The sequence below is a fragment of the Barnesiella sp. ET7 genome (assembly GCF_024733785.1).
Taxonomy (GTDB): Bacteria; Bacteroidota; Bacteroidia; order Bacteroidales; family Barnesiellaceae; genus Barnesiella; species Barnesiella merdigallinarum.
The window spans coordinates 1-57,671 of the sequence record NZ_JANRHM010000012.1; the positions used below are offsets into that span (position 1 = coordinate 1).

The following is a 57,671-nucleotide window of genomic DNA, read 5'->3' on the forward strand; positions in this document are numbered from 1 at the left end:
ATTAATCACTTTTTAATCCATCCCCAAATAAGAATAATGATTCCTAATACGGCTAATATACTAATAATGCTAACAAGAATAGCCTCAATCCATGCTAATAATGGTAGCATTATTAATACAGCTATACCAATCAATATTAAACTTAAACATCCCGACCAACTTCCTTTTTCTTCTTTATTTTCTTTCTTGGCTATTTGGGAATATTTAATATTATAACAAAGTAAAAATAAGCCTATTAATAAGAAAGGTAACCCTTTGATTAGGCATTCACTTATTTCGTTCCCTTTTGCCAATCCAATAACATCATAGGTTCTTTTTTCATCATAACATTGTGCAATACCATGGGTATAGATAATAAAATTTGTTAATAATAAAAATATCTTCTTCATTGATTTATTTGAGTTTTAGTCGTTTAATCCTATAGCTTACAATTAATACAAGGGAATAAATGACCTCTACAAGAAGTAAGGCAATTATGATTTTCTTTTTATACTCTAATTCTAATACTCCTTTATTTTCTTGAATAGAATAATGCATTGTAACAGTTTGGGTAAAAATCGTTTGACTATAACTCCCATATGTTCCTGTTTGCCAAATAATTGGATTGCTTCCCATTGCTGTGAAATTATCGTCAAACTTAAGCTCAAAATATTTATTAACTCTAAAGAATAGACTGGAATCAGCAGGGCAAGCTCCTTTCATGACCAAGTCTTCAAGCATATCTAATTTAATATTCCTTTTTAATCCATTATTTTCTTGAGTAATTTCATTACGTATTGTTATATCCTTATATTTTTCTTCAAATAGGTTATTAATATATGAGTCTATCATATTAGTTTTGATTTTATAATTATGCATAATAAAATCTTCGTAATTAGAGAGTTTACCTAAATTTGTCTTATAAGATGTTTTAGTTATTAAATGATCTGGATATGAATGTTTTAGACCAATTCCTAATATGTATTCTCCAATGATATCATATCCATAATCTGTCTTTTTAACAATAATCATAAAAGGACTATATGTTGTTGCACAGTTCTCAAACTCAAACCATTTATATTCACCACAGGTTAACATTTTTGTTATAATATCGGTATGATTAAAACGTAAACCACCAAAAAATGAAACCTTGGACACTGTCATCCACGAAAGTTTATCAAAATTAAAACTAGATACTTTTTCTATTCTTATTGAATCTTCATGTAGGCTATTATCATAGTAATAGAACGCGCCTATAGAGTTTTTGCCCTCCAGATATTTATCATCAATAACACGTTCAAGTTGTTGCTTATATTCATTTTTTTTCAATGAATAATATTGCCAGCCCAAAAACAGCACAATAACTCCAATCAATAATGCGCCAATTAAAATCTTGAAAACACTTTTCTTCATATGCTCATTTATACTATTGATAAAACAAGAAAGCGTGAACCGCATGCCACACTCTTACTTGAAGGTCGTAGGAAACCCTGAATACAGATGTAACAATAGCAGCTCACGCTATATTCGTGAGAACCACTATGCTATCCTTGTATTCAGATTGAAAATTTCCTACGTTTTCAAGTACAAGATAAGCATAACGCTTCTTCTAATATGCCTTGGAAGGAGTTTCCTCAATCCACTGACAAAGATATACAATTTAATTGATAATCGGGAGAATAGAGTCGTAAACTATCAAGTTACATATTAATTTCTCTATTCTTCTTTTATTCCTGTTGTAACTGTCTATTTTATTGTTGCTCCAAATAAATTCTACTGCTACATTTTAGAGATTCTTCCTGATTATAAGAACTTTAGTCAATTCTTTAGAGGATCCCAGTATGGTATAGAATTTTTTCATGTGTAGTATTCGTGACTCTGGGTACAAGATCGAAGAGGCTGTAACCGCAGGGTTGCAGCCTCTTTTTTGTTGGATTCTGTCTTCTCTCCCCCTCCCTCAGAACGACCGCAGCCAGTCGGCCAGTTCGGCGTGAACGGCCTGTTTGAAGCGGAACGATTCGTTGTAGCCCCAGCCGTGTCCGCCGGTGGGGTAGATGTGCAGCGAGGCCGGTACCCGATGCTGGTGCAGCGCCATGTAGTAGCGGATACTGTTTTCGACGGGTACCCCATAGTCGTTGTCCGACAGGGCAATGAAGGCGCGGGGTGTCTCGTTGTTCACCTGCTTTTCGTTGGAGTAGTAGTCGATCAGTTGGTGGTCGGGCTCTTTGCCGATGAGGTTCTCGCGAGAGCCTTGGTGGGTGATGGCCGAATCCATTGAGATAACGGGGTAGAAGAGTATCTGGAAGGCCGGTTTCAGTTCGGTGGGGTAGTGGGTGGCAAAGGTCGAGGCCAGATGACCTCCCGCCGAGAAGCCCATGATGCCGATGTCGTCGGGACTGATGCCCCATTCACCGGCATGAGCCTTGACCACGCGCATGGCTTCGCACACGTCCGACAAGGGCACCCGGTGGTTACCGTGCGGCATGCGGTATTTCAAGACGATGAGGGCGATGCCCTGGTGGTTAAAGTAGGAGGCGTAGTCGTAACCTTCGTGGCCGTAGGCCAGGGTGTAGTAGCCCCCTCCGGGGCAGATGACCACGGCACGTCCCGTGCGTCGGCCTTCGGGAAGAAATACCCGTATCGAGGGCTGGAATATCTGTTGGTTTTCGTCGCAGGGTTTTCCCTCGTCGGCATTCTTTTCGGTGGCGCCGTTGGGCCACAGGGCGATGTCGATGGGCGTTTGGGTTTGGCCGTATGAGGCGGTGGCGAAGAGGGTAGCAACAAGCAGGAGTGTGATGAGCCGGTTGAGTTTCATGGGTCTGGTTTTTGCGTGTATGTGTCGTGTGCAGGTGCTGCACAAGTTAACGGCTGCAAAGATAATCGGATAGGCCGGATGGTGGAGTGGCTCGAGAAAAAATATGTGTCGTGTGGAGAATTTCGTGACGAAACAATTTGTACTTTTTGTACTTTTGCGCCCAAATTAGTGGGAAATGAAAGAGAAATTGAAGGGCCATTCGGCCATGTTTACGGCGAACTTCCTGTGGGGAATCATGTCGCCTATTTCTAAATCGATTTTTTTAACGGGTGTCATATCGGCTTTTTCGTTGACCAACATGCGTATGGTGGGGGCGGCTGCCTTCTTCTGGATAGCCTCTCTGTTCATGCCGCGCGAGTCGGTGACCAAGCGCGATTTACTGTTACTGTTTGCGGCCTCCCTGTTTGGAATTACTCTGAATCAGGGATTTTTTGTGGTGGGACTCTCCTATACGACGCCTATCGATGCGTCGGTGGTGGCCTCGCTGACGCCTATCATTACGATGATTCTGGCTGCTTTCATTCAGAAGGAGCCGATGACGGGCAAGAAGGTAATCGGTGTATTCATGGGTCTCACGGGGGCTCTGATTCTGATTCTGGATGGCGCCGGCAGTGCGTCGGGCGGCAGTTTGTCGGGCGGCCGGGTGATGGGCGACCTCTTCTGCCTCATTGCCGAGGTGAGCTTCGCCATTTACTATGTGGCATTCAAGGGGCTTATCAGCCGCTATACGCCCGTGACTTTGATGAAGTGGATGTTTCTGTTTGCGACCATCTGCTGTCTGCCTATCGGCGGGTCGGAGGTGATGCGCATTCCCTTTGCCCAGCTCGACAGCACCATTTATCTCGACTTATTCTTTGTCATATTCGGGGCCACCTTCCTGTCGTACATGCTGGTTTCGGTGGGGCAGAAGCGGTTGCGCCCGACGATTGTGAGCATGTACAACTACACGCAGCCTATCGTGGCCTCGTTGCTGGCCATCTGGTGGGGCATGGACAGCTTCGACGTGATGAAGGGCTTTGCCATTCTGCTGGTATTCCTGGGCGTATATGTGGTAACGACCAGTAAGTCGAGGGCCCAACTCGATGCCGAGCTGGCTGAGAAAGCAGCTCGTGAAGGGGCGGCTACCCACGGTGGCGACGCTGTGGATAAGCAAAAGTAGGACTTTAAAAGAGTATATACATATAAGCCGTGAGAGTGAGTCTCTTACGGCTTATGTTTTATCTGTAAACTATCTGTATTTTATCTGTAACGGAGCGGGTTTAGAGATAGTCGTCGTAGAGGAAACGGGCCACGCCGTCGTGGTTGTTGTCGGGGATGATGGCGGTGGCCTGCCGTTTCACCTCGTCCATGGCGTTCTCGGGAGCATATCGCCGGTCGGCCATGCGGAAGAGGGGCAGGTCGTTGAGGTTGTCGCCGAAGGCCACCACCTCCCAGGGGTTGAGGTGGTCGACAATCTGCTGGGCGGTCGATGCCTTGGAGACCCCCTGCGGGTAGATTTCGAGGTTGCCGTAGCTGGGGTCTACGATGTCGCGGTAGCAGAAGATGCTGCATTGTCCGGCCCGGCCTATCTCGGCGGCTGCGGTCTCGAGGCGGTCGAACCGGTCGATGACCAGGATGAAGAGCGGCGGCCGGTCGAGCAGCGGCTCGGCGTAGCGGTCGACGGGTACGAAATCCTTGTAGGGTGTATTCTCGCGCTGACGTTTGAATTCGCGCTGCATCTCGTTGGACAGCGGTTTGTGGAAGACGTGCAGCTTGTTGTTGTCGATGCGATAGACAAAGGGCACCAGGTCGCGCTTCTCGAGCAGGTCGATGTAGTTGAGGGCCGAGTTGTCGGTGAATCCGTTGGCCCGGATATAGTGTTTGCGACGGATGTCGTAGAGCACGGCCCCGTTCATGAGCACGGCCGGAATATCGAGGTCGAGCTGTTGCAGCAGCGGGACTACCGTAGCCGGTGTGCGGGCCGTAGCCACGGTGAATCGCATGCCCTTGTGCAGCAGGTCGTTGATAATCTGGGTAGAGCGGGGCGAAACCACGGAGTTGCCGTTGAGCAGAGTCCCGTCCAGGTCGGTGATGTAGAGCGTTTGGGTTTTCATCGTCGTGCAGGTATATCGGTCACAGCGGGGTGACGGTTGTTGAACAGGGGGTGACGGGGGAGGGGATTACACCGTCCACCCGTCGGGAATACCGGTCAGAACCACTTGATTTTCCGGAAGATAATGAATGCCAGGGCCGACAACAGTATCGAGAAGAAGACGATCAGCGAGAAGGCGTGCGGTATCTGCTCGATGTGAATGTCGACGTTCATGCCGTAGAAGCTGGCGATGAGCGTGGGCACCATGAGCACAATCGAGAGGCTGGTCATGCGTTTCATGATGGTGTTCACGTTGTTCGAGATGATGGAGGCAAAGGCATCCATCGTGCCGGTGAGGATGTCGCTGTAAATATTCACCATGTTGTGGGCCTGCCGCAGTTCGATCATCACGTCGTCGAGCAGTTCGGGGTTCTGATAGTCCTTTTCGTGGAAAATCTTGGGCAGTTTGCTGATCATCATTTCGTTGCCTCGAATCGAGGTGTTGAAGTAGACGAGGCACTTCTGCAGGTTCATCAGTCGCAGCAGGTCTTCGTTGCGGATGCTCCGTTGCAGCTCCTTTTCGGCCGAGCTCACCTCGTTGTAAATCTGTTTCAGGTACTTGAGGTACCACACGGCCGACGAGTAGATGAGCCGCAGAATGAACTCGTATTTGTTGGGCACCGCAATCTCCTTGCGGCGGGTATGCTCGATGAAATCGGGAATCATGTCGGTCGAGCGGTAGCAGACCGAAACGAGAATCTCGTTGTTGGTGATGATGCCGATGGGCACGGTGGTGTAGGAGATGGTGCTGTTGCGTTCGACAATAGGTATACGCAGGATGGTCAACAGCCAGTTGCCTTCGTTGTCGATACGCGGCCGTTCGTCGGTATCGGCGATGTCGTGTAAAAACGAAGCGGGTACCTTCAAATCGTTTTCCAGGAAATCGAAATCGTCTTGCGTGGGGCACTCTACGTTTACCCAGCAGTTGGGCAGCCAATTGGGTTTCTCTACGAAACCGGCTTCACAAAAGAGATATTTTCTCATCGCGTTGCTCCTTTCTTGTTTTGTATCCCAAGAGGAGCCCGCAAAATTTGACCTTCAAACCTTACTTGCTCTCCAGGGAGAGGTGAATACTATTGTTCGCTCGCGGGTTTGAATCGTCCATAATTCATTGTTTTTGGGGTGAAAAAAAGAGTTCGTCTTGTGAACGAACTCTCCGGAAGCTCTTCAGGTTGGACTTGAACCAACGACCCTCTGATTAACAGTCAGATGCTCTAACCGACTGAGCTACTGAAGAATAGGTGTTTCAAAATGTTTGGCTCTTCAGGTTGGACTTGAACCAACGACCCTCTGATTAACAGTCAGATGCTCTAACCGACTGAGCTACTGAAGAAGATGTCATTCCTTAAAAATGCGATGCAAAAGTAATGGGTTATTTCCAATTATGCAATATATTTGCAAAAAAAATTTTTCCGCAAATGAGGATAGTAGGATTGGGAAACGCACTGACCGATGTGCTGGCACGTTTGCATTCCGACTCGTGTTTCGAGGAGATGGGCCTTTTGAAAGGGGGTATGCAACTGATTGACGAGGAGCGTCTGTTGAAAATCATGGCGGTCTTCGAAGGGCTGGAAACCACGTTGGCTTCGGGTGGCTCGGCTGCCAATGCCGTATCGGGTGTGACCCGTATGGGTGTGTCGGGTGGTTTCATCGGCAAGATCGGGCGCGATGCCTATGGGCGTTTCTTCCGTGAAGATATGGAGCGTAACGGGGTGAAAACTTCGTTGATTGAGAGTGACCAGGCTTCGGGGTGTGCCATGACCCTGATTACCCCCGACGGCGAACGTACGTTCGGTACGTTTCTGGGTGCCGCCTCTACGCTGAGTGCCGACGAGCTTACCCCCGAGATGTTTGCCGGGTACGACCTGCTTCACATCGAGGGCTATCTGGTACAGGACGAAGCCCTCATTCTGCGGGCCGTGCAACTGGCCAAGGAGCTGGGGTTGCAGGTCTCGTTCGATATGGCGAGCTACAATGTCGTGAAAGAGAATTACGCCATCATCCGTACTTTGGTCGAGAACTATGTCGACATCCTTTTTGCCAACGAAGAGGAGGCTATGGCCTATACGGGCGAGGAGCCGCGGCAAGCTGTCGAGACACTGGCCCGCTGCTGCAGGATTGCGGTGGTCAAGTGCGGTGCGCAGGGGTCGTTCGTTGGTTGCGGCGATAGCATTGTCGAGGTACCGGCTACGCCCGAGGTACGCATCGATTCTACCGGGGCCGGCGATCTCTATGCTTCGGGTTTCCTCTACGGCCTGTCGCAACACTGCTCGCTGCATGTTTGCGGCGAGATAGGTTCGTTGTTGGCCGGCCGGGTCATCAAGGTAATCGGTACCAAGATGAGCGATGAGATATGGGATGAAATAAAGTTAAAAGTGGCCGCCTTGATTGCCGGGGACCGGTCGCATTGACTATCTTCGTAAAGCTAAGACAAAACAGAGAGTGATGAGAAAAATACATTTGGTTTTAGGAATCGCCTGTGCGCTGACCCTCGTGGCAGGGAGCGTGAGTGCGGCACCGGCCGGAAAATCGGATCGGAGGGATTTCGAAGTTTCGCGTAATCTCGATATATTCAATGCACTGTTCAAGGAGTTGAACCTCTTTTATGTCGATACCATCAATGCCGAAAAGGCGATTGGCGACGGGGTGAATGCCATGTTGGGCCGGCTCGACCCCTATACCGAATATATCCCCGAGAAGGAGAAGGACGATTTCTTCTTCTCTACCACCGGCGAGTATGCCGGCATAGGTTCGCTCATTATGGAGCGCGACAAGGCGGTCTACATATCGGAACCCTACGAAGGGATGCCTGCCCAATTGGCCGGTCTGCGCCCGGGCGACAAGATTGTGATGATTAACAACGATTCGGTGGCCGGCTGGAGCAGCTCGAAGGTGAGCGAACGGCTGAAAGGTCCGGCCAATACCAAGTTGAAGGTGACCGTAGAGCGGCCGGGTGTCGAGGGGCTTCTCTCCTTCGACCTGACCCGCAAAAAGATACAGATGCCCGCCGTACCCTACTACGATGTGGTATGCGACAGTGTGGGCTACATCTACCTGAGCAGTTTTACCGACTCGGCCGCCGATGAGGTGAAACGGGCCCTGCAAGAGCTGAAGCGTCGGGGCATCACCTCGCTGGTGCTCGACCTGCGAGGCAACGGCGGCGGTATACTCGAGCAGGCCGTGCAGATTGTCAACCTGTTTGTTCCCAAAGGGGTAGAGGTGCTCTCGACCCGGGGACGCAACAAGAAGATGGACAAGATCTACAAGACCACCCAAGAGCCGGTCGATGAAAAGATACCGCTGGCCGTACTGATCGATGGCGGTACCGCCTCGTCGTCGGAGATTGTAGCCGGTTCGCTGCAAGACCTCGACCGGGCCGTAATCGTGGGCTCGCGTTCGTATGGCAAAGGGCTGGTACAGTCTACCCGTCCATTGCCCTATAATGGCATGCTCAAGGTGACGATTGCCCGCTACTATATCCCCAGCGGCCGCCTTATCCAGGCTATCGACTATTCGCACCGCAACCCCGACGGCAGCGTGGCCCGTATCCCCGACAGTCTCACGCACGAGTTCAAGACGGCTCACGGCCGCATTGTGCGCGACGGTGGCGGCATCAAGCCCGATGTAGAGACTTCGGTCGAGCGTCGGGGCAACATCGGCTACTACCTGATGCGCGATTTCTATTTCTTCGACTTTGCCAACCAATACGCCGCCCGTCACGATACGATTGCCCCCGCCAAGGAGTTCGTATTGCCCGACTCGGTCTATAACGAGTTTAAGGCCTTCGTGAAGTCGAAGAATTTCAAATACGACAAGCAGAGCGAACGCATCCTCTCCGACTTGAAGGAGGTAGCCAAGTTCGAGGGCTACTTCGACGAGAAGACCCAGAAGCAGTTCGAGGCGCTGGAAGCCAGTCTGAATCACGACCTGGACCGCGACCTGGAGACTTTCCGCGACGAGATAAGCCAGTTGCTCTCGATTGAAATCGTGAAGCGATATTACCACCAGAAGGGCGAAATCATCGAGTCGATCAAGGACGACAAGGATTTGACCGAGGCTTGCTCGATACTCAACGACAAGGCTCGCTATGGCCAGATTTTGAACCTCACCGGGAAGCATTGAGCTCTCCCGAGTCCTGTATACCGGATACAACAAAGGCGATGAAATCGAATTTCATCGCCTTTGTTGTATGTAGATAATCAACGCAGCTTACACGTTGAAGCGGAAGTGCATGATGTCGCCGTCCTGCACCACATAATCCTTGCCTTCGATATACATCTTTCCAGCCTCTTTGCAGGCGTTTTCCGACCCGAGGGTGATGTAGTCGTCATACTTGATGACTTCGGCCCGGATGAAGCCCTTCTCGAAGTCGGTGTGGATGATGCCGGCACACTGCGGAGCCTTGCTCCCCTTCAGGTAGGTCCAGGCACGCACCTCTTGCGGTCCGGCGGTGAAGTAGGTCTCGAGGTTGAGCAGGCTGTAGGCGGCGCGGATGAGGCGAGATACGCCCGACTCCTTGAGGCCGATTTCGTTGAGGAACATCTGCCGCTCTTCGTAGGTTTCGAATTCGGCAATCTCCGATTCGGTCTTGGCGGCTACAATCAGTATCTGGGCATGCTCGTCCTTGACGGCTTCGCGTACCATATCGACATATTTGTTGCCCGATACGGCGCTGGCGTCGTCGACGTTGCAGATGTACATTACCGGCTTGTTGGTGAGCAGGAAGAGGTCGTGGGCAATCTTCTGCTCGTCTTTGGTCTCGAAGGTGACCGTGCGGGCCGGTTTGCCCTGCTCGAGAGCCTCTTTGTAGCGGCTCAGCACTTCGTAGGCGATTTTGGCCGCCTTGTCACCGCCGGTCTGTGCCTGTTTCTGCACCTTGGCAATGCGCGATTCGATGGTCTCCAAGTCTTTGAGTTGCAGCTCAAAGTCGATAATTTCCTTGTCTCTTACGGGGTTTACCGAGCCGTCGACGTGTGTGATGTTGTCGTCGTCGAAGCAGCGGAGCACGTGCAGAATGGCATCGGTCTCGCGAATGTTGGCGAGGAACTTGTTACCCAGACCCTCACCTTTACTGGCCCCTTTCACCAGGCCGGCGATGTCGACAATCTCGACCGTCGTGGGGACGATGCGCTGGGGATGAACCAGTTCGGCCAGTTTGTTCAACCGCTCGTCAGGAACGGTAATCACTCCCACATTGGGCTCGATGGTGCAGAACGGAAAGTTTGCCGATTGCGCTTTGGCATTGGACAAACTGTTGAAAAGAGTCGATTTGCCCACGTTGGGCAGCCCGACTATACCACATTGTAAACTCATTCTATTGTGTCGTTTTGTTTATAATTCGTGCCTAAAGACTGGCATTGAACAGGCTGATGAGTGGACAATCGTCTGATTTACTGCAAGCTATCGAAGCTCTTAGGGGCGTTGCTCTCCCTCTTGTTGCAGACCTGTTCGGGCAGTCCCTGCAAAGATAGTGAAAGGTGAGAGCAAAGACAAACGGGAAAACTTGTTTTTCAAGTTTGGTTATGTCGAGTCGCATCCTATCTTCTACAAAGATAGTGAAAGGAGAGTGCAGAGACAAATGAAAACCATGTTTTCAAGTTTGGCTATGTCGAGCCGCATCCTATCTTCTACAAAGATAGTGAAAGGAGAGTGCAGAGACAAATGAAAACCATGTTTTCAAATTTGGCTATGTCGAGCCGCATCCTATCTTCTACAAAGATAAGGAATCTTTGGCTTATTTCGCTCTTTCATCGTGTGGTAGATGGGATGGCAGGGTAGAGCGTGTAAATGTATTTTAAATGTTATTTATTTTATTTTAGTAAAACAGAGTGAATGAATCTCTCGCTTTCGGTGTATTTTTGTCCTGCACACCAATCTGCTGAAAATAACATGAAAAAACATCTGCTCCTCATCCTGTTGGCTACGGTTTTCTTATTCTCGGCCGTGGCCGAATCGCCCAAACGAGAATTACGGGCTACGTGGCTGGCCTCGGTAAGCAATATCGACTGGCCCAAATCGACTCAGACGGCCGCACAGCAGCAGGCTGCACTGGTCGAGATACTCGACGGCATGCAGGCGGCCCGCATGAATGCCGTCTACATGCAGGTGCGCCCCATGTGCGATGCGCTGTATCAGTCGGCCTACGAGCCGTGGTCGCAATACCTCACCGGCACGCGAGGCAAGGATCCCGGCTACGACCCGCTGGCATTTGCTATCGACGAGGCACACAAGCGGGGCATGGAGCTGCATGCCTGGATCAATCCCTACCGCTACGAGAGCGTGAAGAACATGCACGGGGCCGATGACCCCATCCGCAAGAATCACCCCGAGTGGTTGCTCGAGTATTCGTCGAGCTATATCCTCGACCCGGGCAATCCCGAAGTGACCGCCTATCTGGTCGATGTCATCGAGGATATTATCACCCACTACAACGTCGACGGCGTTATCTTCGACGACTATTTCTATCCCTACGAGGGAACTACCAACCAGGATGCCTATTCGCAGAGCCTCTACAAACCGGCCGGCAAGGATGTGGGCGACTGGCGTCGCGAGAATGTAAACACCTTGATGGCCGACATATACAGTATGATTCAGGCGACGAAGCCTACCGTGAAATTCGGTATTGGGCCCTTCGGTATCTGGGGCGGTCCGCAGAGCGTGGCCAACGCCTACGGCATCGACTACCTGAACACGAGCGGCGGCACGAGCGCCTATTCGCAACTCTATTGCGACGGGGTGGCCTGGCTGAAGGCCAAGAGCATCGACTACATCTCGCCGCAATGCTACTGGCCCATCTTCAACACCCGGGCCTGGGGCTACAAGACGCTGGTGCCCTGGTGGGCCGGAGTGGCCGAGGTGATGGGGCGCCACTTCTACTCGAGCATGCGCATCTCGACCATGCCACAGAGCGCTCCGCAACGCCGCAGCATCCTGCAACGGCTTCGCATCACCGAGAGCGAATACGACAACCTCTCGATGGTCGAGCGTTCGGTAGCCGCTACGGCTGCTCAGGGGACCGAAGAGTGCGGTTTCGAGGTGGACATGAACCGGTCGACCGACCTGCTGGGGGCTCCGGGCCATGTCTTCTTCAACACGACCCAGTTCTTCAGCTATGGTCTGGCCGACTATCTGGCCGAGGAGAAGTTTACCCAGCCCGCCCTGACTCCGCTCATGTCGTGGAAGACCCCCCAAACGCTCCCCCGGATTACCGATATAACCCTCTCGGGCAACACCCTTTCGTGGCAGGCACCCGGGGCCGACGAGACCATACGCTATGCCCTCTATTATGTGCCCAGCCGGGTGGTCAACAGTCCTGCCACGTATGAAAAGTCGACCTATCTGCAGCAGATTACCTGGGAGACGAGTGCCGACGTGTCGTCGTGCACGCAGTCGGGCTACTACTTTGTGGTGACGGCTATCGATGCCGCCGGCAACGAGTCGGAGCCCTATGTGAAGACCCCTTCGGGCATACAGACCGGCCGGGCCGAATCGCTGGCCGTGTATGGGGCGCAAGGTGTCGTGTGCGTATCGGCTCCCGAGGCGACGACCGTGCAGGTCTATGCCGTTACCGGGCAACTGGTGCGCGAGGCCGAGGTCGAGCGGGGCACAACCGAGATTACCCTTCCTGCCGGGCTCTACATAGTCAATGGCTACAAAGTAGTCGTTCGGTAGTTGCTTTTAGTTTTTTATGAAGATGGAGCTTCTCTCGTTTTTGGGGAGAAGCTCCTTTTTTTGTGTGAGGGTGGGGTGAACCCTACGAGCCGATGCGGCGTTTTTAGAAGAAAAAAACGGAAACGATGAATAAAGCGTACGAGATAGCCGACCGGCTCATGGCCTGGGTGTCGGATTTGTTGCAGCGGTTCACCGGCGAGCCTTCGCCGGTGTGGGACCAGATTGTGTACAGTCTGCTGGTCTTTGTCATTGCGATTGTGGTGGGCCGCATTCTGCGGGCCATCGTGATTTACGGGATTCACCTCGTGGCCCGCTATCGGGGCGGCAGTTTGATGAAGGGGCTGGTCAAGGCGCACCTCTTTACCCGACTGACGCACATCATTCCGCCGTTGGTCATCCTGTCGCTGTTGCCGTTTGCCTTTCACGGCACGCCGGCCTTCCTGAAACTTATCGAGAAACTCTGCTGGATTTATGTGTTGGGGGTGATTGTCTTCTCCCTCAATACGCAACTGTCGGTCTTTTGGGAAATCTATTCGAGCCGTACGGCCCTGCGCAACCGTCCCATGAAGGGGATGATTCAGATTATTCGGGGGCTGTTGGCCGGTTTCTGGGTAATCGTGTCGGTCTCGATTCTCATCGAGCGGTCGCCCATGGCGCTCATTACGGGACTGGGTGCTTTTGCCGCGGTGCTGATGCTGGTGTTCAAAGACAGTATTCTGGGCTTTGTGGCCGGGGTACAACTCTCGCAAAACGACATGATTCGCAACGGCGACTGGATTGTGGTGCCGGGCGGCAGTGTGAACGGCATCGTCATCGACGTGTCGCTCGACACAGTGAAGGTGCAGAACTTCGACAACACAATCGTGACCTTGCCGCCCTATTCGCTGGTGTCGGGCGAGGTGCAGAACTGGCGGGGCATGACCGATGCGGGAGGACGGCGCATCATGCGCTCGTTGACCATCGACATCAGCACGGTGAAATTCTGTACGCCCGAGTTCCTGGAAAAGATAAAGGAAGAGGTGGCGATTTTACGCGATTTCATCGAGAAAAAGGAGGCTCAGCAGCAGCGGGGCATCGTCGAGAATACCCAGAATAGCGAGGGGCTGGTAAACGGAACCATCGAGACCAACCTGGGTCTCTTCCGGGCCTACATGACCCTCTATCTGCAACAGCACAAGTTCATCGGCAGCCAGATGCTCCTGATGGTGCGGGCCCTCGACCCGACCGACAACGGCCTGCCGTTGCAGCTCTATTGCTTCTCGACCAACACCGATTGGGCCAGCTACGAGTCGATTCAATCGGAGATTTTCGAGCACTACATGGCCATCATGCCTACCTTCGGGCTCTATCCTTTCCAGAATCCCTCGAGCCGCGACTACATCAATGCCGCCTTGATTACGGCCGGGCATCACCCCGACGAGATGTGGGGAATACCTTTTGGTACGATGCGTGCGGCCGGTTCGACGGCGGCTAAACCGGATCGGTCTGCAGCACCTCCTCAAGCACCGCAACCGCCGACTCCACCGAAGTAATATCCTTGATGGCCAGCGAACGGCGACCCTTTATCTCGCGCAGTTTGCATTGGCGCGGGTTCTTTTGCAGGTAGGCCAGTATGCGGCCGAAAGCGGCCGACTGGTAGTAGGCCACGTGTTCGTCGGAGACAAAGTAGAGGTACATCTGCCCCTGTTTCAGCCCCACCTTTTCGATACCCAACTGCTTGGCGAGCCGCCGCAGACGCACGATGCGTATCAGCTCCATGGCTTCGTGGGGGATGCGGCCGAAGCGGTCTTCGAGCCGTTCGCAGAACTGGCGGATGTCGGTCTCGCGTTCCATGTTGTCGAGCTCCTGGTAGAGCGAGATGCGCTCCGACTCCTGCGGCACGTAGTCGGCCGGGAAGAGTACCTCGAGGTCCGACTCGATGGTACACTCCGAGACAAACTCCTCGGGTTTCGCGTCGGAGTCGGCACCGTAGTAGAGGTCGCTGAACTCGTCGTTTTTCAACTCGTCGACCGCCTCTTTCAGAATCTTTTGATAGGTTTCATATCCCAAATCGGCGATGAAACCGCTCTGTTCGGCCCCCAGCAGGTTGCCGGCCCCCCGGATGTCGAGGTCTTGCATGGCGATGTGTATGCCGCTGCCCAGCTCCGAGAAGCTCTCGATGGCCTGCAACCGGCGGCGGGCATCGACCGAGAAGGTGTGGCGGGGCGGGGTGAGCAGGTAGCAGAAGGCCTTGCGGTTGCTGCGGCCCACACGGCCTCGGAGTTGGTGTAGCTCGCTCAACCCGAAGTTCTGGGCATCGTTGATGATGATGGTGTTGGTGTTGGGCATGTCGATGCCCGACTCGATGATGGTGGTGGCCAGCAGCACGTCGTAGTCGTAGTTGACAAAGTCGATGATGGCCTGCTCCAGTTTCTCGGGCGGCATCTGTCCATGGCCGATGACCACGCGGGCATCGGGTACCAGGCGGTGTATGGTGTTCTCGAGTTCGTAGAGTTGCGGGATGCGGTTGTTGACGAAGAACACCTGTCCGCCGCGGCTCATCTCGAAGTTGATGGCCTCCTTGATAATATCGTCGTTGAAGGCGTGTACCTCGGTCTGTATGGGGTAGCGGTTGGCCGGCGGGGTGGTGATGACCGAGAGGTCGCGCGCCCCCATGAGCGAGAACTGCAGGGTGCGGGGGATAGGGGTGGCCGACATGGTGAGGGTGTCGACGTTGACCTTCATCTGTTTGAGTTTCTCCTTGACGGCTACGCCGAACTTCTGTTCCTCGTCGATGATGAGCAGCCCCAGGTCGTTGAATTTCACATCTTTTCCGATGAGCTTGTGGGTGCCGATGATGATGTCGATTTTGCGGTCGGCCAGGTCTTTGAGTATCGCTTTCACCTCCGATGCCTTGCGGGCCCGGCTCAGATACTCTACCCGCACGGGGAACTCCTTGAGCCGCTCCTTAAACGTCTGGTAGTGCTGGAAGGCCAGCACGGTGGTGGGTACGAGTACCGCCACCTGCTTGTTGTCGCAGGTGGCCTTGAAGGCGGCCCGTATGGCAATCTCGGTTTTGCCGAATCCCACATCGCCGCAGATGAGCCGGTCCATGGGCCGTTCGCGCTCCATGTCGGCCTTGACCTCGGCGGTCGACTTTATCTGGTCGGGGGTATCTTCGTAGATAAACGAGGCCTCGAGTTCCTGTTGCAGGAACGAGTCGGGCGAAAAGGCGAAGCCCTTCTCCTGCTTGCGGGCGGCATAGAGCTTGATGAGGTCGCGGGCAATCTCTTTCATCTTGCCCTTGGTCTTCTCCTTCATGCGCTCCCAGGCGCCGCTGCCCAGCTTGTTGACGCGGGGCGTCTCTCCCTCTTTCCCCCGGTATTTGGCCAGCTTGTGCAGGGCGTGAATGCTCACGAAGATGATGTCGTCGTTCTGGTAGGTGAGCTTGATAACCTCCTGCATCTTGCCGTTGATTTCGGTGCGGATGAGTCCGCCGAAGCGGCCGATTCCGTGGTCGACGTGCACGATGTAGTCGCCTACCTCTATCTGGTTGAGCTCCTTGAGCGAGAGGGCCAGTTTGCCCGAGCGGGCGTGTTCGCTCTTGAGGGTATACTTGTGGAAGCGGTCGAATATCTGGTGGTCGGTGAAGCAGCACATCTTCAGATCGTTGTCGACGAACCCCTCGTGCAGCGTCTTCAGCACGGGGGTGAAGGTAATCGATTCGCCCCGCTCCTCGAAGATGGCCTGGAGCCGTTCGATCTGTTTTTCGCTGTCGCTGAGGATGTAGATGGTGTACTTTTTCTCGATGAATTGGGAGAACGACTGGCTCACCAGGTCGAAATTCTTGTGGTAGACCCCTTGCGGTGCGCAGTCGAACCGCATGACGGCGGGCGTCTTCGCCTCGCTCGAGGTACCGTAGTCGATGCGGCGGAACGACAGCGCCTTTTGGCGGAAGGCCGCAGGGTCGATAATCTTCTTCATGGCGTCGCGGTCGCCCTCCTCGGCAATGAGGGTCTGCTCCGAGAGCGACTCCGAGGCGACGGCCTCTATCCGGTCGAGTGCCCACGAGAGGTTGTGGCATACGAGAATGGCGTTTTTGTCGATGAAATCGAGCATCGAGATGCCTGAAGCCTCCTTCCCGCAGACATTCGAGACGATGTAGACCTCGTCGAGCCGTTCGGTCGAGAGCTGCGTCTCGACCTCGAAGGTGCGGATGCTCTCTACCTCTTTCCCGAAGAAATCGATACGGTAGGGCAACTCGTTGGTAAACGAAAAGACATCGAGTATACTGCCCCGCACGGCAAACTGCCCCGGCTCATACACATAGTCGACCTCGCTGAATCCCAGCTCGCGCAGCTTGTCGGCCAGAGCCACGATGTCGTACTTGCTCTTTTTGTCGATGTGGAGCGTCTGGTCCGACAGCGTATCGACCGGCACCACCTTCTCGGCAAGAGCCTCGGGATAGGTGATTACCAGCAGGGAGTCGCCTTTCTGGTTCAGCCGGTTGAGCACCTCGGTCCGCAGGATTTCGGAGGGAGGGTCGGGCTGTCCGTACTTGATGTCGCGCTTGTAGCCCGAGGGGAAGAGCAGGATGCGGTCGCTGCCGTTGATCTGCACCAGGTCGTTGTAGAGGTAGCCGGCTTCGTCGAGGTCGTTGGCGATGATGAGGTGCGGCTTCTTGTTCTCCAGCAAGTTGGAGAAGAGCAGAGCCGGGGCCGAGCCTTCGAGTCCCTGAATGAAGATGTTTTTTCTCTTGGAGTCCTTGACCAGCGATAAAAACGCATCACGCCTCGCCGACGTATTGAAGCGTGCAGAAAAACTTTGAATGTCCATGTTTATCGTTTACTAAACCGGGAAACAAAGTTACACAATTATTCGTCGTTACGAGGCGTATCGCGCTGTTATTTTGGGGTCAATGGGCCTCGAGCCAGTTGTGGCCGGTACCATAGTCGGCAACCAGCGGTACCTGCAAGGGGTAGGCGTTCTCCATCTCGTGGCGTACGATTTCCTGCACCCGTTCGAGTTCGTCGGTCGGGACGTTGAAGTTGAGTTCGTCGTGCACCTGCAGAATCATGCGGCTCTTCAGCCCCTCCTCTTCGAATCGCCGGGCGATGCGAATCATGGCAATCTTGATGATGTCGGCGGCACTGCCCTGGATGGGGGCGTTGATGGCGTTTCGTTCGGCATATCCCCGCACCACGCTGTTGTGCGAATGGATGTCGGGGAGCATGCGCTTGCGGCCGCAGATGGTCTCGACGTAACCCTTTTCGCGGGCCACCTCGATGCTCTTGTTCATGTACTCCTTGATTTGCGGGTAGCTCTCGAAATAGCCGTCGATTAGCTCTTTGGCCTCGCTGCGGGGGATGTTGAGCCGTTCGGCCAGCCCGAATACCGAGATGCCGTAGATGATGCCGAAGTTGGCCGTCTTGGCCTTCCGGCGCATGTCGGCCGTGACTTCACCGATAGGTACCTTGTAGATTTTGGCAGCCGTGGCGGCGTGGATGTCCGACCCCTCGCGGAAGGCCCCGATCATGTGCGGGTCGCCGCTCAGGTGGGCCATGATGCGCAGCTCTATCTGGGAGTAGTCGGCCGAGAAGAAGAGGCATCCCGGGTCGGGCACGAAGGCGCGGCGAATCTCGCGTCCCTCGTTGTCGCGTATGGGGATGTTCTGCAGGTTGGGGTTGCTCGAACTGAGGCGCCCGGTGGCGGTGACCGTCTGGTTGAATGAGGTGTGAATCTTCCCCGTCTTGGGATTGATGAGCTCGGGCAGGGCGTTGATATAGGTGCTCAGCAGCTTGCGGATGCCGCGCTGGTCGAGAATCTTGCCCACGATGGGATGCCGCGAACGCAGTTTCTCCAGTATCTCTTCGGTGGTGGAGTATTGTCCGGTCTTGGTCTTCTTGGCCTTCTCGTCGATTTTGAGCCGTTCGAAAAGAATCTCGCCCACCTGTCGGGCCGAACTCACGTTGAAGGTGGTACCGGCCAGCTGGTAAATCTCCTGTTCGAGTTCGCCCAAGCGGCGGGTGAGCAGGTCGGACGAGCTTTTCAGTTCGGCCGTGTCTACATTGACACCGGCAATCTCCATGTCGGCGAGCACTCGGGTGAGGGGCATCTCCATCTCGTAGAAGAGCTTCTCCATCTTATCTTTGGCCAGCTCCTTTTCGAGCCGGTTTTTCAGTTGCAGGGTCACGTCGGCATCCTCGGCGGCATAGGGGTAGACCTGCTCGACGGGTACCTGACGCATGGAGAGCTGCTTTTTCCCCTTCGGGCCGATGAGTTCTTCGATTTCCACCGTCTTGTAACCCAGATAGATGCTGGCCAGATAGTCCATGTTGTGGTACTGTTCGGGTTGCAGCAGGTAGTGGGCCACCATGGTGTCGAAGAGGTTGCCTTTGACCTCGACCCCGTAGTTGTGCAGCACGATGTAGTCGTATTTGATATTCTGCCCGATTTTCAGCGAAGCGGGGTTTTCGAGAGCCGACTTGAAGATGCGCACCGTTTCGCGGGCCTTCTCCTGGTCGTCGGGCACGGGTACGTAGTAGGCTTCGTGCTCCTTGAGGGCAAACGAGAGTCCTACCAGTTCGACGCTCATGGGGTCGATGCCGGTCGTCTCGGTGTCGAAGGCAAAGGCCGGGGCGCAGGCCAGCAGGGCGGCAAGGTCCCACATCTTTTCGGCGGTATCGACGAGGTGGTAGGTGTGGGGTACGGTGTGGATGTCGGCCAGCTTCGACTCGGCCGGCTTTTCGTCGGCAGCCTCTTCGGCAGGTTGCGGAGCCTGGTCGAAGAGCGAGCGCTGCGGGGCCGGTTTGGGCGCGGCGGCCGTGGCCGCTTTGTTGCCCAGCACCCGTTCGGTGAGGGTGCGGAACTCCAGCTCTTCGAAGATGGGGCGTAGTTTCTCGCCGTTGACCGGTTCGCGGCGCAAGGCCACTTCGTCGAAGGTCAAGGGTACATCGGTGCGGATGGTGGCCAGGAATCGGGAGAATTCGATCTGCTCGCGGTTGGTCTCGATTTTGGTCTTGAGGGCCCCCTTCAGCCGGTCGGTGTGGGCCAGCAGATTCTCGATGCCGCCAAAGTCGGCGATGAGTTTCACGGCGGTCTTCTCACCCACGCCGGGGCAGCCCGGTATGTTGTCGGAACTGTCGCCCATGAGGCCCAGAATGTCGATGACCTGCTCGGGCGAGTCGATGCCGTATTTGGCCTTTATCTCGTCGGGGCCCAGTATCTCGAAGTCGCCGCCGAACTTGGGGCGATACATGAAGATGTGGGGCGATACCAGTTGTCCGTAGTCCTTGTCGGGGGTCATCATGTAGGTATCGAAACCCTCCTTCTCGGCCAGTTTGGCCAGAGTGCCTATCACGTCGTCGGCCTCGAAGCGGGGCACCTCGATGATGGGGATGTTGTAGGCCTCGATAATCTGCTTGATGATGGGCACCGAGTAGCGTATCACCTCGGGTGTCTCCTCACGCTGGGCCTTGTATTGCTCGTAGGCCTCGTGACGGAAGGTGGGACCCTGGGGGTCGAACCCCACGGCGATGTGCGAAGGATTCTCTTTCTTGAGCAACTCTTCGAGTGTATTGACAAACCCCAGAATGGCCGAAGTGTTTACACCTTTGGAGTTGATTCGGGGGTTCTTGATGAATGCGTAGTAAGAGCGGTAGATGAGCGCGTAGGCGTCTAACAGAAATAGTCTTTTCTCTTGCATGTCGGATATGCGGTTTGTAGATAAGAATTAAAAAAGCGTCATTGCAATGCGGTAAAATTACGATAAAAATACGGATTCTTTTGTTTTATTACTATTTTTGCAGCAGAATAAATTGATATGGATAAACTTTTGGTCATACGGCAACCTATAACCGACGAGCTCGACTTACTGAATAAGACCCTTACCGAGACACTGCACACGAACAGTCCCTTGATGAACGAGGTAATCAACACCTATCTCGAGAGTAAAGGCAAGCAGATAAGGCCTATTCTGGTATTGTTGTGCGCAAAACTGTTCGGCCCGGTACCACGCGAAGCAATCGATGCCGCCGCCTCGCTGGAGTTGTTGCACAACGCCAGCCTGATACACGACGATGTGGTAGACGAGTCGCAGAAACGCCGGGGGCTGCCTACGATCAACCATCTGTACGACAACCGCATTGCGGTGCTGACGGGCGACTATTTCGTGTCGTGTGCCCTGGCCTGTTCGGTGCGGACCAACCAGATGGCCATCATTGCCAGTTTGGGTGTGTTGGGTCGCGAGCTGGCTCGCGGGGAGATAGACCAGCTCTCCAATGCCCGGGAACATCGCCTTGACGAGGATGCCTATTTCGAGGTAATTCGCCGCAAGACGGCATCGCTCTTCTATGCCTGCATGCAGGTGGGCGCCTTGGCGGCCGGAGCCTGCGAAGCCGATGTAGAGCGGTTGGGGCAGTTTGGCGAAAAGCTGGGCCTCTGTTTCCAGATTAAAGACGACATATTCGACTATTTCGAAGACAAGGTGATAGGCAAACCCACCGGCAACGACCTGCGCGAAGGGAAGCTCACCCTGCCGCTCATCCATGCCATTACACAGGGTAAGGGCGAGGAGAACGAACGGATGCGGGCCTTGTTGAACGAGGAGCATCTCTCGGCCGAGAGTGTGCACACGCTCATCGAGTATGCCAAACGCGAGGGTGGTATCGACTATGCCTACGAGACCATGAAGCGGATACGCAACGAGGCCGTGGCTCTGCTCGAGGGATTCCCCCCTTCGGAGACGGTCGATGCGCTCATCTCCATACTCGACTATACGATCGAGCGCGAAAAGTAAGAAGACAGTTTTCTTTCCAGGAGACCGACAGATACGACAACGGGACTGCTCACGAGGGCAGTCCCGTTGGTCGTTTATGGGGTGAATGCAGGTATCAATATTTGAAACTGCTGCCGCCGAGGAACTCGCGCAGAAGCGAGGTGGGCGGTATCTCGCGCTGGTTGATCGACTGGAAGTAGCCCAGGAAGTGGAGCAGACGGTGTGCCTCGGCATATTCGCGGCAGTTGTGCGGCACGGCGCTGAGAATGGGCTGTGCATAATCTTTCATCACGGCCAGCTCGAAGAGGAGCGACGAGTTGAACATGGCGTCGGCATTCTCCTGGTAGGGGAAAATCCACTTCTCTTCGCCTCGGCGCACGCTACCCCAGCGGGCTATGGTGCTTTGGGCCGAGGCACCGCGGTATTTGAAGTCGCGGATGATGCGGCGCAGCAGCCGGTTGTCGGCCGTGGGTATCCAGTTGTGGTCGTCGATTGAGATGGTGGTGAGGGCCGAGACGTAGATGCGGTACTTCAGGTGCGGCTCGATTTGAGGCGTCAGGTCGGGATTCAGCCCGTGGATGCCTTCGAGAATGAGCACGGCCCCCTCGTCGAGCTTCAGGGTGTTGCCTCGGTACTCGCGGCTGCCGGTCTCGAAATTGTAGGTAGGCATCGGTACCGTCTCGCCTTGCAACAGCCGGTTGAGGTCTTTGTTGAAGAGGTCGAGGTCGAGGGCATAGAGCGACTCATAGTCGTAGTCGCCCGTCTCGTCGCGGGGCGTATCCTCGCGGTTGACAAAGTAGTTGTCGAGCGAGATGGCCACCGGCTTGAGCAGGTTGGTCATCAACTGTATCGAGAGCCGTTTGGAGAAGGTGGTCTTACCCGATGACGAGGGCCCCGAGATGAGCACGATGCGGGTGCCCTCCTCGTGGTATCGGCGGGTGATGTCGTCGGCAATCTTGCTGATTTTCTTCTCGTGCAGCGCCTCGGCCACCTTGATGAGGTCGGTCGCCTGGCGGTTCTCGACCACCTGGTTCAAGTCGCCGATGTTGCTCAACCCCACGATGTGATTGAAGGTGAGGTACTCCTTAAAGGCGTTCAACATCTTCTCTTGCGGTTCGATAGGAGCCGGCGTGGTGGGGTCGTCAGGGGTAGGGGGTACGAGCAGCACCCCGCCGTTGTACTTGATCAAGTCGAAACCCTGCAGGTAGCCTGTCGAGGGGGTGAGCCAGCTGTAATACGAGTCGGCTAGTCCGTCGAGGGTATGGTATTGGGTGTAGAGCTGGCGGGTCGACTGCAGCAGTTCCACCTTGTCGAGCATGCCTTGTGCCCGGAATACCTCGATGGCATCGGCCGTGTGGCACTCGATTTTCTCGAAAGGAATGTCGGCTGCGATAATCTGGGCCATGCGCTCCTTGATGCGGGCGATAGTTTCGGGTTTCAGTGCCTCGGGGTTGTCGAGCAGACAGTAGTACCCGTGCGAAAGGGAGTGCTCGATGCGCAGTCGTGTGCCGGGCACGATGTCGCGGATGGCCTTGTACATGACAAAGCAGAGCGAGCGCACGTAGGTGCGCATGCCCGAGGGGTGGGTAATGTCGAGAAACTCTATGTCCTTGGGGCCGTATACCCGGTATCTCAACTCTTCGGTCTTGTTGTTGACATAGGCACATACCGGACGATGAGCCAGTTGTGGTTTGGCCATTTCGTAAATTTCGAGCAGCGATTCACCGCCTTCTACGCGAATGGTCTTTCCGGTGTTTACACAAAAAACGTCAAATTTTTCTCTTTCCATCGTAGTTTTCAGCTCAGGGTAGAGCCTTCTTTAATTCGTTAATAAAAGTAAAACAACAATCTTTCCTCTGGGCAACTATTTTTATTTGTATAAATTTGCAAACGAATGCTTTTTCCAGATGCAAGATTGAGTGTTAAATATACCACAAAGAGGATAATAAAACAACTTATTTAAGAAACTTTTATGGAGTACACATTTCTGGACTTCTTGACCTTAATCGGGTCGGTAGGCTTGTTCCTGTATGGCATGAAGGTCATGAGTGAGGGGTTACAGAAGGTGGCGGGCGACAGGCTGCGCAATATCCTGGCTGTAATGACGAAGAATCGGTTTTCAGGAATGTTTACCGGTATATTGATAACAGCATTGATACAGAGCTCGTCGGCCTCGACGGTGATGGTGGTGAGTTTCGTCAATGCGGGTCTGATGACTCTGGGGCAGTCGATGGCCGTCATCATGGGTGCCAATGTGGGAACCACCGTTACGGCCTGGATTATCTCTATCTTCGGGTTCAAAGTCAACATCACGCTGTTTGCCTTGCCTCTGATTGGTATAGGCACTCCGCTGCTCTTCTCGGGCAGCAGCACCCGCAAGTCGTGGGGCGAGTTTCTCATCGGCTTCTCGTTCCTCTTCATGGGTCTCGATTACCTGAACCACTCGGTCCCCGACCTGAAAAGCAATCCCGAGATATTCGAGTTCCTCACCTCGTATACCCAGATGGGTTTCATCTCTATCCTGATATTCTGTGCCGTGGGCGCTATTGTGACGATGATTGTGCAGGCCTCGAGTGCCACGCTGGCCATCTCGCTCATCATGTGCAGCAAGGGATGGATTACTTTCGACATCGCCGCCGCCCTGATTCTGGGCAGTAACATAGGTACCACCATTACCCCGTTGCTGGCCTCGATCAGTGCCAACGTGTCGGCCAAGCGGGCCGCCATGGGGCACCTGCTCTTCAACGTGCTGGGGTCGGTTTGGACGTTGATTCTCTATTATCCCTTCATCCGCTTCATCGTGTGGATATGCACCTCGCTGGGGGTAGGCAATCCCAACGACCTGATGGCTTTCGTCTCGGCCAACGAGCAGACCAACCCTTCGCTCATCAATGCCCTCAACAACGGAGGCACTCTGAATACGCCCGACTTTGAACAGCAAAAGGCCCATTTCGAGGCCATGCAGTTCTCGGTATCGTTCGGCCTGTCGATGTTCCACACGGTCTTCAATGTCATCAACGTAACCATCATGATCTGGTTTACAGGGCTCTACGAGAAGATTGTCACCCACCTGGTGCGGGTGAAAGACAAGAACGAGGAGGAGTTCCAGTTGAAATTCATTTCGCGTGGTATGCTCTCGGCTTCGGAGTTGAATTTGCCCCAGGCCCATCAGGAGATTGCCGTCTATGCCGAGCGGGTGCAACGCATGTTTGGCATGGTGAAAGACCTCTTGCACGAGAAGGAGGGGAGCGAGGCCTATATGAAACTCTATAACCGCATCGAAAAGTACGAGCAGATTTGCGACCGCATGGAGCTCGAGATTGCCGGGTTCCTGAATCTGGTAGTGGGTGGCCGGTTGAGCTTCGAAGGCAAGATGCGGGTAAACGGCATGCTCAGTATCGTGACTGAAATCGAGAGCATAGGCGACTGCTGCTACAACCTGGCCCGCACGCTGCAGCGCAAGCAAGACTCGCACATCGTCTTCAACGACGAGATTGTGAGCAACATCGACGCCATGTTCCGCCTCAACTCCGAGGCGTTGTCGAATATGGTGGCGCTCTTGTCGAGCAACGAACCTCCCATGAGCGAGATTATGATTTCGTACAACAAGGAGTGCGAAATCAACAACTTCCGCAATCAATTGCGTAAATCGAACATCGAGAATATCAACAACAAGCATTACGAATATCAGGCCGGTATCTATTACATGGATATGATTTCGGAGTGCGAGCGGCTGGGCGACTATGTCATCAACGTAGTCGATGCCATCAAGCAGCAGGAGGTACGCCACGCCTGACCCGGTTTGTGATAGCCGTATAGCACAGAGCCCGCGGAAAACATCCGCGGGCTCTGTGTGTAATTGGGGAGCAGCAGCGAGGTCACGCCTCGTGTCGTAAATCTTCGATCAGTTCGGCCACGCCCTCCGAAGCCCCCTTCTGGATGACGTGTACGGGGCGGTTTATCGGTACCCGCACCTCTTTGGGGTCGATGAGGTAGATGGGTACCTGCGGGCGTACATAGGCCAGCAGCCCGGCGGCGGGGTAGACGTTGAGCGAGGTACCTATCACCACAAATATGTCGGCCTCTTCGGTGATGCGGATGGCCGGCTCGATCATGGGCACCGCCTCGCCGAACCACACGATGTGCGGCCGCAGCCGGTCGCCGTGCGAGTCGGTGGCATCGGGGGCCAGTTCGTACTGGTCGGGGGTGAGTTCGTAGACCCGGCTTTCGTCCTTGACCGACCGCACCTTGGTCAACTCGCCGTGCAGGTGGAGCACATGCGTGCTGCCGGCCCGCTCGTGCAGGTTGTCGACATTCTGGGTGATGATGGTCACGTCGTACTCTTTCTCGAGCTCGGCCAGCCCCTTGTGGCCCGCGTTGGGCTCGACGGTCAACAGCTCTTTGCGCCGTTTGTTGTAGAATCCCTGTACCAGGGCGGGATTACGTTCCCAGCCCTCGGGGGTAGCCACATCTTCTACGGGATAGCGGTCCCACAGGCCGCCGCTGTCGCGGAAGGTAGAGAGCCCGCTCTCTACACTCATGCCCGCTCCGGTGAGAACAACCAGTTTCTTTTTCATATCATGCAGACTTAAAAAGGTTTATCGCTTTTTGTGTGGGAAGAACCCACCTAAAATTAGCATAAAAGGGCGACGGGTGCAAACGATTTGTATAAAATATGTTGAAAAACGCTTCTGTACCGGGCTATTCGGGGGCAAATTATATTTTTTTTTAAGGAGATTTTATCGAATTAAGCATAAAAGCCCTATCTTCGCCACGCAAATATTGTATTTATGTTTGCTTAACTGTACAATAGAATAGAAAATGGACAAACTGAGTTATGCTTTGGGTCTCAGCATGGGGCACAATTTCTTGGGTTCGGGTATTAAATCTCTGAATGTCGAGGACTTTGCCAAAGGCGTAGAGGCCGTATATAAGCACGAGAAGCCCGAGATTAGTTTCGAAGAGGCCAAACAGATTATCAACGAGTATTTCACCAACCTGCAAAACGAGATTGCCGAGGAGAACCGGCGGGCCGGCGAGGCTTTCCTGGCCGAGAATGCCAAGCGTCCCGAGGTAGTGGTTTTGCCCAGCGGTCTGCAATACGAGGTACTCGCCGAGGGTACAGGCCGCAAACCCAAGGCTACCGACAAGGTGCAGTGTCACTATCACGGTACGCTGATTGACGGACAGGTATTCGACAGTTCGGTACAACGGGGTACTCCCGCCGTCTTCGGGGTCAACCAGGTAATACCCGGTTGGGTAGAGGCTCTGCAACTGATGCCCGAGGGCTCGCGCTGGAAACTCTACATACCCTCCGATTTGGCATATGGCGAACAGGGCGCAGGGGGCAGCATCCCGGCCAACGCTACGCTCATCTTCGAAGTGGAACTGATAAAAGTATTGTAATTTATTTACCTCATAAACAATGAAAAAAAGTATTTTATTCTTTGTGGCACTTGCCGGTCTTACGGCAATGTCGTCTTGCGGAAACAAAGCCGCTGTGAAACTCGAAAACGCTGCCGATAGTGCCAGCTATGCGCTGGGTGTTTCGAATGGTGCCCGTCTGGGCGAGGCCATGAAATCGGGTATGTACGACCAACTGAAAGGTATCGATACCGGCGACTTCATGAAAGGCTTTGCCGCTGCCATGAAATCGGACTCGACTCAACGCTCTTATGAAATGGGTTTGAGCCAGGGTCTCTATGTGAAAGAGATGTTGAAAAACATCAAGCAAGGCACGGGCCTCGAAATCGATGTGCCTACCTTTATTCAGGCTTACGAAAAGGCTTTGGCCGGCGATACCACGCTGTTGATTTCGGACATGGAGGCCAATGGCGTTCTCGACGCTATCTTCAGAGCTGCTGCCGAGGCTAAGGAAAAAGAGGAACTCGCTCGTTTGGCCGAGTCTCCCGAAGCTAAAGAAAACCTGGCTAAAGGTGAAGCCTTCCTGGCCGAGAAAGCCAAAGAAGAGGGTGTAGTAAAGACCGAATCGGGTCTGCTCTACAAAGTAGTTAAAGCCGGTCAAGGCGAAACGCTTCAAGCCAACCAACGTGCCAAAGTATCGTACAAAGGTACATTGATCGACGGTACTCAATTCGATGCCAATGCCAGCGCTACCTTCTCGCCTGCCGGTGTAGTGAAAGGTTTCGGCGAAGGTCTGCAACTGATGCAAAAGGGTGGCAAATACATCCTCTATATCCCCGCCGAACTGGGCTACGGTGTACGTGGTGCCGGCGACAAGATCCCGACCAACTCGGTTCTCGTATTCGAGGTTGAGGTTCTGGATATTCTGAAATAAGAGGATAACTTCCCGTGAGGGGAAGTGGGTTGCCACAAGGTGCCTCGACCCTTGCGATTGAACCAGACGATTGTATTTTCATAAATAGAGAGAAAGAGCTCGGTATCGCACCGAACTCTTTCTTTTTTTGTAGATCCCCTCGTTGTGAGTTTTGAGATTCAATTAGTCTTTTTGTAGCTCAGGATAGCCCACGAAACCATCGCGGCTCCGATGGTGAGCAGACCCGCCGCATCGGTCCAGACATCGGCCAGCGAGCTGCCTTTGATGTAGATGCCGCGCATGGCATCGGCATAGTAGCGCATGGGATTCAGGTAGGTGATGGCCTGAGCCCACCCGGGCATCGAGGCGATGGGGGTGAAGATGCCGCTCACCAGCATGAATACCATCATGAAGAACCAGGTGACAAACATGGCCTGCTGGGCATTGTCGCTGTAGTTGGAGATGAGCAGCCCCATGCCGGCTGTCACCAGAATGTTGCCGGCCGTGAAGAAGTACATCAACCCTACCGACCCGGCACACGTGTAGCCGAATACCCAGCGGGCAATCAGCAGGCAGGCCGTGAGCACGAAGAAGGCCACCAGCCAGTAGGGTATGAGTTTGCAGAGGATGAAGGCTCCCCGGTTTACGGGGGTGACGTTGATCTGCTCGATGGTGCCCCGCTCTTTTTCGCTCACGATATTGAGGGCCGGAAAGAAGCCCGTGAGCATGGTGATGGCGATGACGATGAGGGCCGGCACCATGAACTTCTTGTAGTCGAGATAGGTGTTGAAGTAGTATTTCGACGACACGTCGAGCTGCGGACCGGCTGCTGCCGTAGTGGGTTGGGTCGGTGCATTCTCGGCGTAGTAGCGTTGGATGCACGAGGTGAGGTAACCGGCCCCGATGCTCCCCTTCGTGCCGTTGATGGTATTGACCTTTACCCCCACGGGCAGCGCCTCGCCCCGCTCCAGACAGCGGTCGAAGTCCGATTCGATGGTCAGGATGGCGTCGGCTTTGTTCCGGTCCATCAGCTGCATGGCCCGGGCCGGGTCGTCGCACACCTCCACCAGGTTGAAGTAGCCCGATGCGGTACAGCTCTCTACCAGTTTCGACGAGGCGACCGACCGGTTGCTGTCGACCACCACCAGGTCGATGTTGCGTATCTCCATGCTCACGGCAAAGGGAAATACCAGCATCATCAGCACCGGGAAGGCGATGGCCATCTTGGGCAGACCGGGATCCCTGAAAAACTGCTTGAACTCTTTCTCCAGCAAATAAAGTAGAACCATAGAACGACCTCCCGATTATAATCTTCGTTTAAATAGCCTTACACTCACGACCAGCAGAAACAGCGTCATCACCAGCAGGATGATGAACTCGGGGTAGATGTAGCTGAAACCCACCCCCTCGATCATTACCTTCTTGACCATGATGATGTACCACTTGGCCGGGATAATATCCGAAACGTATTGCAGAATTACGGGCATGCTCTCGCAGGGGAAGATGATGCCCGAGAAGATCATCGTGGGCATCGTGAGTCCCATGCCCGAGATGAGCAGCGCCGTCTTTTGGGTGGCCGAAACCACCGAGATGAGTAGCCCGATGCCCAGCGATGCGAGAATGAAGAGCACCGACACCATCGCCAGCAGGAACAGGCTGCCCCGCAACGGTACGCCCAGCACGAAGCGGGCGAGCAACAGGATGGTGACCAGATTGATGAGCGATAGCGCCAGGTAGGGGATAGCCTTGCTGACGATGACTCCCACGGGGCGGATGGGCGAGACGAGCAGCAACTCCAGAGTGCCGCTCTCTTTCTCGCGCACGATCGAGATGGCGGTCATCATTGAGCAGACCAGCATGAGGATAAGCCCCATGACACCCGGCACGAAGTTGTAGGACGACCGCACGGCGGGGTTGTACATGTATTGCACGTGCGGGAACGAGGCCGTTTGCGTGCCGTCTGACGCACTCAACTCGCTTTGCACGGTAGACAATACCCCGTTCACGTAATTGACAATCATTTGGGCCGTATTGGGGTCGGACCCGTCGCCGAGTACCCGTATGGATGCCTTGTCGTAGTGGCGCAGCCGCTCGTCGAAGTTGCGTTCGAAACAGACGGCCACGTCCGACTTCCCGGCCCGGAACCGCTCGGCCACCTCGGCTACCGACCCCAGTACGGCCGTGACGTGCAGATAAGGGTTCTGGTCGATGCGTGCCACCGTCTGCCTCACCGACGGGTCGGCCAGGTCGCCCACCACGTCGACCCGGGCATCGTGCACCTCGGTACTGACGGCAAAGCCGAAGAGGATAATCTGCACGATGGGCATCACCAGCACGATGAGGATGGTGCGCCGGTCGCGGAATATGTGGCGGAACTCTTTCTTGATGAACGACAAAAACTCTTTCATAGCCTTACTCTCTTTTGGCTTGGTAGGCCAGTTTACGGAATACCGCGTCCATATCGGCCGCCTGATGGCGTTGCTTCAGGGCTGCGGGGGTGTCGAGGTCGGCAATGACACCGTCGACCATAATCGACACCCGGTCGCAATACTCGGCCTCGTCCATGTAGTGGGTGGTGACGAATATCGTCGTGCCCGCCTCGGCCGTCTCGCAGATGAGGTCCCAGAAGAGTCGCCGGGTCTCGGGGTCGACACCGCCGGTAGGCTCGTCGAGAAAGACGATGGCCGGTTCGTGAATGAGGGCGATGCTGAAGGCCAGCTTCTGCTTCCACCCCAGCGGCAGGTCGCCCACCAGTTCGTCTCTCAGGTCGGTCATGTTCAGGTAGCGCAGCATCTCGTCGCTCTTTTGACGGATGCGCTTGCCGCTCAAGCCGTAGATGCCGCCGAAGAGGCGGATGTTTTCCCACACCTTCAGGTCGGCATAGAGCGAAAACTTCTGGCTCATGTAGCCGATGTGACGCTTGATTTTCTCCTGTTCGCGGCACAGGTCGTACCCGTTGACCGTGCCGCCGCCCGAGGTGGGGAGGCTCAGGCCGCACAGAATCTTCATGGCGGTGGTCTTGCCAGCTCCGTTGGCCCCGAGGAATCCGAAGATTTCGCCCCGGTGCACCCTGAAGCTGATGTGGTCGACCGCCGTGAAGTTGCCGAACTTCTTGGTCAACTGCTCTACGATGATGATGTCGGTATTTTCGTTCACGCCTTTTGCCTTTCTTTTTTAGCCAGTTCCATGAAACAATCTTCGATGTTGGGCTCGATTTCGTGTACCGTCGCGTCGCTGAATCCCGCCGCCCGAATCTGGGCCTGCAGCTCGTCGGGGGCAATGGTGCCGGGTGCGACGGCCACGTGGTGCTCCGACCCGAACGAGAAGCACCGCAGCAGGTCGTTTCGTCGCCGCAGATACTTCAGCAGCGGATAGGCCGGGTGGCCCGACACGCCGAAGAGCCGGTGCGGATATTGGGCCACGATGGCCGCCGGGGTGCCGGTCTCGATGATGTGCCCCTGCTGGATGAGCGATATGCGGTCGCAGAGCGACGCCTCGTCCATGTAGGGGGTCGATACCAGTATGGTGACGCCGGCCTCGCGGATGCGATAGAGCATGTTCCAGAACTCTTTGCGGCTCACGGCATCGACGCCGGTGGTGGGCTCGTCGAGAAAGAGTACCGTGGGGCGGTGCACCAGGGCGCAGCAGAGGGCCAGCTTCTGTTTCATGCCGCCCGACAGTTTCCCGGCCCGCCGGTCGCGGAAGGGTTCGATCTGGGAGTAAATCTCCCGGATGTTTTCGTAGTTGTCGGCTACGGTGGTGCCGAACATGGTGGCGAAGAAGTCGAGGTTTTCGGCCACCGTCAGGTCCTGGTACAGCGAGAACCGTCCCGGCATGTAGCCGATGCGCCGCCTGATGGCCATGAAATCCTTCACCACGTCGAGCCCCTCGACGCGGGCGTGGCCGCTGTCGGGAAGGAGCAGCGTCACCAGTATGCGGAACAGTGAGGTCTTGCCGGCCCCGTCGGGTCCGATAAGGCCGTAAATCTCGCCCGCCCGTATGTCGAGCGAGACACGCTCCAACGCCTGGCAGGTCCCGTACCGCTTGCTCACCTCGTCTACTTCAATGGCTCCCATGGCTGCACCTCTCTATTTGAAACGGACGTACGCATACATGCCCAGTTTGAGGAAGCCGTCGTTCTCGAGGGACACCTTGGCGGCATAGACCAGATCGGCCCGCTCGTCCTGGGTCTGGATATTCTTGGGGGTAAACTCGGCCTCGTCGGCAATCCATACCAACCGACCTTCGTATTGGCGGGGCTTGTCGGTACCGTCTTCGATGGTCACCTGCACGGTGTCGCCCAGCTTCACCTCGGCCAGTTGGGCCGTGGTGAGGTAGGCCCGCACGTAGACCTGCTTCAGGTCGGCCATCTTGAAGAGCGATTTCCCTGACGTCACCAGCTCTCCCGCTTCGGCAAACTTGGTCAGCACCGTGCCGTCGATAGGAGCCACGATGCGGCATTTGTTCAACTGGTCCTCCTTCTCGGCAATCTGCACGTCGTAGAGGGCCAACTCTTCGCGAATGCCCGTGTTGTTGCGCTCGTAGGTCTGTTTCTTGGCCGCCATCTCGCGTCGGGTCACGGCAATCTGCGAGGCGAGGTCGTCGACCTGTTTCTGGGTAGCGGCATCCCTGGCCTCGAGAGCCTGGTACCGCTTGTAGTCGGCCTGCTGCTTTTCGAGTTGGGCCTGTTGCGAAGCCAGTTGCCGGTCGATGTCTACCAGTTTGGTCTGGGCGTTCGACCGCTTGCGCACGAGCTCCTGCTTCTGCAGGTAGGTCTGTACCGAGTCGATGACACCCACGGTCTGTCCGGCCGTGAGCCGGTCGCCTTCGGTCAGTTGCAGGGATACGATGCGGCCGTTGGCCTCGGCCGAAACCAGCACCTCGGTCGCCTCTATCTGACCGCAGGCGTCGAAGTCGCGCGAGTGGTCGGCACAACTGCCGAGGGTGAGAAGTGCCGTTGCCAGGGCTGTGTATAAAATTTTCTCTTTCATTGTCTTGAGTTTATGGTTTGTATCGGTTTACTGTCCCAGAGTGGTCTTCAGGTCGCAGATGGCCATGATGAGCTGCACCTGGTGGAGCGATTCGGCCACCCGGGCGTTGAACTCCTCGTCAATCATGTCCATCAGGTCGGTGAGCATGATGACCCCCTGCTTGTACTGCTCCTCGCCGGCTTGGCGAATATCCTCGCGCAGTCTGATGATTTCGCTGTCTTGCTCGAGCACCTGCCGGGCTTTGCGCACCTCATTCAGGCGGTCGGTCACATCGAGCATCGTGTTGAAGACAAAGGTCTCCTGCTCGCGCTCGATGCGCTCTTTCTGTGCGGCGATCTTACGGATGTCGTTCTTGCGCGAATAGAGGGCTCCCAGATTCCACTGCATCTTTACCCCCACGGTGTAGTAGGGTTCGAACTCGTTTTTCAGGATGTTCAATCCCGGGCGTCCGATACCCCCCTGCAACGACAGGTTGAACTTGGGGTAGAGGTTGGTCTGCAAATCCTGACGCTGTACCCGGGTCTGCTCCAGCTGTGCCTTGTAGAGTTGCAGTTCGGGCCGCGCCAGGGTAGTGGTGTCGATTTGCAGGTCGACCGGCGGCTCTACGAACTGTGCTTGCGACAGGTCCTCGCCGGTGAGCCGCCCGAGCATGTCGACGTAGGCCTGGCGGTCGGAGTTCAGCGACGAGATGGTCTGCTTGTAGTTGAGTATGTTCACATCGACGATGCTCAAGTCCGACTTGTACGACACGCCGTGCTCGATGCCCGCCAGCACCGACTCGCGGTTGCGGTAGAGGCTCTTGATGGCAATCTCGTTTTGAGCAATCTGCTTGTCGATAAGCAGGATGCCCAGGAAGATATTCTCCACCTTCTGCCTGATGCTGTACAACGATACCTCTACCTGTTGGCTCTGTATCTGGGCATCGGCGCTCACCAGCCGCTTTTTGCTGGCCGTCGTGCCGCCGTCCCAGAGGGTCTGGCTCACCTCGCCCACCAGCGAATATTGGTCGTGAGGCAGGTTGAACTTGAACTCGGGTATCTCGAACGGCATCTCGACCACCTTTGACTGATATTGGGCTTTGCCGCTGATGGTGAGTTGCGGCAGCCAGCTCTGGCTGGCGGTGGACAAATCGTATTTCTCGGCTTCACGGATGAGGCCGAGCTCCTGTATCTGCGGGTAGTTGTTGCGGGCCTTTTCCACACAATCGCTCAGGGTCACTTGAGCGGCGGCCGCACTGGCGATACCGGCCCACAGGATAAGAAAAACCCATCTTTTCATCATATCTCTCTCGTTAAAATGCTCCTTGTTTTTGATTCCTTCTTTCCCGGTTATCGGTCGGGCTCACATCGGCCGTACAGCCGGTGGTAGAGCAGGGCGATAATCTCGTCGTGCCGCCTCTTCAGGGCCTGGTCTATCTGGTCACGCGGCATTCCCACCGCCTGTTCCATCACCGGTACCGACATGTAGGTCGAGAAGCTCAGCGAAATGAGGTCGAGAAACAGTTGTTCGAAGGTGATGGGGTTGCACCGGCCGGCCCGCACCTCGTTGTCGAGCAGGACCTTGTGATGGCCGGCAAGTCCCGAAATGAGGCTTATGGTGCTTTCGCGGTAACGGTTCAGCAGTTCGGGGTTGTGCCGGGCTACGTCGTACAGGAAACTGACCAGTTGGCGATGCTGGTCGAGGAATTCGAGCAGACGGATTACGCCACCTTTCAGGTTGGGCCAAAATGCAATAGTTTCGGCCGACATGGCATTGCGTACCGAGGTAAACAGTTCGTGCAGGTTTTTGTCGAGAACCTTGAAGAAAATCTGTTCCTTGGTTTGGAAATAGTAGTGTAGCATGGCGTGTGTTACACCGGCCCGGCGGGCTATCTCGGTCGTAGTGGCCAGCAGGTATCCTTTCTCGAGAAACAACTCTTCGGCAGCCGCCATGACGGCTCCCTCGGTATTCTTTCTTTTGGTGTTGGGTTTGGCTTGTGACATAGGTCATGTTTTATTTAACAGCGCTGTTAATTGCAATTATAACTATTCTGGACAAAATCGACAATAAAAAATCGATTTTTAACACAATCGGGGAGGCGGCAGTCCGCTTCGAAAAGTGTTTCAGCCCTTCTGTATTCTTCATTTTTTTATGAAAAAGTATCTTATAAAGGCTCAATAAGCCATCTGTTTTTAGTAAGGGAAGTATCTTTTTGTCAAAAAAAATAGCTAAAACATAGTTGTATATTCAAAAAGAAGTGATATTTTTGTCGCAAAATGATTTATGTAAATAAAATTTTATGGAAAAGATAGATAATCTAGATCGTCAGATTCTCGAGATTATAATGCGCAATGCTCGCATTCCGTCGAAAGACGTAGCCGCCGAGTGCGGCGTTTCGCGTGCGGCTATCCACCAGCGCATACAGCGCATGATCGATATGCACGTGATTACCGGTTCGGGGTATCATGTGAACCCCAAGTCGCTGGGTTTCAGAACTTGTACCTATATTGGGGTGAAGTTGGAGAAGGGGTCGATGTATCGCGATGTAGTTCCCGAGCTCGAAAAGATTCCCGAGGTAGTGGAGTGCCACTTTACCACAGGTCCCTATACAATGTTGTGCAAGCTCTATGCCCGGGACAACGAGCATCTGATGGAGCTCTTGAACGACAAGATTCAGCACATCAAGGGGGTGGTTTCGACCGAGACGCTTATCTCGCTCGAGCAGAGCATGAACCGCGAAATTCCGGTGATGAAGGAGTAAGCAACGATTTGCACGGGACACGCTGTGCAGACTCGACGTATAAAGACGAGGATGGCTTCGACGCATGTAGCGCGGGGCCATCCTCGTTTGTTATCAGCGGGTTGGATAATAATCCATGGGGGAAGCATGCCGTATTTTCTCAAGCGGCGGGCGTTACCCGATTGTTTTGCCCCAGTTTCCGGTTGGTTTGCCAGAGCATCAGCAGGGTGACGAGGGTGGCAATCGTGTCGGATACCGGCATGGCGCCCCACACGCCGTTCAGTTCGAACAGGCGGGGGAAGATGAGCAGCAGCGGTATGAGAAAGATGACCTGCCGCGTAAGACTCATGAAGATGGCCTTCGAGGCCATGCCCAGCGACTGGAACAGGTTGGTGGCGACCATCTGGATGCCCACGATGGGGAAGACGCCCATGGCGATGCGCATGCCGTGTATAGCCACGTCGATAAGATGTTCGTCAGTGGTAAAGGCCCGTATGATGTAGTAGGGGAAGAAGGTGGAACCTATCCACCCCACCGTGGCGCAGAGGGTGGCCACGACACAGGTAATCTTGAAGGCCCGTTTCATGCGGTCGTAGTTGCCGGCTCCGTAGTTGTAGCCCACGACGGGCTGCATGCCCTGGCACAGCCCCACGATGAGCATCACCACCAGGGTGGCGTAGCTGTTGAAGATGCCGAAGGCACCAATGGCCTCGTCGCCTCCGTAGCGGTAGAGCGAGGTATTGATGATGGCGTTGATTACGCTGCTGGCGATATTGACCAGGAAGGGCGACATGCCTATGGAGACGATGTTGATGAGGATGGCCCACTCGAGCTTGAAGTACCGGCGGTGGAACCGCACGTTGCTGCGGGTGTTGCAGAAGTGTGCCATCACGAAAACCGCCGAGATGGCCATGGCTATGTCGGTAGCGATGGCTGCCCCCTTGATGCCCAGCTTGAGGCCGAAGATGAAGATGGGGGCGAGAACGAGGTTGGAGAAGGCGCCGATGAGCATCGTGTACATGGCCTTGCCGGGATAGCCCGAGGCCCGCATCATGTTGTTGAAGCTGTAGCACAGGTTGGTGCAGAGCATGCCGGGCATGATGTAGAGCAGGAACTCGCGGGCATAGGGTATGGTGCGGTCGCTGCCGCCGAAGCTGCGCAGAATGTCGTCCATGAAGATGACGAAGAGCGAGAGGTAGCAGAGGGCGAAGGTGACGGAGAGGATGAGGCTGTTGGCCAGAATCTTCTCGGCCTTCTCCTTGTCGTCCTGTCCCATCACAATCGAGATGCGGGCCGCCGCACCCTGTCCGACCAGCATGCCGATGGCTCCCGAAATCGACATGATGGGGAAGGTGAGGGCCAGCCCCGATATGGCGTCGGGGCCCACACCTTGCCCGATAAAGATGCGGTCGATTACGTTGTAGAGCGACATGACCATCGTCCCCACGATGGCCGGTACCGAGTACCGCCAAAGCAGTTTGCCCACGGGGAGCGTGGCCAGTTCGGCGCGAATGTTGTTCTTGCTGTCGTTCATTGTTCAGGTCAGAAATCTCAAGCGGGGTCGCACCAGTCGCCGTTGGCTTTGATGAGGGCGATGAGCTTTTCGATAGCCTGCTCCTCGGGTATGTTCTTTTCGATACAGCTCTTGCCTTTGTAGAGGCTCACCCGGTTGCGACCGGCACCCACGTAGCCGTAGTCGGCATCAGCCATCTCGCCGGGACCGTTTACGATACAGCCCATGACACCTATTTTGAGTCCGGTCAGATGCGAGGTGGCCGCTTTGACCCGGGCCAGAGTCGTTTGCAGGTCGAACATGGTGCGTCCGCAACTGGGGCACGAGATGTATTCGGTCTTGCTGAACCGCTTGCGGGCGGCCTGCAAAATGGTGAACATGTAGTCTGTGAGGCTCTGTGCTGCTATTTCTCCCTCGTTGCAGAGGTAGATACCGTCGATGAGGCTGTCGAGCAGGAAGGGGCCGAAATCGGCTCCGGCCTTCACTTGCAGGTCCTCAGGGTTGTTTTCGCGATAGTCGCGCTTCAGTATCACGGGGCAGGTGCAGCCGGCTGCGGTGAGCCGAGCCAAGGCGGCACGCGTGTCGCCCACAGGGTTGATGTGGTGCGAGGTGACGATGAGCAAAACCCCTTTCTCGCCGGCCAACCGGTTGAGCAGCGGCTCGGTCAGTTCGGTCGTGTCGGCCTGCAGGAACCGCAGCGGAGCCTGGCACGAGGTCAGGGCTTGCCAGTCGGTTGCCCGGAAGAGCGGGCAGGTGTGGGCCTCACCCCGGTAGTGGGGATAGTCGACAATTGAACGCACCGCACCCCCGGCCGCTTGGTCGCGGGTGTAGTAGAAGTCGGCCTTGGCTCCCTCGCCGGGTTTCCCCTCGGCGATGACCACCGGCTGTTCGCCGGCGCCAATCTCCTCGATGTGCTCTTTGGGGCGGGCGGCCAACTGCTCGAGCGAGAGTTCGGGAGCCACAATGGGAGCATGGCCGGCCCGGGCGGTGATGTAGTCGACCAGCTTGCGGGCCACCGGCACCTCGGCCTCGGGCGCTTCGCTCAGCGAAACCCGTATGGTGTCGCCTATACCGTCGGCCAACAGGGTGCCTATACCCACGGCCGACTTTATCCGTCCGTCCTCTCCATCGCCGGCTTCGGTCACCCCCAGGTGCAGCGGGTAGTGCATGCCCTCGGCATCCATCGTCTGGATGAGCAGCCGCACGGTGGCTACCATCACCACCGTGTTGGAGGCCTTGATTGAGATGGCTACGTTGTCGAAATGTTCGTCGCGGCAGATGCGCAGGAACTCCATGCACGACTCGACCATGCCCGCCGGCGTATCGCCGTAGCGGCTCATGATGCGGTCGGAGAGAGAACCGTGGTTCACTCCCAGCCGGATGGCCGTGTGGTGCTCCTTGCAGATGTCGAGGAAGGCGACAAACCGCTCCCGCAGGCGTTTCAGTTCGGCGGCATACTCCTCGTCGGTGTAGTCTATCTGCTTGAAGGTGCGGGCGCTGTCGACGAAGTTACCGGGGTTGATACGCACCTTTTCGACGGTGCAGGCCGCTGCGTCGGCCGCCTTGGGGTTGAAGTGGATGTCGGCCACCAGCGGGGTGTGGTATCCCCGCTCATGAAGCTCTTTCTCGATATTGGCCAGGTTTTCGGCCTCGCGCACCCCCTGGGCGGTAAGTCTCACATAGTCGGCCCCGGCCTCGATAATGCGGATACACTGCTCTACGCTGCCCGGGGTGTCGAGCGTAGAGGTGTTGGTCATCGACTGTATGCGTATCGGGTACGACCCTCCGAGAGGCGTGTCACCTATCTGTACGACGCTGCTTTCCCGGCGACGGTAGTTGTAATAGTCCATGATAAAAGAGAACGGCGTGAATAGCGATTAGTTGGTTTTGAATTTGTATTTGACTTCGGCCAGAGCCTCGTTGGCGGCCACGATCTTCTGGGTGAGTCCGGCTTTATACCGTTCCACCTTTTCGGCGATGGCGGCATCGCCCAGGGCCAGCATCTGGGTAGCCAGGATAGCGGCATTGAGCGAGGCGTTGATACCTACGGTAGCTACGGGGATTCCCGGGGGCATCTGCACGATGGCCAGCAGGGCGTCGAGACCCTCCATGCCCGATTTGATGGGCACACCGATGACGGGCAGCGGGGTCATCGAGGCGATGACGCCGGGCAGGTGTGCAGCCATGCCGGCCGCAGCGATAATGACTTTGATGCCGCGGGCTTTGGCTCCTTTGGCAAACTCCTCGACCTGAGCCGGGGTGCGGTGTGCCGAGAGGGCCAGCATCTCGAAGGGGATTTCGCACTCGTCGAGCAGCTTGGCTGCTTTCTCCATGACGGGGAGGTCGGAGGTGCTCCCCATGATTATACTTACAATAGGTTTCATAATGGTATATATTACTTATCGGTTATGCAAAAATAAAGAACATCGACCCGCAGCAGAGTATCCCCAGGGCAAATCCGGCGCCTACCTGTCCCAGCGTGTGGCGTTTGAGCAGGATGCGCGACGAGCCTATGGCACCGGCCAGCAGCACAGAGGCAATCTGCAGCAGCAGGATATAGGGGGTGAGCATGAGGCTGTAGAAACTCATCAGAAATACCAGCGTCACCATGGAGCCGGCTGCCACCATGTGGGCGCTTATCTTCCAGTACCGGTTGATGAAGAGCGAGATGATGAGCGCGACGATGGCACCCGCGATGAAGGCGATAATCCAGCTGGGTATCCCGAATCGGTAGAGATAGAGGTAGCAGGCTACGTAGCAGGCGAAGTTGATGAGGTAGGGGATGGTACGCTCGGTGCGTTCGTGCAGTCTGAAGTCGCTGATGTGCCCCAGTTTGTAGAGAATATAGATGCCCAGCGAGGGGAGTATGCAGGTCGTGAGCAACACCCCCACGATGACGATGCCCAGCAGGCGGTCGCCGAAGATGCGCATGTACGACGTGTAGAGCGCGATGGCGATGCCGTAGGTAGGCATGAGCAGCGGATGAAACACGGTCGACAGTAGGGTTGCCAGTTTGTTCATAAGTCGTTATGTTTTTTTAGTCGTTCAAATCTCTTTGCGCAACCGGGCCACGGGGATGGAGAGCTGCTCGCGATATTTGGCGATGGTACGTCGTGCTATGGGGTATCCCTTCTGTTGCAGCATCTCGCACAGCTTGTCGTCGGAGAGCGGCTTGCGCTTGTCTTCGTGGTCGACCAGCTCTTGCAGCAGCCGTTTGATTTCGCGGGTCGAGACCTCTTCGCCGGCATCGTTCTGCATGGCCTCGGAGAAGAAATATTTTAACGGATAAATACCGAAATTTGTTTGCACATACTTGCTGTTGCTGGCCCGCGAGATGGTAGAGATGTCGTAGCCGGTACGCTCGGCCACATCTTTCAGAATCATCGGCTTGAGGGTACGCTCGTCGCCGGTGAGGAAAAACTCCTTTTGCAGCTCGACGATGACCGTGATGGTCTTGAGCAGTGTCTCTTGCCGTTGTTTCACGGCGTTGACAAACCACTGGGCCGCGTCGAGTTTCTGCTTGACAAACAAGAGGGCATCGCGTTTGTCGCGGGTCTGGTTCTGTTTGTTCGACGAGTAGTCTTCCAGCATGTCCTGATAGTCGCGGCTTACGTGCAGCTCGGGTATATTGCTGTTGTTGAGGCTGATGGTGAGCTCGCCATCCTGAGCCTCGACGTAGAAGTCGGGGATGATGTGGTGCTCCGAGTTGCCCGAGTAGCTGTTGTTCCAGGCACTGCCCGGCTTGGGATTGAGCAGGGTGATTTCGTGAATGGCCTGTTTCAGCTCTTCTTCGCTCACGTTGCACTGGCGCATGATTTTGTCGTAGTGCTTCTTGGAAAACTCGTCGAACATCTGGTCCACGATTTTGTAGGCCAGCAGGTTGGCGGGTGTACCCTCGTGACGCTCGAGCTGCAGCAGCAGGCATTCGCGCAGATTCGAGGCCCCCACACCGGCAGGTTCGAACTCCTGAATCATTTGCAGAATATCCTCGACCTGACTCACCGGCACGTCGAGCCCCACCTGAAAGATGAGGTCGTCGGTGATGGCCTGGATGGGGCGCTGCAGATAGCCGTTGTCGTCGATGTTGCCGATGATATATTGGGCAATCTGATACGACGTGTCGTCGAGCGGCTGTTCGCCCAACTGGCTCTCGAGGTAGTCGTGGAACGACGAAGCCGAGACAAAGGGAATATCCTCTTTCTTGTCGTCTTTCGAGAAGTTGTCGGCCTCGAGCCGGTAGTCGGGGATGTCGTCTTCGGTGCGGTAGTCGCCCAGCGAGAGCTCTTCGGCCGATTCGGTGGGATTCCCGTCTTCGTCGGCGTTGGGGTTGTAGTCGTTCAGGCTGTCGAGACTTTCTTCCCGGCCCTCTTCCAGGGCGGGGTTGTCGACCAGCTCTTGTTGCACGCGCTCTTCAAACTCCACTTCGGTAAGTTCGAGGAGCCGGATGAGCTGTATCTGCTGGGGTGAGAGCTTTTGTTGCAGCTTCTGTTGTAGCTGCTGTTTCAGTGCTGCCATAGGCCGAGAATCATTTGCAAACGAAGGTAACGATTTTTACGCTAAATAAGTAAAAAAATGAGAATTTTTAACCCCGCGCAATATCTGTTTGAGGTAGGCGAAAAAAAAGAGCCGTATATCGGGATGATATACGGCTCGTATGGCGGAACAGATAGAATCTGTTACTGTTTCTTGTTGTCGCGGTGACGGTCGTTGCGCGGGGCTCTTTCGGGACGGGGCAACAGAGCTTTCATCGAGAGACGGTATTTGCCGGTCTTCTTGTCGATTTCGATGAGTTTCACCGTTACTTCGTCGCCTTCGTGGATACCCGAGGTCTCCATCGTCTCGAGACGGTCCCAGCTGATTTCCGAGATGTGGAGCAGACCATCTTTGCCGGGGAGAATCTCTACGAATGCACCGAAGGGCAGAATCGATTTCACTACACCGGTATAGGTTTCGCCCTCTTCGGGTTGAGCCGTGATGGCTTTGATGCGGCGTTTGGCATCCTGAATCGACTCGAGGTTGGCTGCCGAGATTTCGATGTGGCCCTCGTTGTCGATTTCGTCGATGGTAACGATGGCACCGCTGGCTTCCTGAATGCTTTGGATGATTTTCCCGCCCGGGCCGATTACGGCACCGATCATCTCTTTGGGGATAATCATCGTCTCGAGACGAGGCGCATGCGGCTTGAGGTCGGCACGCGGTTCGGCGATGGTGTCGGTGATGATGTTGAGGATGTGCATACGACCCTCGCGAGCCTGGTTCAGGGCTTTCTCGAGAACTTCGTAGGAGAGACCGTCGCACTTGATGTCCATCTGGGTGGCGGTGATACCGTCGCGGGTACCGGTCACCTTGAAGTCCATGTCGCCGAGGTGGTCCTCGTCACCGAGAATATCGGAGAGGATGGCATATTTCACATTGTCTTTGTCGGTAATCAAGCCCATGGCGATACCCGAAACCGGTTTCTTGATTTGTACACCGGCATCCATCAGGGCCAGCGTACCGGCACAAACGGTAGCCATCGACGACGAGCCGTTCGACTCGAGAATATCCGATACGACACGGATTACATAGGGGTAATCCTTCGGGATCATGCGCTTGAGGGCGCGGTTGGCCAGGTTGCCGTGACCGATTTCACGACGGCCTACGCCGCGTTGAGCTTTGGCTTCGCCGGTCGAGAAGGGGGGGAAGTTGTAGTGCAGCAGGAAGCGGTCGCGACCCTGGTTGAGCACGTCGTCGAGAATCTTCTCGTCGAGTTTGGTACCGAGGGTAACGGTGGCCAGGGCCTGAGTCTCACCACGGGTGAATACGGCCGATCCGTGAGGACCCGGCAGGTAGTCTACTTCGCACCAGATGGGGCGAATCTGCGTGGTGGTACGGCCGTCGAGACGGATGCCTTCGTCGAGGATGCAGCGACGTACGGCCTCTTTCTCTACATCGTGGTAGTAGCGGCGTACGAGCGGTTCCTTTTCGGCGAGCTCTTCTTCGCTCAGACCGGCCAGATAGTCGTCGACGATAGCGTCGAAGGCGTTTTGGCGGGCGTGCTTGTCGGCATTACCCGAGCGGGCAATGGCGTAAGCCTTGTCGTAGCATTTTGCCCACACGTCTTTGCGCAGATCTTCGTCGTTGGTTTCGTGGCAATATTCGCGTTTTACGGTCGAACCCACGGCCTCGGCCAACTCTTTCTGTACGAGGCAGTGAACCTTGATGGCTTCATGGGCGGCTTTGAGGGCTTCGAGCAGGTCGGCCTCCGAAACTTCGTCCATTTCGCCTTCGACCATCATGATGTTTTCATAAGTGGCACCTACCATCAAATCCATGTCGGCTCTTTCGAGTTCGCTGAAGGTAGGATTTATTCTGAATTTACCGTCGATGCGGGCAACCCGTACTTCCGAAATAGGACCGTTGAAGGGAATATCCGACACGGCCAGGGCAGCCGATGCGGCCAGACCGGCCAGGGCATCGGGCATGTCTACGCCATCGGTCGAGAACAGCATGATGTTCACGAAGGTGTCGGCGTGATAGTTGTCGGGGAACAACGGACGCAGTACGCGGTCTACCAGGCGGGCGGTGAGTATCTCGTAGTCTGAAGCTCGGCCCTCACGTTTGGTAAAACCTCCGGGGAAACGGCCGAAAGCTGAATAACGCTCTTTGTATTCTACTTGCAAAGGCATGAAATCCACGCCTTCACCGGCTTCTTGTGCCGAACATACCGTGGCCAACAGCATGGTGTTGCCCATGCGTACTTCTACGGCCCCATCGGCTTGCTTGGCGAGCTTGCCGGTTTCGATGGTGATGGTCCTTCCATCACCCAAATCGATGGTCTTCTTAATAACTTGTTTAATCATAAAATCGATTTTTCTGTATTTTTTTCTTCTCAAAATCACGCAAAGATAATGAAAGTTTGAATGCAAAACTATGATTATGAAATAAAAATGAAAAAATATCGCCTATAAAAGTAGTTTGGCGAACAGATAGTGCGGTTTTTTGCGGGGGCATTCTTTCATTTTGCTTTTGGTACAGAGGCACCGAGGCATTGGAATGTGTGAAAAAAAACATATCTTTGTAACTGGTTTTCTCCAAGGGGAGATGGCCATGAACTTAAAATCTGAAACAATGAGAAAGTGGATATTTTTATGTGCGATAGCCGTGGCTGTTACCTCGTGTAGCAAGCGGCAGTTTACCATCGAAGGCGACGTGACGGGTGCTCACGGACAAATGCTTTACCTCGAATCGCTGGCTACGGGACAGCCTGTGGCGCTCGACTCGGTGACTCTCGACGACAAGGGCGCTTTCAAATTCAAACAAGAGGCACCGCAATATCCCGAGTTTTATCAGCTGCGGTTGGATGGGGCTCTGGTTCATTTTGCCGTCGACTCTACCGAGACGCTGTCGTTCTCGGCCCGGGCTACCGATTTTGCCGACGGCTACGAACTGACCGGTTCGGACGAATGTACCAAGATGCGCATCGTGACCGACGAGAGCGGTAAGTTGAAACGTCGCATCAATGAACTCAACAAAGCTGTATCGGCCAACAGCATCCAGGTCGATACCTTGCGGGCACAAGCTATTCAGGCTTTGGCCGAGTACAAGGAGAAGATGCTCAACCTGGTGCTGGAGAATCCGGCATCGGCCGCCGCTTATTATATCGTGTTCCAGGAGATTAACGGCAGTCGGGTATTCGACCCTTACAATGCCGAAGATCGCAAGTTGATTGCCGCCGTGGCTACGAGTTTCGATATGCACTATCCCGAGTCGCCCCGCGCCAAGCAGTTGAAGCAGATGACACTGGAAGCCATCGCTGCCGAGCGAGCTGCCCGCCAGAGCAACGAGGCCAATATCGAGGCAGAGACTACCTCGTATATCGACGTGGAACTGTATGACCAGTTGGGTCGCAAGCAGACCTTGGGCGAGCAGGTGGAAGCCAATAAGGTGGTGCTTCTCAGTTTCACCGCTTACCAGACCGATTATTCCCCGGCTTACAATATGAAGCTGGCCGAACTCTACAAGAAATACAGGAGCCGTGGTCTCCAGATCTATCAGGTTTCGCTCGATGCCGACGAACAGTCGTGGAAGGTAGCTGCCGACAATCTGCCGTGGGTGTGCGTGCGCGATCCGCAGAGTGTCTATTCGCGCAACGCCGCTATCTATAATGTGAAGAACTTGCCTACCTGTTTCGTCATCGACAAGAACGACGGCATTGTGAAACGCATCGAGAAAGTGGGTGAAATCGAGGCTGCTATACAATCGCGTCTCTAATGAGCCGACAAGTAAACTTTTGACGATTCTCGGCGTTTTTTTTTGGAAGATTAAAAAAAGGGCGTATCTTTGTCACAGTGAAAGCACAAAAAGGAGTCCCGGCTAACGGCGGGATTTCTTTTTTGTTTAATATGGAATAATAATTTATAAACACTATAGGAGTAAAATTATGGCTATTACGTACATGACCGAAGAAGGTTACAAAAAACTGATGGAAGAGATAGCTTATCTCGAAAATGTGAAGCGTCCCGAAATCTCTCGTGCGATTGGCGAAGCTCGCGACAAAGGTGACCTCTCGGAAAATGCCGAGTATGATGCAGCCAAAGAGGCACAGGGCATGCTCGAAATGAAAATCTCGCAGTTGAAAGATCTCGTGGCCAACGCCCGTTTCATCGACGAGAGTAAGTTGAACACCCACACGGTGCAAATCTTGAACACCGTAACTATCAAGAATGTCAAGAATGGCGCGGTAATGAAATATACCATCGTGTCGGAGTCGGAGGCCAATCTGCGTGAAGGCAAGATTTCGGCCACGACACCTATCGCCAAAGGTCTGCTGGGCAAGCAGGTTGGCGACATCGTTGAGATTCAGGTTCCTTCGGGCCTGATGTCGTTCGAGATTGTAGATATTTCCATTTAACCCCATAGGCCGGTATGCACACGTTGCATATCGGCTTTTTTGTCACAGGCGTTCTCCCGCTCTCTCCTATAGTTTGCAGAGTGGGAGAACGCTTTTTTTGTTCCCTTTCCCTATCTTGTCGCCGACAGGAGCAGCTCCGACACAACTTCAAGATGAAAAGTTTGTTTTCTTTTTGCCTCTGCTCCCACCTTTCACTATCTTTGAATAAGATAGGAGTCGGTTCGGCAGAGTCAAAGTTGAAAGCTGCGTTTTCCTTTGCCTCTACTCTCACCTTTCACTATCTTTGAATAAGATAGGAGTCGGTTCGGCATAGTCAAAGTTGAAAACTGCGTTTTCCTTTGCCTCTACTCTCACCTTTCACTATCTTTGTAACAACTAAAAAACAAGAAACCATGGCAACCATTTTCAGTCGTATTGTAGCCGGTGAAATTCCGTGCTACAAAGTAGCCGAGGACGAGAATTATTTTGCATTCCTCGACATCAATCCCGTAGCCAAAGGGCATACGCTGGTGATTCCGAAAAAGGAGGTCGACTATATCTTCGATCTCGACGACGAGGCTTATGTAGGTCTCACCCGCTTCGCCAAACGGGTGGCCCGGGCTATCGAGAAGGCCGTGCCCTGCAAACGGGTAGGTGTGGCCGTGATGGGTCTCGAAGTGCCTCATACGCACATTCATCTGGTGCCTATCAACCACGAGTCCGATATGAATTTCTTCCGCGACAAGCTGTCGCTCGACGCTGCCGAAATGCAGTCTATTGCCGATGCGATTGCTCGCGAAATGAAGTGATGAGGAGATAGACCAAGATAACGACGGGGCGGCTCAAAAACAGTTTTGGGCCGCCCTGTTGGTATGTTGGCATGGGATAAGTATTAGTATATATTAAAGAGGTAGGTATGCGTGCCAGAGGTTACTCTCTATTTGATTTCTCGGCGAGCAGGCGCTTGCGCAGAAACTTGGCAGGATACCAGGCGGTAACGAAGCCCAGGATGAGGACGATGGCGGTGACGGCCAGCGTGTCGAACAGTTCGAGCCGTACGGGGTAGGCGTCGGTGATGAACATACCCTCGGTGCTGCCCAGCTTCAGCAACCCGTACTCCTGTTGCAGGTAGCAGAGTATTACCCCCAGAATGAGGCCCGAACCGGCCCCGATAGCCGAGATGAGCCACCCCTCGGCCAGGAATATGCGCGAGATGAGTCGGTCGTCGGCTCCCAGTTTTTGCAGGGTGTCGATGTCGCGTTTCTTGTCGATGATGAGCATCGAGAGGGCGCCTATCACATTGAAGGTGGCAATCATCAGGATAAACGAGAGGATGAGGAAGGTAATCCACTTCTCAATCTGTACCCACTTGTACCAGTCGTTCTGCTCGATGTGGGTAGCCACGCGGTACGAGTCGCCCAAAGTCTCTTTCAGCTTCTGGGCCACGGCATGCTCGGTGTAGTCGGGAGCGAGGCGCAGCTCGATGGCGGTTGCCTCGGTGGTGTAGCTGAACATCTCGCGGGCGGTGGCCAGGGGCAGAATCACCAGTTGGTCGTCGTAGATGGCCTGGTTGGAGCAGAAGACGCCGGCCACGAAGAAACGCCTGCTGTTGAACGATTGTGCCGGGTTGGCCAGATTGACCCGTCCCAGCCGGTTGGGAGCATAGAGCTCTACGGGGTAGGGGGTGTTGGTGGCGATACCCAGTTGGGCGGCAATGCCTATGCCCAGCGATACATAGTCGACTCGCCCGTCGTTGAGCATGAAGGTGCCGCTGGTGATAAGCTCCTCGATGTGCGACAGCTGGGTATAGTTGTCGGGAACCCCTTTTACCAGCACCGGTTGCTGGCGGTCCTTGTATTGGCACAGGGCATTCTCCTCGATGACGGGCGAGACGATGGCCACCTCGGGCCACGAAGCTATCTGTTTCAGCTCGGGAGCCTCGGTATCGAGCGTTTTCCCCTCACGCGGGGTAATCTTGATTTGCGGGTCTATCTGCGAATAGAGCGACCCGATCAGCTGCGTGAATCCGTTGTAGACCGACAGGGTGCAGATGAGTGCCAGCGTGGTAATGGCCACCCCGCACACCGATACGATCGATATGGCATTGATGGCGCTGTGCGACTTCTTGGAGAAAAGGTAGCGCCAGGCAATTTTGCGGGAGAGCCGACTCATCGGTATACGCTATTTTTTCAACAGCGAGTCGATGTTCTCGATGTAGTCGAGCGAGTCGTCGAGGAAGAACGAGAGTTCGGGTGTCTTTCGCAACTGGAAGCGCACGCGCTGCGACAGTTCGTAGCGTATGGTCTTGGCGTTGGCGTTGATGTTGGCAATCATTTCGGCGCTCTTTTCGGGCGGGAAGATGCTCAGGTAGGCTTTGGCCGTACTCAGGTCGGGGCTGACGCGTACCACGCTCACCGAGATGATGATGCCGTGGGTCTTGCGGGTTTCGCCCAGAAAAATGTCGCTCAGCTCCTTCTGCAGCAGGCGGCTTATTTTGTTCTGTCGTGTTGTTTCCATATATAGCTCCTTTTTTTAGATATAACCAAGTTGAGTGGGTAAAGATTGTGTGGCATTACGGTTTTTTCCACAAAATGGTGAGCCCGTCGCGCAGGGGCAGAATCACCTTCTCTACCCGGTTGTCGGTGGCGACGAAGTCGTTGAAGCGTTCGATGCCCACCGTTTGGGCGTCGCGGCTGTGCGGGTCGGTCACCACCTTGCCGTCCCACAGGGTATTGTCGGCCAGGATGATACCCCCCGGCCGCACCTTGGGCAACACCAGCTCGTAATACTTCAGATAGTCGCGCTTGTTGGCGTCGATAAACACGAGGTCGTAGGTGTCGGCAAGGGAGGGGACAATCTCGCAGGCGTCGCCTATGTACAGTTTGATGCGGTCGCCTACGGGCGAGCGGTCGAAGTAGCTGCGGGTGAAGTCTTCGATTTCGTCGTCGATTTCGATGGTATGCACTTCGCCCCCTTCGCACAACCCCTCGGCCAGGCAGAGGGCCGAGTAGCCGGTGAAGGTGCCCAGCTCGAGGATGCGGTGCGGCCGCATCATGCGACAGAACATCTTGAGAATGCGCCCTTGCAGATGGCCCGACACCATGCGGGGCCGCAGGTGATACAGGTGCGTATTCCGGTCGAGCGCGGCAAGCAGTTCGTCCTCGGGGTCGATGTGGGTCAATATGTACTCTTCCAGTTCGCGGGTCATGCTTCGGCGTCTTCGATATTGGGCAAGGTATAGTGGTTGAAGTTGTCGAGCACTTCGCTTATCCGGTTTATCTCGAGGAATGTGGTGCCCTTTCCTTCGCCGAATCCTCCGCCCAGGTAGGCAATGAGGTCGTCACGGTCGATGAGGTGCAGCTCCATGAGGTGGTTCAGGCCGTTGAACAGGTATTCGCGCGAGGTGCGGGTGCGCTCCTGATAGAGGGGGAATACGCCGTAAGAGAGAGCCAGCAACCGTATGGTGCGCTCGTAGTAGCAGAGAGCCAGCACCGGGTAGCGTCCCCGGTAGGCAGCCACATAGCGGGCGGTGCGGCCCGTATAGCTGTCGGTGATGATGGCCTTTGTACCCAGTTTGTTGAAGGTCTTTACCGCCTGTTTGGCCAGGAACGAGGTGACGTCGGGTTCGTCGGCCGACGAAATGACCCGGATGTTGCTCTCGGTGAGCTTGTTGTTTTCGGCCTCCTCGGCTACGCGGGCCATGGTGGCTACCGCCTCGACGGGATATTTGCCGTAGGCCGTCTCGCCGCTGAGCATGAGGGCGTCGGTGTGCTGGTAGATGGCGTTGGCTATGTCGGTTACCTCGGCACGGGTGGGCCGGGGGTTCTTGATCATCGAGTGGAGCATCTGGGTGGCGACGATAACCGGCTTTTTGGCCTGGATGCACTTCTTGATGAGGCGGGCCTGGATGCCGGGAATCTTCTCCTGGGGTACCTCGATACCCAGGTCGCCGCGGGCTACCATCACGCCGTATGCGGCCTCGAGTATCTCGTCGATGTTGTCCACACCCTCCTGGTTTTCGATTTTGGCGATAATCTTGATCGGGCTCTTATACTCGTCGAGAATGGCCTGAATGTCGAGCACATCCTGTTTGCTGCGCACGAACGAGTGGGCAATGAAGTCGATTTCCTGCTTGATGGCATAGCGGATGTTGCGGATGTCGCGCTCGGTGAGCGAGGGGAGGTTGATGCGCACGCCCGGCACGTTGACACTCTTGCGGGCTCCCAGTTCGCCGTTGTTGAGCGACTCGCACAGCAGTTCGTCGTTCTCTTTGCCGCGTACGATGAACTCGAGTTCGCCGTCGTCGATGAGGATGTGGCTGCCCACCTCCAGGTCTTGGGCAAAGTTGGGGTAGCTTACCCCGATGTATCCGTGGCCGGTGAGGGTCCCCTCGCGGCCGGTAATGCGCACGAAGTCGCCCGTGACAAACGACAGATTGTTACCGTCGGCCAGTGCGGTGGTGCGCACCTCGGGGCCCTTGGTATCCATCAGGATGGCTATTTTGTTGGAGACGGCGCGCACGTTGTCGATGATTTTGCGGAATCCCTCTTCCTGCAGGTGGGCCGAGTTCATACGAACGACATTCATGCCGTTGTCGTAGAGTTGTTTGATGAAGTCGACATCGCAGCGCGAGTCGGATATGGTCGCTACTATTTTCGTGTATTTGGACATAGGTGAAAGGGGTTTATCGTTTTTTTTCAATCAAAGCCTCGATGGCAAGTCGGTACGAGTCGAGTCCGAACCCGATAATCGAGCCGGCAACGGCTGCCGCTATCATGGATTTGTGGCGGTACTCCTCGCGGGCGTGGATATTGGAAATGTGTACCTCGACCACGGGAGCCGGTACGGCACGTATGGCATCGCTCAAGGCGATGGAGGTGTGGGTGTAGGCTCCGGCATTGAGCACGATGCCGTCGCAAGAGAACCCCGCCTCTTGAATCTTGTCGATGAGTTCGCCCTCGATATTGGACTGGAAATAGCCGATGCGGTGGTCGGCATAGCGCTGTTGCAACTCGCCGAGAAAGTCGTCGAAACTTTTTTCCCCGTAAATGCTCTTTTCCCGTTTGCCCAACAAGTTGAGGTTGGGCCCGTTGATAATGAGTATATCCATAATAACAATCTTTTTTGTACGGAGAGTCTCTCTGCCGATTGTCCCTCCGGCCTTTTTGTCTATTTAGATTCGATGCGATAGGATACGGCTCGGCATAGTCCAATTTGAAAGTTTTGTTTTCAGTTGTCTCTGCTCTCGCCTTTCACTATCTTTAGATAAGACAGGATGCGGCTCGGCAAAAAATCTCAAACGAGTTTGATTTTTCTGCACTCGCCTTTCACTATCTTTACAGAAGATAGGAGTCGGCTCGGCATAGCCAAAACACGAAACTCCGTTTCGGTTTGTCTCTGCGCTCGCCTTTCACTATCTTTAGATAAGACAGGATACGGCTCGGCAAAAAATCTCAAACGAGTTTGATTTTTCTGCTCTCGCCTTTCACTATCTTTGCCCTGAAAGCCGATGCTCCGGGATATTCTCCCTAAGATAGGGCAAAATTACGGAAAAAAATGATATATCGGATAAAAAGAGTATGCCAAAAGTCGATGCAGATAATTTGTTGAAGCGTTTTGGGCGCTATTTGAAGTTGGAACGAGGGCTTTCCACCAATACGGTAGAGGGCTATCAATGCGATGTCGAGAAGCTTGTGGATTTTATTCAGACCGAGAATCTCGATTGGAGTCAGGTTACCGGCGACGACCTGCACCGGTTTGTATGCACGTTGCAAGACCTGGGCATCGGAGCCCGGTCGCAGGCTCGCATCATCTCGGGAATCAAGTCGTTTTTCGGTTTCCTGAAGTTGGAGAAGCTCATCGAGAACGACCCTTCGGAGTTGATCGAGAGTCCGAAGCTGGGGGTGAAGTTGCCCGATGTGCTCACGGTCGATGAGGTAGACCGTATGGTCGAGTCGTTCGACCTGTCGCAACCCGAGGACCGTCGCAACCGAGCCATCATCGAGACCCTCTATGGTTGCGGGTTGCGGGTGTCGGAGCTGGTGGGGCTGCGTATCTCCGACCTCTATTTGACCGACGGTTATATCATTGTCGAGGGCAAGGGCGAGAAGCGTCGCCTCGTTCCCATCTCGCAGAACGCGATACGCGAGATAAACCTCTATCTGGAAGACCGGCGGGAGCTCGACATCAAGCGGGGCAGCGAAGATATTCTGTTTTTGAACCGGCGGGGGGCGAAGCTTACCCGGGTGATGGTCTACTATATTGTGAAACGGGCCTGCGAGCGGTGTGGCATTCGCAAGCAGGTGAGCCCCCACACGCTGCGTCATACCTTTGCCACCCACCTGCTCGAGGGGGGGGCCAACCTGCGGGCCATTCAACAGATGTTGGGGCACGAGAGCATCACCACCACCGAGATATATACCCACCTCGACAGGCAGTTCCTGCGGCAGGAAATCTTGCAATATCATCCCCGAAACCAGCGGAAAGCCCCCAATAAAGGGGGTTAGAGAAAAAAAATTGTATAAAAATAGTGAGAGTGTTCTATTTTTGTTTATTTTTGCCTTTAAATATGAAATGCACTAATTCTGTTCTTCAAAATAGGAAAGGAAATATTTCAAAAATAAGTGTAACCAAACAATTATTATTATGATTAAGAAAATCTATCTTCCCCTAATGCTTCTCATGACATTGGCATTTGTAGGGTGTAACAAAGACATGAAGCCGTTATCGGCCGATTATTTTACGGTGACCCCTTCTCCTCTTGAAGTAGTAGGTGGCCAGGTTCCTGCAACCATTACGGGAACTTTCCCTGAAAAGTATTTCGATAAGAAATCGGTAGTTACAGTAACTCCCTACCTGGTTTACGCCGAGGGTGAAACTGCCGGTACTCCGTTTGTTTATCAAGGGGAAAAGGTAGAAGGTAACGACCAAGCCATTTCGTACAAAATGGGTGGTGTTGTTTCCATGCCTGTAAACTTCAAATACATTCCCGAGATGCGTAAATCGGAACTGCAACTGGCTTTCAAAGTTCAAAGAGGTAACAAAACGTATGAATTGCCTCGTGTAACGGTTGCCGAGGGTGTCGTTTCTACGGCCGAAATCGCCAACGCTCAAGAGGTGAACCCCGCTATCACGCCCGACAAGTTCCAACGTATTATCAAAGAGACCTACTCGGCCGACATCATGTTCCTCATCCAACAGGCCAACCTGCGTGCTGAGCAACTGAAATCGGAAGAGATGAAAGCTCTCCACAACGAAATCAACGCTGCTGCTACGGCTCCCAACAAAGAGTTGACCAACATCAACATTTCGTCTTACGCTTCGCCTGATGGTGGTGTGAAACTGAATACCACGCTGGCCGAGAACCGTGAGAAGAATACGGTTAACTACATGAAGAAGAGCTTGAAGAAAGACAAAGTTGAAGCCGACATGACTGCCGAATTTACGGCTCAAGACTGGGAAGGTTTCCAAGAACTGGTTTCGAAATCGAACATCCAAGACAAAGAGCTCATCCTGAACGTACTTTCGATGTACTCCGACCCCGAACAACGCGAACGTGAAATCAAGAACATGTCGTCGGTATTCAAAGTATTGGCCGAGGAGATTCTCCCGCAACTGCGTTATTCGAGAATCACGGCTTCGGTGAACGTAATCGGTAAATCGGACGAGGAAATCTCGAAACTGGCTCAAGAAGATGCTAAAGCCCTCTCGGTTGACGAACTGCTCTACGCTGCTACGCTGGTTAAGACCAACAAAGAGAAAGCTGCCATCTATACGAAAGTAGTTGAAATCTATCCGAACGACTACCGTGGTTACAACAACCTGGGTATGGTTCAATACGAAGAAGGCGACCTCGCTGCTGCCAAAGCTAACTTCGACAAGGCTGCCCGCATCGCTCCCAATACTCCCGAGGTGGCTATGAACCAAGGTTTGATCGCTCTCTCGAACAGCGATTACGCTGCCGCCGAACAAGCCTTTGGCAAATCGGCCGGTGTTGAGGAACTCAACGAAGCTCTGGGTGTATTCTACATGAAGAAAGGCGACTACAACGCAGCCGTAAAAGCATTTGGCGATGTTAAATCGAACAACGCCGCTCTGGCTCAAATCTTGGTAAAAGATTACAGCAAGGCTAAAGCTACGCTGGCCGGTGTTGAAACTCCCAATGCCAACACGTACTACCTGATGGCTGTTCTGGGTGCTCGTACCAACAACGAACAAATGGTTGTTTCGAACCTGAAGAAAGCTATCAGCATGGATTCTGCAAAAGCTCAACAAGCTGCTACCGATCTTGAATTTGCCAAATTCGACATCACTTCGCTTGTAAAATAAGTTAGCAGATAAATAGACCATCATAGGGCCGAGGTTGCATGTGCAACCCCGGCCCTCTTTTTTCTCCGAAAGGCAAAGTTGCCTGAAAGAGGGTTTTTGTTTCAGTTTGTTCGCCTGGGAGCGTGATAATTACGGTTAAACTTGTACATTTGCAAAAAAAATACAGATTCGTAACAATGAAAAGTCATAAGAACCTTTGGGCCCTCTTGCCGGTCCTGTTGTTTGTCGTCTTGTCGTTTATCTATTTCTCGCCCGACGTTGTCGAAGGCAAGATTCTGTTCCAACACGATACCCAGCAGGGGTTGGCCATAGGCCACGAAGCCAAGACCTACGCCGAGCAAACGGGCGAAATGCCTCGCTGGACCGGCTCGGTATTCTCGGGTATGCCTACCTTCCAGATTGCACCCACCTACTCGAGCAACGCTCCGCTGAAGGGGTTGCAGCACGTCTATAACCTGTGGCTGGTATCGCCCGTGTCGCTGGTCTTCATCATGATGCTGGGCTTCTATATTCTGCTGCTCACGCTCAACGTGCGGTGGTATCTGGCGGCCTTCGGTGCGGTGGCTTATGCCTTTTCGTCCTACTTCTTTATCATTATTGCGGCGGGCCATATCTGGAAGTTCATCACGCTCGCCTACATTCCCCCTACGATTGCCGGCATCATTCTGGCCTATCGGGGGCGCTATCTGTTGGGTGGAGCCCTGGCGGCACTCTTCGGCGCGTTGCAAATCATGTCGAACCACGTGCAGATGTCCTACTACTTCCTCTTTGTCATCTGTGCCGTAGTCGTTGCCTATGGCGTGGAGCACTACCGCTCGCACACCATGCCGCGCTTTTTCAAGGCCACCGGCGTGTTGCTGGTAGCTGCCGTGCTGGCCGTGGGTGCCAATGCTTCGAATCTGTATCACACCTACAAATATTCCAAAGAGTCGATGCGTGGAGGCCATACCGAGCTCTCTTCGCCCGATGGCGACAAGGTGGCCAAACCGGCCGGAAGCGGTCTGGACAAAGAGTATATCACCCAGTGGAGCTACGGCAAGATGGAGACTCTCACCCTCCTGATTCCCGACAGCAAGGGTGGTGCCAGCGGTCCGCTCTCTGAGAGCGAGCGGGCGGTGAAGGCGGCCAATCCCGAGATTCGTCCCTACCTGTCGCAGCTCGATCGTTATTGGGGCGACCAGCCCTTTACCTCGGGCCCGGTCTATGTGGGTGCCCTCATCTTCTTCCTCTTCGTGCTGGGTTGCTTCATCGTGCGCACGCCGCTCAAGTGGGCCTTGCTGGTGGTGACGATTCTGACCGTCATGCTTTCGTGGGGTAAGAACATGATGTGGCTCACCGACTGGTTTATCGACTACTTCCCCATGTATAATCGGTTCCGCACGGTGTCGAGCATCCTGGTGGTGGCCGAGTTCTGCATGCCGCTGCTGGCCGTGCTGGCGCTGAAAAAGATATTCGACGACCCGTCGATACTCTCGCGTGAGAAACGGTGGTTCTACCTGAGCGGCGGCATTGTGGCCGGTATCGCTCTGCTGGCGGCTCTGGCTCCCGGCTTCTTCGATACCTTCCTGAAAGACTATGAGCGCGAAGCCGCCGGTCAACCCGGTTATGCCGAACTCTTTGCCGGTGTGGCCGAAGCCCGCAAGGCTATCTTCACGGCCGATGCCTGGCGATCGTTCATCATCGTGGTGCTGGGCTTTGCCGTGCTGTGGCTGCTCAATCGGAAGAAGGTGAGTGCTACCGTGGCCATGGTGGCCCTGGCGGTGATTCTGGTAGGCGATATGTATCCGGTCAACAAGCGCTATCTCAACAGCGACAACTTCGTGACACCGGCCCGCAAGACCAATCCCTTCCCCATGACCGATGCCGACCGCTATATCCTGCAAGACAAGGACATGAACTACCGGGTGCTCAATGCGGCGGCCGGCGAGACGCTGGCAGCCAGTTTCAACGAGCCCCGCACGTCGTATTACCACAAGTCGGTCGGCGGCTACCACGCCGCCAAATTGCGCCGCTATCAAGACCTGATAGACCGTCAGCTCGTCAATGGCAACATGATGGTACTGAACATGCTCAATACCCGCTACATCATACAGCCGCTCGAGGATGGGCGCGAGACCGTCGTGCGCAACCCCGGAGCGCTGGGCAACGCCTGGTTTGTATCGGAGGTCGAGTGGGTCGACAATGCCGATGCCGAGATGGCAGCCATTACCGACTTCGACCCGTCGCACACGGCGGTGGCCGATCGCCGCTTTGCCCGGGAGATTGGCGACAAGGTGGTTCCCCCCGCAGCCGGCGACACCATCTACGAGACTGCCTACAAGCCCGACGAGCTTACCTATCGCTACCGTTCGCAACAAGGCGGTTTAGCGGTCTTCTCCGAGATTTATTTCCCTTGGGGCTGGCAGGTGACTGTCGACGGGAAACCCATCGATATGGCGCGTGTAAACTACGTGTTGCGGGCTGTCAATCTGCCGGCCGGCGAACACGAAGTGATATTCCGGTTTGACCCGCCCTCGGTACATACGACCGAAGCCATTGCCTATGTGTCGCTCTTCCTCATCCTGGCCGGCTTTGTGGGCACGGGGGTAGTCTATTGGCGTCGTCGTAAATCGGTACCGCAAGCCTAAAAGCCGTAGTCTATGCAGAAGAAGTTCTGGAAGGAGTATACCTCGCCGATGAGCCGCATGCGTCAAGCCTGGGGCTTCGGTATCCACTCGCCCTTTGCCTTTCGTCTCATCACGAAGGTGATACGCGAGAAGGCCCGTTATTATGCCTACGACGATGTAGAGGCAATAGCTCGTGCTCGTGTCATTGATGCCCTTCAGCGGCGGCAGAAACGGCAGCGACGGCTCATCTCCAAGAGCCGGGGGCGTCTCTTTTTTCGGCTGACCAACTTCTTCCGGCCCGACGACATTCTCGAGATAGGCTCTTCGTGGGGCATCTCGTCGCTCTATTTGCGGCTGGCCGAGCGTTCGGCACGTCTGACGATAGTCGAGCCGAATGCCGAGATTGGCAGTTTTGCCGAACAGCTCTTTGCCGAGGCCGGCGAGCAGGCCGAATTTGTGCGGGAACCTCATGCCATTGCACTCCCCGATTATCTGGCCGGTGAGCACGAGGGTTTCTATATCGTGGTCAATCGTCTGCCCAAGGCTCAGTATCGGGCGTTGCCCCGGTTGCTCGACCCGGCGCTCGACAAGCCTTCGATATTGATAATCGACGGCATTCGCCGGAATAGTGCGGTGAAAGAGTGGTGGGAGTCGCTCCTCAAGGACGAGCGGGTGCGCGTGACGGTCGACATGAAAAATGTGGGGTTTGTCTGCTGCAATCCCAAACTGAACAAACAGGATTATCAGGTATCGTTGTAAGGGGGCCTATTCGGCCAGAATTTTGCGGATGGCGGCCTCGTCGGCTACCAGTTGGGCCTGCAGTGCCTCGATGTGGGCAAACGTCTGTTCGGGGCGTATATACTGCACCAGCTCCACCGCTAAAGCCTCGCCATAGAGATTGCCTGCGAAGTCGAAGATATTGGCCTCGATACAGTAGTCGTTGGGGCGGTTCAGGGTAGGGCGGTTGCCGATGTTGAGCATGCCGCCGTAGCGATGTCCGTCGGCCCGTACAAT

At 54.7% G+C, this 57,671-nt stretch carries 46 protein-coding genes and 2 tRNA genes (1 of these 48 running past the window's edge); 17 read left to right on the forward strand and 31 right to left on the reverse strand.

The features are described from left to right. Positions 1 to 5: 5 nt before the first annotated feature. From NW211_RS08810 to NW211_RS08820, 3 genes are all read right to left on the reverse strand, one after another. Entirely contained in the window at positions 6 to 389 is a 384-nt protein-coding gene (locus NW211_RS08810) for a hypothetical protein (RefSeq protein WP_258327591.1), read from the reverse strand. Between the two features lie 4 nt (positions 390 to 393). Then, a complete protein-coding gene (locus NW211_RS08815; RefSeq protein ID WP_258327592.1) occupies positions 394 to 1,392 on the reverse strand; it encodes a hypothetical protein in 999 nt (332 codons plus the stop codon). A gap of 544 nt (positions 1,393 to 1,936) precedes the next feature. Then, positions 1,937 to 2,794, reverse strand: coding sequence for an alpha/beta hydrolase (locus NW211_RS08820; protein ID WP_258327593.1), 858 nt, complete (start codon positions 2,792 to 2,794; stop codon positions 1,937 to 1,939). Positions 2,795 to 2,969: 175 nt separating this feature from the next. Here NW211_RS08820 and NW211_RS08825 point away from each other — a divergent pair, with 175 nt between their 5' ends. Further along, positions 2,970 to 3,953, forward strand: a complete 984-nt coding sequence (locus NW211_RS08825) for a DMT family transporter (protein ID WP_258327594.1) — start codon at positions 2,970 to 2,972, stop codon at positions 3,951 to 3,953. Between the two features lie 100 nt (positions 3,954 to 4,053). Here the strand turns inward: NW211_RS08825 and NW211_RS08830 are convergent, their stop codons facing one another. The 4 genes from NW211_RS08830 to NW211_RS08845 form a co-directional block, all read right to left on the reverse strand. Further along, on the reverse strand, positions 4,054 to 4,887 hold the full coding sequence (locus NW211_RS08830; protein WP_258327595.1) for an HAD family hydrolase: 834 nt from the start codon (positions 4,885 to 4,887) through the stop codon (positions 4,054 to 4,056). Positions 4,888 to 4,982: 95 nt separating this feature from the next. Then, positions 4,983 to 5,909: a magnesium transporter CorA family protein gene (locus NW211_RS08835; RefSeq protein WP_258327596.1), complete on the reverse strand. Its 927-nt coding sequence runs from the start codon at positions 5,907 to 5,909 to the stop codon at positions 4,983 to 4,985. 179 nt (positions 5,910 to 6,088) lie between these two features. Next, a tRNA-Asn gene (locus NW211_RS08840) sits at positions 6,089 to 6,162 on the reverse strand. A 19-nt stretch (positions 6,163 to 6,181) separates the two neighbouring features. After that, positions 6,182 to 6,258 (reverse strand) — tRNA-Asn (locus NW211_RS08845). Between the two features lie 85 nt (positions 6,259 to 6,343). Here NW211_RS08845 and NW211_RS08850 point away from each other — a divergent pair. Beyond that, positions 6,344 to 7,336: an adenosine kinase gene (locus NW211_RS08850; protein WP_241147795.1), complete on the forward strand. Its 993-nt coding sequence runs from the start codon at positions 6,344 to 6,346 to the stop codon at positions 7,334 to 7,336. Positions 7,337 to 7,370: 34 nt separating this feature from the next. Next, a complete protein-coding gene (locus NW211_RS08855) occupies positions 7,371 to 9,047 on the forward strand; it encodes a S41 family peptidase (RefSeq protein WP_258327597.1) in 1,677 nt (558 codons plus the stop codon). A gap of 87 nt (positions 9,048 to 9,134) precedes the next feature. On the opposite strand, the gene ychF is transcribed toward NW211_RS08855, so the two are convergent. Next, positions 9,135 to 10,238, reverse strand: coding sequence for a redox-regulated ATPase YchF (ychF, locus tag NW211_RS08860; RefSeq protein WP_258327598.1), 1,104 nt, complete (start codon positions 10,236 to 10,238; stop codon positions 9,135 to 9,137). A gap of 576 nt (positions 10,239 to 10,814) precedes the next feature. On the opposite strand from ychF, the gene NW211_RS08865 reads away from it, so the two are divergent. Beyond that, complete coding sequence (locus NW211_RS08865; protein WP_258327599.1) at positions 10,815 to 12,596, forward strand: glycoside hydrolase family 10 protein; 1,782 nt, start codon at positions 10,815 to 10,817, stop codon at positions 12,594 to 12,596. Positions 12,597 to 12,721: 125 nt separating this feature from the next. Further along, entirely contained in the window at positions 12,722 to 14,128 is a 1,407-nt protein-coding gene (locus tag NW211_RS08870; protein WP_258327600.1) for a mechanosensitive ion channel family protein, read from the forward strand. Here NW211_RS08870 and mfd read toward each other — a convergent pair. Next, positions 14,067 to 17,411 (reverse strand): transcription-repair coupling factor, encoded by a 3,345-nt coding sequence (gene mfd / locus NW211_RS08875; protein WP_087407856.1) that lies wholly within the window; start codon positions 17,409 to 17,411, stop codon positions 14,067 to 14,069. The two genes, NW211_RS08870 and mfd, sit on opposite strands and share 62 nt — an antisense overlap. A 79-nt stretch (positions 17,412 to 17,490) precedes the next feature. Beyond that, positions 17,491 to 20,280 carry a DNA polymerase I gene (gene polA, locus NW211_RS08880; protein ID WP_258327601.1) on the reverse strand — a complete coding sequence of 930 codons (2,790 nt, stop codon included), beginning with the start codon at positions 20,278 to 20,280 and terminating at the stop codon, positions 17,491 to 17,493. 117 nt (positions 20,281 to 20,397) lie between these two features. Here polA and NW211_RS08885 point away from each other — a divergent pair, with 117 nt between their 5' ends. Continuing rightward, on the forward strand, positions 20,398 to 21,372 hold the full coding sequence (locus NW211_RS08885; protein WP_087407854.1) for a polyprenyl synthetase family protein: 975 nt from the start codon (positions 20,398 to 20,400) through the stop codon (positions 21,370 to 21,372). A gap of 94 nt (positions 21,373 to 21,466) precedes the next feature. On the opposite strand, the gene NW211_RS08890 is transcribed toward NW211_RS08885, so the two are convergent. Then, complete coding sequence (locus tag NW211_RS08890) at positions 21,467 to 23,140, reverse strand: nucleoside kinase (RefSeq protein WP_087407853.1); 1,674 nt, start codon at positions 23,138 to 23,140, stop codon at positions 21,467 to 21,469. 183 nt (positions 23,141 to 23,323) lie between these two features. Between NW211_RS08890 and NW211_RS08895 the strand changes: the two genes are divergently transcribed. Further along, on the forward strand, positions 23,324 to 25,147 hold the full coding sequence (locus NW211_RS08895; RefSeq protein WP_258327602.1) for a Na/Pi cotransporter family protein: 1,824 nt from the start codon (positions 23,324 to 23,326) through the stop codon (positions 25,145 to 25,147). 82 nt (positions 25,148 to 25,229) lie between these two features. Here the strand turns inward: NW211_RS08895 and NW211_RS08900 are convergent, their stop codons facing one another. Beyond that, positions 25,230 to 25,928, reverse strand: a complete 699-nt coding sequence (locus NW211_RS08900; RefSeq protein WP_087407851.1) for an NAD-dependent deacylase — start codon at positions 25,926 to 25,928, stop codon at positions 25,230 to 25,232. A 244-nt stretch (positions 25,929 to 26,172) separates the two neighbouring features. Between NW211_RS08900 and NW211_RS08905 the strand changes: the two genes are divergently transcribed. Both NW211_RS08905 and NW211_RS08910 read left to right on the forward strand, forming a co-directional pair. After that, on the forward strand, positions 26,173 to 26,757 hold the full coding sequence (locus tag NW211_RS08905; RefSeq protein WP_087407850.1) for an FKBP-type peptidyl-prolyl cis-trans isomerase: 585 nt from the start codon (positions 26,173 to 26,175) through the stop codon (positions 26,755 to 26,757). Positions 26,758 to 26,851: 94 nt separating this feature from the next. After that, complete coding sequence (locus NW211_RS08910; RefSeq protein WP_158096831.1) at positions 26,852 to 27,649, forward strand: FKBP-type peptidyl-prolyl cis-trans isomerase N-terminal domain-containing protein; 798 nt, start codon at positions 26,852 to 26,854, stop codon at positions 27,647 to 27,649. Positions 27,650 to 27,807: 158 nt separating this feature from the next. On the opposite strand, the gene NW211_RS08915 is transcribed toward NW211_RS08910, so the two are convergent. The 7 genes from NW211_RS08915 to NW211_RS08945 are packed head-to-tail and all read right to left on the reverse strand — an operon-like array spanning position 27,808 to position 34,601. Continuing rightward, positions 27,808 to 28,917 (reverse strand): ABC transporter permease, encoded by a 1,110-nt coding sequence (locus NW211_RS08915; protein ID WP_258327604.1) that lies wholly within the window; start codon positions 28,915 to 28,917, stop codon positions 27,808 to 27,810. Positions 28,918 to 28,932: 15 nt separating this feature from the next. Then, the gene (locus NW211_RS08920) at positions 28,933 to 30,036 is read right to left on the reverse strand and encodes an ABC transporter permease (protein WP_258327605.1); all 1,104 of its coding nucleotides are present in this window, start codon (positions 30,034 to 30,036) and stop codon (positions 28,933 to 28,935) included. A gap of 4 nt (positions 30,037 to 30,040) precedes the next feature. After that, complete coding sequence (locus NW211_RS08925; RefSeq protein ID WP_087407846.1) at positions 30,041 to 30,784, reverse strand: ABC transporter ATP-binding protein; 744 nt, start codon at positions 30,782 to 30,784, stop codon at positions 30,041 to 30,043. Further along, positions 30,781 to 31,704, reverse strand: coding sequence for an ABC transporter ATP-binding protein (locus NW211_RS08930; RefSeq protein WP_258327606.1), 924 nt, complete (start codon positions 31,702 to 31,704; stop codon positions 30,781 to 30,783). The genes NW211_RS08925 and NW211_RS08930 overlap by 4 nt, the downstream gene beginning before the upstream one ends. A gap of 12 nt (positions 31,705 to 31,716) precedes the next feature. After that, positions 31,717 to 32,619 carry an HlyD family secretion protein gene (locus tag NW211_RS08935; RefSeq protein WP_258327607.1) on the reverse strand — a complete coding sequence of 301 codons (903 nt, stop codon included), beginning with the start codon at positions 32,617 to 32,619 and terminating at the stop codon, positions 31,717 to 31,719. A 27-nt stretch (positions 32,620 to 32,646) separates the two neighbouring features. Next, complete coding sequence (locus NW211_RS08940; RefSeq protein WP_258327608.1) at positions 32,647 to 33,900, reverse strand: TolC family protein; 1,254 nt, start codon at positions 33,898 to 33,900, stop codon at positions 32,647 to 32,649. Positions 33,901 to 33,947: 47 nt separating this feature from the next. Next, on the reverse strand, positions 33,948 to 34,601 hold the full coding sequence (locus tag NW211_RS08945) for a TetR/AcrR family transcriptional regulator (RefSeq protein WP_258327609.1): 654 nt from the start codon (positions 34,599 to 34,601) through the stop codon (positions 33,948 to 33,950). A 296-nt stretch (positions 34,602 to 34,897) separates the two neighbouring features. Here NW211_RS08945 and NW211_RS08950 point away from each other — a divergent pair, with 296 nt between their 5' ends. Next, positions 34,898 to 35,359, forward strand: coding sequence for an Lrp/AsnC family transcriptional regulator (locus NW211_RS08950; RefSeq protein WP_025278550.1), 462 nt, complete (start codon positions 34,898 to 34,900; stop codon positions 35,357 to 35,359). Positions 35,360 to 35,498: 139 nt separating this feature from the next. On the opposite strand, the gene NW211_RS08955 is transcribed toward NW211_RS08950, so the two are convergent. The 6 genes from NW211_RS08955 to pnp form a co-directional block, all read right to left on the reverse strand. Next, positions 35,499 to 36,872 carry an MATE family efflux transporter gene (locus NW211_RS08955; RefSeq protein ID WP_087407841.1) on the reverse strand — a complete coding sequence of 458 codons (1,374 nt, stop codon included), beginning with the start codon at positions 36,870 to 36,872 and terminating at the stop codon, positions 35,499 to 35,501. Between the two features lie 17 nt (positions 36,873 to 36,889). Beyond that, the gene (locus NW211_RS08960) at positions 36,890 to 38,701 is read right to left on the reverse strand and encodes a 4-hydroxy-3-methylbut-2-en-1-yl diphosphate synthase (RefSeq protein ID WP_258327611.1); all 1,812 of its coding nucleotides are present in this window, start codon (positions 38,699 to 38,701) and stop codon (positions 36,890 to 36,892) included. A gap of 27 nt (positions 38,702 to 38,728) precedes the next feature. After that, complete coding sequence (gene purE, locus NW211_RS08965; RefSeq protein ID WP_258327612.1) at positions 38,729 to 39,235, reverse strand: 5-(carboxyamino)imidazole ribonucleotide mutase; 507 nt, start codon at positions 39,233 to 39,235, stop codon at positions 38,729 to 38,731. Positions 39,236 to 39,257: 22 nt separating this feature from the next. Then, a complete protein-coding gene (locus tag NW211_RS08970; protein ID WP_258327613.1) occupies positions 39,258 to 39,872 on the reverse strand; it encodes a hypothetical protein in 615 nt (204 codons plus the stop codon). Positions 39,873 to 39,896: 24 nt separating this feature from the next. Next, a complete protein-coding gene (gene rpoN, locus NW211_RS08975) occupies positions 39,897 to 41,366 on the reverse strand; it encodes an RNA polymerase factor sigma-54 (protein WP_087407837.1) in 1,470 nt (489 codons plus the stop codon). A gap of 161 nt (positions 41,367 to 41,527) precedes the next feature. Then, positions 41,528 to 43,693, reverse strand: coding sequence for a polyribonucleotide nucleotidyltransferase (gene pnp / locus NW211_RS08980; protein ID WP_087407836.1), 2,166 nt, complete (start codon positions 43,691 to 43,693; stop codon positions 41,528 to 41,530). 268 nt (positions 43,694 to 43,961) lie between these two features. Between pnp and NW211_RS08985 the strand changes: the two genes are divergently transcribed. The 3 genes from NW211_RS08985 (at position 43,962) to NW211_RS08995 (ending at position 46,532) form a co-directional block, all read left to right on the forward strand. Beyond that, on the forward strand, positions 43,962 to 45,104 hold the full coding sequence (locus NW211_RS08985; RefSeq protein ID WP_258327614.1) for a redoxin domain-containing protein: 1,143 nt from the start codon (positions 43,962 to 43,964) through the stop codon (positions 45,102 to 45,104). 169 nt (positions 45,105 to 45,273) lie between these two features. Next, positions 45,274 to 45,744, forward strand: coding sequence for a transcription elongation factor GreA (greA, locus tag NW211_RS08990; protein ID WP_087407834.1), 471 nt, complete (start codon positions 45,274 to 45,276; stop codon positions 45,742 to 45,744). Positions 45,745 to 46,136: 392 nt separating this feature from the next. Next, positions 46,137 to 46,532: an HIT family protein gene (locus tag NW211_RS08995; RefSeq protein ID WP_087407833.1), complete on the forward strand. Its 396-nt coding sequence runs from the start codon at positions 46,137 to 46,139 to the stop codon at positions 46,530 to 46,532. Positions 46,533 to 46,653: 121 nt separating this feature from the next. Here the strand turns inward: NW211_RS08995 and NW211_RS09000 are convergent, their stop codons facing one another. The 5 genes from NW211_RS09000 to aroQ are packed head-to-tail and all read right to left on the reverse strand — an operon-like array spanning position 46,654 to position 50,833. Next, positions 46,654 to 47,895 carry an ABC transporter permease gene (locus NW211_RS09000; protein WP_258327615.1) on the reverse strand — a complete coding sequence of 414 codons (1,242 nt, stop codon included), beginning with the start codon at positions 47,893 to 47,895 and terminating at the stop codon, positions 46,654 to 46,656. 9 nt (positions 47,896 to 47,904) lie between these two features. Then, the gene (gene rbfA, locus NW211_RS09005; RefSeq protein ID WP_087407831.1) at positions 47,905 to 48,240 is read right to left on the reverse strand and encodes a 30S ribosome-binding factor RbfA; all 336 of its coding nucleotides are present in this window, start codon (positions 48,238 to 48,240) and stop codon (positions 47,905 to 47,907) included. 55 nt (positions 48,241 to 48,295) lie between these two features. Further along, positions 48,296 to 48,931, reverse strand: a complete 636-nt coding sequence (locus NW211_RS09010) for an O-methyltransferase (RefSeq protein ID WP_087407830.1) — start codon at positions 48,929 to 48,931, stop codon at positions 48,296 to 48,298. Continuing rightward, positions 48,928 to 50,394, reverse strand: coding sequence for a pyruvate kinase (gene pyk / locus NW211_RS09015; protein ID WP_087407829.1), 1,467 nt, complete (start codon positions 50,392 to 50,394; stop codon positions 48,928 to 48,930). The genes NW211_RS09010 and pyk overlap by 4 nt, the downstream gene beginning before the upstream one ends. A gap of 13 nt (positions 50,395 to 50,407) precedes the next feature. Next, positions 50,408 to 50,833 (reverse strand): type II 3-dehydroquinate dehydratase, encoded by a 426-nt coding sequence (gene aroQ, locus NW211_RS09020; RefSeq protein ID WP_258327616.1) that lies wholly within the window; start codon positions 50,831 to 50,833, stop codon positions 50,408 to 50,410. Positions 50,834 to 51,302: 469 nt separating this feature from the next. Between aroQ and xerD the strand changes: the two genes are divergently transcribed. The 4 genes from xerD (at position 51,303) to NW211_RS09040 (ending at position 57,416) form a co-directional block, all read left to right on the forward strand. Then, positions 51,303 to 52,229 carry a site-specific tyrosine recombinase XerD gene (xerD, locus tag NW211_RS09025; RefSeq protein ID WP_087407827.1) on the forward strand — a complete coding sequence of 309 codons (927 nt, stop codon included), beginning with the start codon at positions 51,303 to 51,305 and terminating at the stop codon, positions 52,227 to 52,229. 139 nt (positions 52,230 to 52,368) lie between these two features. Beyond that, positions 52,369 to 54,051: a tetratricopeptide repeat protein gene (locus NW211_RS09030; protein WP_258327617.1), complete on the forward strand. Its 1,683-nt coding sequence runs from the start codon at positions 52,369 to 52,371 to the stop codon at positions 54,049 to 54,051. A 176-nt stretch (positions 54,052 to 54,227) separates the two neighbouring features. Further along, the gene (locus tag NW211_RS09035) at positions 54,228 to 56,678 is read left to right on the forward strand and encodes a YfhO family protein (RefSeq protein ID WP_258327618.1); all 2,451 of its coding nucleotides are present in this window, start codon (positions 54,228 to 54,230) and stop codon (positions 56,676 to 56,678) included. Positions 56,679 to 56,690: 12 nt separating this feature from the next. Beyond that, positions 56,691 to 57,416 (forward strand): hypothetical protein, encoded by a 726-nt coding sequence (locus NW211_RS09040; RefSeq protein ID WP_087407824.1) that lies wholly within the window; start codon positions 56,691 to 56,693, stop codon positions 57,414 to 57,416. Positions 57,417 to 57,422: 6 nt separating this feature from the next. Here NW211_RS09040 and ribF read toward each other — a convergent pair whose 3' ends face one another. Beyond that, positions 57,423 to 57,671: the final stretch of a riboflavin biosynthesis protein RibF gene (gene ribF / locus NW211_RS09045; RefSeq protein WP_087407823.1), read on the reverse strand. The gene runs 675 nt beyond the window's last position; only the last 249 of its 924 coding nucleotides appear in the window; its start codon lies off the right edge, out of view; the stop codon is at positions 57,423 to 57,425.

Bases quoted from the DNA above. Each gene is read 5' to 3' on its own strand.
- NW211_RS09040 (WP_087407824.1), top strand. From the start codon at position 56,691: ATGCAGAAGAAGTTCTGGAAGGAGTATACCTCGCCGATGAGCCGCATG.
- NW211_RS08915 (WP_258327604.1), bottom strand. From the start codon at position 28,917: ATGGTTCTACTTTATTTGCTGGAGAAAGAGTTCAAGCAGTTTTTCAGG.
- rbfA (WP_087407831.1), bottom strand. From the start codon at position 48,240: ATGGAAACAACACGACAGAACAAAATAAGCCGCCTGCTGCAGAAGGAG.
- NW211_RS08955 (WP_087407841.1), bottom strand. From the start codon at position 36,872: ATGAACGACAGCAAGAACAACATTCGCGCCGAACTGGCCACGCTCCCC.
- pnp (WP_087407836.1), bottom strand. From the start codon at position 43,693: ATGATTAAACAAGTTATTAAGAAGACCATCGATTTGGGTGATGGAAGG.
- ychF (WP_258327598.1), bottom strand. From the start codon at position 10,238: ATGAGTTTACAATGTGGTATAGTCGGGCTGCCCAACGTGGGCAAATCG.
- NW211_RS08815 (WP_258327592.1), bottom strand. From the start codon at position 1,392: ATGAAGAAAAGTGTTTTCAAGATTTTAATTGGCGCATTATTGATTGGA.
- NW211_RS08835 (WP_258327596.1), bottom strand. From the start codon at position 5,909: ATGAGAAAATATCTCTTTTGTGAAGCCGGTTTCGTAGAGAAACCCAAT.
- NW211_RS08885 (WP_087407854.1), top strand. From the start codon at position 20,398: ATGGATAAACTTTTGGTCATACGGCAACCTATAACCGACGAGCTCGAC.
- xerD (WP_087407827.1), top strand. From the start codon at position 51,303: ATGCCAAAAGTCGATGCAGATAATTTGTTGAAGCGTTTTGGGCGCTAT.
- NW211_RS08945 (WP_258327609.1), bottom strand. From the start codon at position 34,601: ATGTCACAAGCCAAACCCAACACCAAAAGAAAGAATACCGAGGGAGCC.
- NW211_RS08960 (WP_258327611.1), bottom strand. From the start codon at position 38,701: ATGGACTATTACAACTACCGTCGCCGGGAAAGCAGCGTCGTACAGATA.
- NW211_RS08935 (WP_258327607.1), bottom strand. From the start codon at position 32,619: ATGAAAGAGAAAATTTTATACACAGCCCTGGCAACGGCACTTCTCACC.
- NW211_RS08890 (WP_087407853.1), bottom strand. From the start codon at position 23,140: ATGGAAAGAGAAAAATTTGACGTTTTTTGTGTAAACACCGGAAAGACC.
- NW211_RS08900 (WP_087407851.1), bottom strand. From the start codon at position 25,928: ATGAAAAAGAAACTGGTTGTTCTCACCGGAGCGGGCATGAGTGTAGAG.
- mfd (WP_087407856.1), bottom strand. From the start codon at position 17,411: ATGGACATTCAAAGTTTTTCTGCACGCTTCAATACGTCGGCGAGGCGT.
- NW211_RS08850 (WP_241147795.1), top strand. From the start codon at position 6,344: ATGAGGATAGTAGGATTGGGAAACGCACTGACCGATGTGCTGGCACGT.
- NW211_RS08865 (WP_258327599.1), top strand. From the start codon at position 10,815: ATGAAAAAACATCTGCTCCTCATCCTGTTGGCTACGGTTTTCTTATTC.
- purE (WP_258327612.1), bottom strand. From the start codon at position 39,235: ATGAAACCTATTGTAAGTATAATCATGGGGAGCACCTCCGACCTCCCC.
- NW211_RS08830 (WP_258327595.1), bottom strand. From the start codon at position 4,887: ATGAAAACCCAAACGCTCTACATCACCGACCTGGACGGGACTCTGCTC.
- NW211_RS08820 (WP_258327593.1), bottom strand. From the start codon at position 2,794: ATGAAACTCAACCGGCTCATCACACTCCTGCTTGTTGCTACCCTCTTC.
- NW211_RS08825 (WP_258327594.1), top strand. From the start codon at position 2,970: ATGAAAGAGAAATTGAAGGGCCATTCGGCCATGTTTACGGCGAACTTC.
- NW211_RS08895 (WP_258327602.1), top strand. From the start codon at position 23,324: ATGGAGTACACATTTCTGGACTTCTTGACCTTAATCGGGTCGGTAGGC.
- NW211_RS09010 (WP_087407830.1), bottom strand. From the start codon at position 48,931: ATGACCCGCGAACTGGAAGAGTACATATTGACCCACATCGACCCCGAG.
- polA (WP_258327601.1), bottom strand. From the start codon at position 20,280: ATGCAAGAGAAAAGACTATTTCTGTTAGACGCCTACGCGCTCATCTAC.
- NW211_RS08985 (WP_258327614.1), top strand. From the start codon at position 43,962: ATGAGAAAGTGGATATTTTTATGTGCGATAGCCGTGGCTGTTACCTCG.
- NW211_RS08870 (WP_258327600.1), top strand. From the start codon at position 12,722: ATGAATAAAGCGTACGAGATAGCCGACCGGCTCATGGCCTGGGTGTCG.
- NW211_RS09030 (WP_258327617.1), top strand. From the start codon at position 52,369: ATGATTAAGAAAATCTATCTTCCCCTAATGCTTCTCATGACATTGGCA.
- NW211_RS08930 (WP_258327606.1), bottom strand. From the start codon at position 31,704: ATGGGAGCCATTGAAGTAGACGAGGTGAGCAAGCGGTACGGGACCTGC.
- pyk (WP_087407829.1), bottom strand. From the start codon at position 50,394: ATGTCCAAATACACGAAAATAGTAGCGACCATATCCGACTCGCGCTGC.
- NW211_RS08950 (WP_025278550.1), top strand. From the start codon at position 34,898: ATGGAAAAGATAGATAATCTAGATCGTCAGATTCTCGAGATTATAATG.
- NW211_RS08855 (WP_258327597.1), top strand. From the start codon at position 7,371: ATGAGAAAAATACATTTGGTTTTAGGAATCGCCTGTGCGCTGACCCTC.
- rpoN (WP_087407837.1), bottom strand. From the start codon at position 41,366: ATGGCAGCACTGAAACAGCAGCTACAACAGAAGCTGCAACAAAAGCTC.
- NW211_RS08920 (WP_258327605.1), bottom strand. From the start codon at position 30,036: ATGAAAGAGTTTTTGTCGTTCATCAAGAAAGAGTTCCGCCACATATTC.
- NW211_RS08970 (WP_258327613.1), bottom strand. From the start codon at position 39,872: ATGAACAAACTGGCAACCCTACTGTCGACCGTGTTTCATCCGCTGCTC.
- NW211_RS08940 (WP_258327608.1), bottom strand. From the start codon at position 33,900: ATGATGAAAAGATGGGTTTTTCTTATCCTGTGGGCCGGTATCGCCAGT.
- NW211_RS08905 (WP_087407850.1), top strand. From the start codon at position 26,173: ATGGACAAACTGAGTTATGCTTTGGGTCTCAGCATGGGGCACAATTTC.
- NW211_RS09035 (WP_258327618.1), top strand. From the start codon at position 54,228: ATGAAAAGTCATAAGAACCTTTGGGCCCTCTTGCCGGTCCTGTTGTTT.
- NW211_RS09000 (WP_258327615.1), bottom strand. From the start codon at position 47,895: ATGAGTCGGCTCTCCCGCAAAATTGCCTGGCGCTACCTTTTCTCCAAG.
- greA (WP_087407834.1), top strand. From the start codon at position 45,274: ATGGCTATTACGTACATGACCGAAGAAGGTTACAAAAAACTGATGGAA.
- aroQ (WP_258327616.1), bottom strand. From the start codon at position 50,833: ATGGATATACTCATTATCAACGGGCCCAACCTCAACTTGTTGGGCAAA.
- NW211_RS08995 (WP_087407833.1), top strand. From the start codon at position 46,137: ATGGCAACCATTTTCAGTCGTATTGTAGCCGGTGAAATTCCGTGCTAC.
- NW211_RS08810 (WP_258327591.1), bottom strand. From the start codon at position 389: ATGAAGAAGATATTTTTATTATTAACAAATTTTATTATCTATACCCAT.